The following is a 57,671-nucleotide window of genomic DNA, read 5'->3' as shown; positions in this document are numbered from 1 at the left end:
CGCGGCGCCTCCAGCGCGGCCGGGGGGACGACGTACCCGGCGAACTTCGTCGCGAACGCGACGGCCGAGGCCGCGAGGACGGCGAACCAGAACGTCACGCCGGCGCACCCCCGCGGCGTTGCGGCCAGCACCACGCCACGAGCGACCCGACCGCCGCGGCGGCGATGACGGGCAACCCCTGCGGGATGACGGGTACGAGGACGGTCGTGACGAGGGCGCCGACGACGGCGATCGCGACGGGTTCGCGGCCCTTCAGGCGCGGCCACAGCAAACCGACGAACGCGGCCGACGCCGCCGCGTCGAGGCCGAACCGCTGGGGGTCGCCGAGGGAGTTCCCGGCCAGCGCCCCGACGAGCGTCATGAGGTTCCAGCCCACGTACACGCCGAGACCGGTGACCCAGAAACCCAGGCGTCGCAGCGGGGGTTCGGTCTGGGCCACGGCGACGGCCGTGGACTCGTCGATCGTCAGCTGCGCGACGGCCGCCCGCCGCCACCCCCGGGGCCGCATGACGGGCACCAGCTGCAACCCGTAGAGGGCGTTGCGGACCCCCAGCAACGAGGACGCCGCGACGGCCGCCCCGGCCGTCCCGCCTCCGCCGAGCACCCCGATGAGCGCGAACTGCGACCCGCCGCTGAACAGCAGGAGCGAGAGGACGCAGGTCTGCCAGACGGACAACCCGCTCGTGACGCTGAGGGCCCCGAAGCTCACCCCGTAGAGCCCGGTCGCCACGGCGACGGACAACCCCTGCCGGACGACGGCGGACCGCGCGTCGCTCCGGGGGTCGGTCACCGGCCCAGCATCTCAGCCGCGCGCACGGGTTCCGCGGCCGACCCGCTCAGGCGTGGTGCAGCGCGGCGTAGCTCTCGGGCGGGAACGTCGCCGCGGTGTCGCCGAGCGCCAGCGCCCGGTAGGTCGCGGTCGCCGCCTCCTCGAGGTTCATGATCCGCCGGAACGCCATCCCGATGTCCTCGGCGTGCGCGGAACACCCGTGGTGGGACTGCACGACGCACGGGTGGACCCGGGCCTGCTCGGCCGTCGTGTCGGCCAGTTCGTCGGACCCGTTGGGGGCGTAGGGGACGGTCCCCACCGAACGGACGTAGTAGGCGTGGTCGAGGGAGATCAGCCGGATGCGGTGGCCGAGCGCGTCGAGGAGGACGGCGTGCTGCGGGTGGAGGTGGATGACGGCGTTGACGTCGGGACGGACCTGGTAGGTGCGCTGGTGCAGCTTCCACTCGCTCGAGGGCTTCTCCGCCCCGCCCACGACGTCCCCGGCCAGGGACACGACGGAGAAGTCGTCGTCGGTGAGCCGGTCCAGCCACGTGCCGGCTCCCGTGACGACGAACTCGTCACTGCCGGGCAGCCGCGCGGAGAGGTTCCCGCCACTGGCCAGGACGAAGCCCCGCTCGACGGCGAGGCGCCCGACCTCGCTGAGTTGCCGGCGCAGGCCGTCGACGGTGCTGGGGTGCTCCACGGAGTTCTCCTTGTTCTCAGGCCGTCGCGGTCGTCGCGACGGGTTCGGTGAGGACGGCCCGGGCGCTGTCGATGTCGGTGACGACGACGTTGACCAGTCCGGTGCGCAGTGCGGTGGACAGGGGGAGGCGCTTCTCCGCGCCGCCGGCGATGCCGACGCGGGTGGGGATGCGGCGCATCTGCTCGAGGGTGAGCCCGATGACGCGGTCGTCGACCGCCCCGAGCACCGGCGCGCCGTCGGCGTCGAAGAACCGGGCCGAGACGTCCCCGACCGCGCCGAGGTCGCGCAGCGCCTCGAACTCGGCCTCGGTCACGGACCGGCGCAGGGCCTGCGCGGCGCGGACGGTGCCGCCGACGCCGACGACGAGGGCGTCCGCGGCGGCCGCCGCCTCCAGGGTCGCGCGGACCTCCTCGAGCCCGCGGATCGTCTGGGCGGCCTCCGGGGTCGTCGCGAGCAGGGGCGCGGGGAGGTGGTAGGCGGTGCCCCCGATCGCGCGGGCCAACGCGCCCGCGACCTCGTGGGGGTTGGCGTCGCTGGACCGGCCCCCGCGGCTGCCGGCGAGCGGCAGCACCTCCACGGCCTCGTCGGAGGTGTAGCGCAGGTGCGCCACGCTGGCGGCGACCGCGGTGCTCAGGCCGACGGCGATCCGGCCCGCGTGGGGCAGCACGGCCGCGAGGGCCGCGGCCCCGGTGACGCCGAGGGAACCCGGTGACCGTTCCTCCCCGAGGCCGAAGCTCGGGCAGACGTGCGCGCTGAGCAGTCCGAAGCGCCGCGCGAGCGCGGACTCGACGTCGGCGAAGGGGCTCTCGTCGCTGTGGACGGTGATCTCCACGACCCCCGTCCGCCGGGCCTCGGCCAGCACCCGGGTCACCTTCACCCGCGAGAGGCTGAGCAGTTCGCCGATCTCGGCGTGGGTCAGGCCGTGCTCGTAGTGGAGCCGGGCCACCTTGCCGAGCAGAGCGTCCTGCGCATTTGTTCGCATCGCTGCACCTCCGTGCAGCAGTGTGCACGCCGGGTGGCGGCGGATCAAGGGCTGCAGGAGCTTGACAGGTCCGCATCGGCGAACCTCAATGAATGAGCAGTAGTTCACGATGTGAACGGATGTTCAGACTCGAGGAGGAGTCAGATGACGACGAACGGTGCCGCAGCCGAGCCGCAGACCCGGTGGGCGCGTTTCCTCGCCGGGCAGGGGATCTCGCGGGTGCTCCTGTGGGGCTTCGTGGCCCTCATGCTGTTCATGGTCGGGGACGGGATCGAGCTCAGCTTCCTGTCGACCTACCTCACCGAACGCGGTTTTTCCGGCGGCCAGGTGGCGGGGCTCTTCAGCGCCTACGGCATCGTCGTGGCCGTGGCGGCCTGGCTGGCCGGCGCCCTCGCCGAGGCGTGGGGCCCGCGCCGGGTCATGCTCACGGGTGCGGCGATCTGGGTGGTGTTCGAACTCGCGTTCCTCGGCCTGGGGGTGATGCAGGAGAACTACGCGGTGATGGTCGCGACGTTCGCCGTCCGCGCCGTGGGATACCCGTTCTTCGCCTACGGCTTCCTGGTGTGGGTCACCATGGAGACCCCGGACGCCGTCATGGGCAAGGCCGTCGGCTGGTACTGGTTCTTCAACGCCATGGGGCTGGGCGTCATCAGCGGGTACTTCGTCGCCGCGGTCGTCGACCCCGTCGGTGAACTCGCCACCCTGTGGTCCTCGCTCGCCTTCGTCCTCGTCGCCGGCGTCATGGTCGCCGTGCTCGTGAAGTCCAAGGCGGGGCCGCACAAGGTCACGCGGGAGGAGACGGTCGAGGGGCTCAAGCGCGGGTTCGCCATCATGCGGGACCGTCCCAAGGTCGGCATCGGCGGCGCGGTCCGCCTCATCAACACGATCTCGTACTACTCCTTCGCCGTGTTCCTCAACGTGCACATGGTCAAGACCATCGGGTTCAGCCAGGCCGAGTGGTCCTCCATCTGGGGGACGATGCTCCTGGCCAACGTCGCGGCGAACCTCATCTCCGGGTACGCCTCGGACCGCTTCGGCCGCATCAACGTCATCGCCTGGGGCGGCGGAGCGGCGACCGCGATCACCGTCCTCGGGTTCTACTACGTGCCCCAGGCCGTCGGCGCGAACTACGCAGTCGTCATGGTCCTGGGCGTCCTCTACGGCCTGGCCCTCGGGATGTACGTCCCCCTGTCGGCCGTCGTCCCCCTGCTCGCCCCCCAGCACAAGGCCGCCGCGGTCGCGGTCCTCAACCTCGGTGCCGGTCTGAGCAACTTCGGCGGTCCCGTCGTCGCGGCGCTCGTCGGCCCGCTGGGCATCGGGCCCGTGGTCTGGATCCTCGCGGCCCTCTACGTCGTCGGCATCTTCCTGACGTTCCTCCTGCGCGAGGCCGGGGTCGAGGCCCCCGGGCACGGACCGGAACCTCAGCGTTCCACCCGGCTCGCCGACGAACCCGCCGCCGGTTGAGGCCCCGCAGCACAGCTCCCGAGAGGAGGAGCCCGGTGACCGCACCCGTTCCCGCCGTCCTGGGGGTCGATGCCGGCACGACGTCGGTGAAGTCCGTCGTCCTCAGCACCGCGGGCGTCGTCCTGGGGACCGCCCGCTCGACCGTCCGCATCCGCCGACCCGCCCCGCTCGTCTCCGAGCAGGACATGGACGAGGTGTGGACCGCTGTCGCGCAGACGATCTCGGCCGCCCTCGGGGAGGCCGGTCAGACCGCGGGCGGCATCGAGCTGCTGGGCCTGAGCGTGACGGGCCAGGGCGACGGTGCCTGGCTCGTCGACGCGGGCGGCCGGCCCGTGGGGCCGGCGGTCCTGTGGCTGGACGGTCGCGCCTCCGACCGCGTCGCGGCCTGGGAGGCGGACGGTCGCGCGGCGCTGGTGCGCCGGACCACCGGTTCGGCGTTGTTCCCCGGAGCCCTCCCCGTCCTCCTCGAGGAGCTCGAGGACACCCGGCCGGACCTGCTGGAACGCGCCGTGACGCACCTGAACTGCAAGGACTGGATCCGGTACCGCCTGACCGGGGTGATCGGCACCGAGGCCTCGGAGGCGTCACGCACCTACCTCGACGTCGCGACGGGGGAGTACTCCGACGAACTCCTCGCGGGGCTGGGCCACGAACGGTTCCGCCGGCTCCTGCCGCCGCTGTCGCCGCCCGACGTCGTCGCCGGTCGCGTCCAGGACGCCGCCGCCCGCGAGACCGGGTTGCCGGTCGGGTTGCCCGTCGCCACCGGTCTCGTCGACACCCCCGCCGGCGGGGTCGGGCTCGGGGTCACCCAGCCCGGGGACGCCTACGCGATCATGGGGACGACGGCCTTCGTCGGGGCCGTGCAGGACGGGGTGACGGCGGGGCAGGACGTCCCGGTCATCACCCTGAACCTGGGGCGGGGCCGGCAGGTCGTCGAGTGCCTGGCTCCCATGAACGGGACGCCCAACCTCGACTGGGCCCGGGAGGCGACCGGGTTGTCCGGCCTGGACTGGTCGCAGATCGAGGAACTCGTCCGCACCGTCCCCGCGGGCGCCGGCGGGGTGCTGTACCTGCCCTACGGCGGCGTCAGCGGGGAACGCGCCCCCTTCGTCGACACGGCGGCGTCGGCCGCCTGGCTCAACGTCACCGTCCGCACCAGCCCCGGGGAACTCCTGCGCGCCGTCTACGAGGGCATCGCCCTCTCGCTCGCGGAGTGCATGGAGGAACTCGGCATCGCGCCCGGCGCGACCGTCCGCCTCTGCGGCGGCGGGGCCCGGTCCGACGTCGTCTGCCAGGTCCTCGCCGACGTGACCGGACGGGTGATCGCCCGGTCGACGGCCGCCGAACTCGGGGCCCGCGGGGTGGCGGCCCTCGCCCTCGTCGCCGTGGGCGCCGCGCCTGACCTGCGGGCCGCGCTGCGGGGTTTCGGCGACGATGCCCGGACCTTCGATCCCGACCCCGCGGTCCGGGACCTGCACGACGCGCAGGCCCACCTCTTCGCCGCCGTGCGCTCCGCCGTGCGACCCCACTGGCCCGGGATGCGGGCCGTCCAGGCGGCGGCCCAGGACGTCGCCGCCGCGCGCACCGCGTCCCCCGGCCCCGCACCGGCCCTCGCCGTCCACCCCTGACCACCCGACCCGCCCCACCCCAGGAGGACCCGTGTCCGAACGTCCCGTCCTGCTCGTCACCGCCCCCTTCGACCCCGCCCGCGCGCAGGCCCTCGGCGACGTCTTCGACGTCGTGCGCCGGGAACCGTCCCTGGCCGGGGACTCCCTGGCGCAGCGGGGGATCGACGACGACCTGGCCCGGGCCACCGCGATCGTCTGCGAGGTCGACGTCGTCGACGAGGCGACGCTGGCCAAGGCCCCCAACCTGCGCGCCGTGGTCTCGTGCCGGGCGAACCCGGTGAACGTGGACGTCCCGGCGTGCACGGCCGCCGGGGTCGTCGTCCTGACCACCCCGGCGCGCAACGCCGACGTCACGGCCGACCTCGCCTTCACCCTGCTGCTCATGACGGTCCGGCACACCGGCCGCGCCGAACGGTGGCTGCGCAGCGGGGCCTGGTCACCCGAGGACGTCTTCGAGCCGTACTCCGCGTTCCGCGGCATCGGCCTGTCCGGCCGGACCCTCGGCATCCTGGGCGGCGGCGCGATCGGCCGCCGCATGCTGCGCCGCGCCCGCGCCTTCGGCATGGAGGTCCTCGTCCACGACCCCTTCCTCGCCCCCGACGCGTTCGGCGACGAGGCCCGGGTCGTCGAGCTCGACGAGCTCCTGTCGAGCGCGGACGTCGTCACCGTCCACGTCCCGCTGGCCGAGTCGACCATCGGACTCATCGGGGACCGCGAACTGCGCCTCATGCGCCGCGACGCCTACCTCGTCAACGCCGGGCGGGCGGCCGTCGTCGAGGAGGACGCGCTCGTCGACGCCCTGCGCGAGGGCCGGATCGCCGGCGCCGGGCTCGACGTCTTCTGGACCGAACCCGTCCCCGCCGACCACCCGCTGCTGGCGCTGGACAACGTCACCGTCACGCCCCACATCGGGGGCGCGTCGGACGACGTCGTCCTCGAGCACTCCCGGATCGCCGAGCGCGGACTCCGGGCCTGGGTCGCGGGGGAGCGACCGGCCGCCGTCGCCAACCCCGCTGTGCTGGAGGCGGACAGCCGCGTCTGAGCCTTCCGCGCCGAGGTCCGTCAGCCGCGCGCGGCGAACCCGTCCGCCACGTCGGCCCCGGACCGCAGCAGCGCCGCCAGCAGCACCCGCGCCTGGCCGGCCTTGAGCCGGCCCGCGGGGACGGCGCCGGCGGCCGCGAGGTCGGCCCCGCCCCCGCCGTCGCCGTACGTCGTGGCGACCGGGCCCGCCGCGACCCGGGTCGTCAGGACGACGGTCACCCCGGCCGCGGTGGCACGGCCGACGGCCGCGACGACGGCGGTCGTCGCGTTCCCCGACCCGAGTCCCTGCAGCACGATCCCGCGGGCTCCGGCCGCGACGCACGCGTCGAGGAGCACCCCGTCGGCGCCGGGGTGCAGGGCGACGACGTCGACCCGTGGCCACGGTCCGTCCCCGTCCAGCCCGGTCAGGGGTTGGTGGGGGAGGGGGCCGTCCGGGCTCGCGAAGGCGTCGAGGTCGGTGGTGTGCCGCTTGACGATCCCCGCGGCCGGCAGGACCCGGCCGCCGAAGGCCACCCGCACCCCGCTGGCCCGTCCGGCCGCGGTGCGCAGCGCGAGCAGGAGGTTGGCCGGGGCGTCGGGGTCGTCGTGGTCGCTCGTGCGCTGGGACCCGGTGAGCACGACGGGCCGGGCGTCGGTGGTGTGCAGGTCGAGCAGGTACGCCGTCTCCTCGAGGGAGTCCGTGCCGTGCAGGACGACGACCCCCGCGACCGCGGTGTCGGCCAGGGCGTCGTGGACGGCGCGCGCGATCGTCCACGCGTCGGCGAGGGTGAGGGTCGAGGAGTCGACGCGCAGGGCCTCGACGAGCCGGACCCGCACCCCCGCGGCCTCCGCGGCCGGTCCGACGAGGCTGCCGCCGTCGTGGGTGGGGCTGCTGACCCCGTCGTGGCCGACGGTGCTCGCGATCGTTCCACCGGTGGCGACGACCACCACGAGCGGGTCCGGCGACGGGGTCATGGGCTCCTCAGTCCTGGAGGTCGTTCGGCTGGTGCTGCTGCTGGCGGGCCAACGCTTCCACACGCGGCTTCGCGGCGCGCCACCCGAGGGCCAGCAGCGGGACGATGACGACGAGCGACCCGATCGTCCACGTGCCGACGGGGTGGTCGAACGCCATGAGGACGAGGACGGTGACGAGGAACACCAGCGTCGCGTACCCGCTCCACGGCGCGAACGGCATCCGGAACGCCGGCCGCGGGATGCGACCCTCCTTGGCCCAGGACCACAGCCGCAGCTGGCACAGGACGATGACGCCCCAGGCGCTGACGATGCCGATGGCGGCGATGTTCAGCACGATCTCGAACGCGTCGGCCGGCACCAGCGCGTTGAGCACGACGCCGAAGAGGGCGACGACGACGGTCAGCGCGATCCCGCCGTAGGGGACGCCGTTGCGGTTCACCCGGCCGGCGAAGGCGGGGGCGGACCCCGTGTGCGCCATGGAGTGCAGGATCCGGCCGGTCGAGTAGAGCCCGGCGTTGAGCGAGGACAGCGCCGCCGTCAGCACGACGAGGTTCACGAACGCGTCGACGCCCCCGACCCCGACGTGGGAGAAGAACGTGACGAACGGGCTGACGCCCTTCTCATAGGTGTCGAACGGCAGCAGCAGCGCGAGGAGCAGGACGGACCCGACGTAGAACACGACGATGCGGACGATGACCGTGTTGATGGCCCGCGGGATGACCTTCTGCGGTTCCTCGACCTCACCGGCCGTCGTCCCGACGAGCTCGATGGAGGCGTAGGCGAAGACGACGCCCTGGATGACGACGACGGCCGGCAGCAGGCCGTTCGGCAGCCAGCCGCCGTTGGCCTCGATGAGCCCGAACCCGGGCTGCTGCCCGTCGATCGGCTCGCCGAACACCACGAACCACGTGCCCACGACGAGGAACACCGCGAGGGTGCCGACCTTGAGGAGCGCGAACCAGAACTCCAGCTCCCCGAACACCTTCACCGAGAGCAGGTTCAGGGCGAGGACGACGACGATCGCGGCCAGGGCCCAGACCCACTGGTCGACCGACGCGACCGGTGCCCAGTAGCGGCCGAAGAAGTTCATGTAGAGCGCGACGGCGGTCACGTCGACCACCGCCGTCGTGGCCCAGTTCAGCCAGTACAACCAGCCCGCGACGAACGCGGTGCGCTCGCCGAAGAACTCCCGGGCGTACGACACGAAGGACCCCGACGTCGGCCGGTGCACGACGAGTTCGCCGAGGGCGCGCAGGATGAGGAAGCCGAAGAACCCGCAGACGGCGTAGACGCCGACCAGCGCCGGTCCGGCCCCGGCGAGCCGGCCACCGGCGCCCATGAACAACCCGGTCCCGATGGCGCCGCCGATGGCGATCATCTGGACCTGACGTGGCCGCAGTTCCTTGCGGTAGAGCGACTCCGGCGCCGTGGACGCCGTGGTGGTGCGGTCGGGGAGCTCGGTCGTCATCGAGAGGACTCCTGGTTCGAAGGGGAGGTCGTCGGGGTGGTCTGGATCTTCTGGGCGGTGAGGTTCTCGGGCTTGAGCAGTTCCTCGAGCTCCTCGCGACCGAGGAGGCCGGCGGCGAGGACGAGGTCGGCGACGGAGGCACCCGTCAGCGCGGCCTCGGTGGCGATGCGGGTGGCGGCCTCGTAGCCGATCCGCGGGTTGAGGGCCGTGGCGAGCCCGATCGAGTTCTCGACCCGGGCCCGCAGCAGCGCGGGGTCGGTCGTGATGCCCACGACGCAGCGGTCGGTGAGGACCGCGACGGCGTGGGTGAGGTTCCGGGCACCCTCGGACAGCCGCTGGGCGATGACGGGTTCGAAGGCGTTGAGCTGGAGCTGGCCCGCCTCGGCGGCCATCGAGATCGTCACGTCGTTCCCGACGATCTGGAACGCGACCTGGTTGACGACCTCGGGGATCACCGGGTTGACCTTGCCGGGCATGATCGAGGACCCGGCCTGCACCGGCGGCAGCTTGATCTCGCCCAGCCCGGCGCGCGGCCCCGAGGACAGCAACCGGAGGTCGTTGCAGACCTTCGACAGCTTCACCGCGACCCGCTTGAGGACACCGGAGAGGTGGACGAACTGCCCGACGTCCTGGGTGGCCTCGACGAGGTCGGGGGAACTCACGAGGTCGTACCCGGTGATGTGCGCCAGGTGCCGAACGGCGAGGTCGGCGTACCCGACGGGCGCGTTGAGGCCCGTGCCGACGGCCGTCGCGCCGAGGTTCACCTCCAGGAGCAGGTCGGCGGACTCGCGCAGCCGGGCGAGGTCCTCGGTGAGCATGACCGAGTAGGTCGCGAACTCCTGGCCGAGCGTCATGGGCACGGCGTCCTGGAGCTGCGTACGCCCCATCTTCACGACGTCGCGGAACTCGGCGGCCTTGGCGGCGAAGGCGTCGCGGAGCCGTTCGAGCTCGGTGGCCAGCGCCACGATCCAGCGGCGCGTCGCGATGTTCACGGCCGTCGGGTAGACGTCGTTCGTCGACTGCGAGGCGTTGACGTGCGCGTTGGGGTGGCAGTGCACGTAGTCGCCCCGGGGGTGGCCGAGCAGTTCCAGCGCCCGGTTCGCGACGACCTCGTTGGCGTTCATGTTCGTCGAGGTGCCGGCGCCGCCCTGGACGACGTCGACGACGAACTGCTCGTGCAGCGCCCCGTCCGCGATCTCGCGGCACGCCGCGACGATCGCGTCGGCCCGCTGCGCGTCGAGGACGCCCAGTTCCCGGTTGGCCAGGGTGGCGGCCTGCTTGACGTCGGCGAGGGCCCGCACGAGGTGGGGGTCCTGGCCGATGGTGCGACCGGTGATGGGGAAGTTCTCCACCGCGCGCAGGGTGTGGATCCCCCAGTACGCGTCGGTGGGCACCTGCCGTTCGCCGAGCAGGTCGTGCTCGGTGCGGGTGTCGGGGGCGGAGCGGGTCACGACATCGGGTCCCTTCGCTGAACCTGTCTGGCTGTCTGACAGGTGAGACGAGAATGGGGGAGGCGTCCCCGCCCCGTCAAGGGCCACCGCATCATGGGGGCCATGACTTCCTGGGCCGACCGTGCGCCCGCCGTCGCCCGCGTCGGCGCGGCCGAGGCCGTCTTCGCGGACCTGCGCGAGGCGATCCTCAGCGGCGAGCTGCCCGTCGGCACCCGCCTGCCGTCCGAGGCCGCCCTCGCCGAGCGGCACGGGGTCTCCCGGTCGGTGGTCCGCGAGGCGCTGCGCTCCTGCCACGCCCTCGGCCTCACCGAACCCCGCACGGGTCTGGGGTCCTTCGTCGTGCACGACCGGGTCGAACCGGACCCCGTCTTCGGGTCCTTCGCCGCCTCCGAGCTGCTCGAGGCCCGACCCCTCGTCGAGGTCCCCGCCGCGGGCTGGGCCGCGTTGCGCCACAGCGACTCCGAGCTCACCGAACTGCGCGAGCTCGTCGAGGCCATGCGCGGGGAACCGGACCCGCAGGAGTGGGCCGCGCTCGACGGCCGGCTGCACGGGCTCATCGCCCAGGCCTCCCGGAACCGGGTCATCGAGTCGGTGCTCGCCGCCGTCCGCGAGGCGTCGACGGCGCAGTCGCAGGCCCTCAACCTGCTGCCGGACCGCCGCGACCACTCCGACGACGAGCACGCCCGGATCGTCGAGGCCATCGCCACCCGCGACGACGCGGCCGCCCGCGACGCCATGAGCGCGCACCTCGACGCCGTCGGGTCCGCGTTGCGGGCTCTCACCGACCGCGGCTGACACCTCCGGCCGCTCGGCCGCCCGGAGGGGACCGGGCCCCGGAAGGCGGGGCCTCCTGGAGATCACGCCGCAGGAGTCGATGGACCGGTGGAGCGACTCACCGGGGCACCCTGCTCCGGCGTTCCGCGAGGAGGGACACGACGTGAGCATCAGCGTCAGCGGCACCAGCCTGGCGTCCGTCGCGCAGCCCGGTCACGGCGGTTCGCCCGCCGAGAAGGCGTTGCGAGAGGCGAACCGGGCCTACGCAGAGGCCCAGGACGAGCTCGTCGGTGACGTGACCGACCACGCCGACGAGGACACCCTGAAGGTCGACCGCGCCGAGCTCGAGGCGGCCGCCCAGGCCGTGGCCCAGGCCGTGGCGGCGCTCGCGGCCGAGAAGGCGGAGGTGCAGCGGCAGCGGGACGAGGCCCGGACCGCGCGTCAGCAGGTCCCGACCGTCACGCCCGCGCCCCGGGTCGACGACCACGGGGTGGACGTCTACGGCTGACCCGACCGCCCGCTCCGCTGCGCCACGGTGGGTGGCTGCCGGACCCCGCCGCGACGAACCGCTCGTGCGCGTCCGCAGGCGCACCGCCCGCGGGTCCTGACCCCGGTGGTGGTTCTCGTGCACCATCGTGGAGCCGACCCGCGGCGGGCCGGTCCACGCCTGGAGGCAACGGTGAGCGGACGCGTGCAGGACAAGGTCGTCGTCGTGACGGGCGCGGCCCGCGGGCAGGGGGCGGCCGAGGCGAGGGCGCTGGCCCGGGAAGGCGCCCGGGTCGTCGCGACGGACGTCGTGGACCCGGCGGACGTCGCCGCGGGGGGCCTCGACGCCCCCGGCATCGAGTACCGCCGCCTCGACGTGACCGACCGCACCGCGTGGACCGCGCTGTCGCAGGACCTGGGGGAGCGGCACGGCCGCGTCGACGGTCTCGTCAACAACGCGGGGCTCACCCACCGGGCGCGGCTGCTCGACGTCGAGCTCGCCGACTGGGAGCGGATGTTCCGGGTCAACACCACCGGACCACTGCTGGGCATCCAGGCCCTCGTGCCGCTCATGCCGCCGGGGTCCTCGATCGTGACGATCGGCAGCTCAGCCGCCCTCGTGCCGCACTACACGGCGGCCTACACCGCCTCGAAGTGGGCGGTGCGAGGGCTCGCGCGGGTCGCCAGCGTCGAACTGGGACCGCTGGGCATCCGCTCCAACCTCGTCCACCCCGGCTACGTCGAGACCCCGATGGTGGCCGACGCCCCCGCCGCCTTCCGGGCGGCGCAGGTCCAGGCCAACCCGCTCGGGACGGTGGGGACGGTCGACGACGTCGCGCACCTCGTCGTCTACCTCGTCAGCGACGAGTCGCGCTACGTCTCGGGTGCGGAGATCGCCGTCGACGGCGGCTACACGGGTCAGGCCGGCGTCAAGTTCCTGTCCGACGCCGTGCGCGTCACCCCGCCGGCCGGTGCCGGGGACCGCTGACCCCGGCCGGGGGTCGCGTCGGGCTCAGGCGCCCGGGCCGGGCGTGTTGTGCGCGTGGAACGTGGCACCGCCGCGGCCGGCGATGTCGTAGTCGTCGCGGTGCTGGGCCTCGCGCGAGGAGCGGTCCCGACCGCGGTCGCGGACCGCGAGGAACACCACGAGCGCGACCAGCAGCAGGGCGACGGCGACGATCGAGACGACGAGGAAGGTCATGGTGCTCTCCCGGTGACGGTGGACGTCCACTGTCCCACCGGTCACCCCGGCGCGGGAGTCGGCGGCCGATCTGGCACCGGGTGGCGGGGGCGAGCATCCTGAGGCCGTGCCCGAACCCTCCGGTCCCCCGTACGCGGACCACCTGCGTCCGCCGGAGGACCGCCCGAACCAGGGCCCCGGCTGGTTCGGGACGCCCCCCGCGGACGTGCTGGACACCCTCCCCGTCGAGGACACCGACGTCCTCGTCGTGGGCGCCGGGCCGACGGGCCTCCTGGCCGCGCTCGTCCTGGCCCGCCGCGGTGTGTCCGCCGTCCTCGTCGACCGCGAGGCCGGTCCCACTCGGGAGTCGCGAGCCCTGGCGGTGCAGGCGCGGACGGTGGAGGTCTACGACCAGCTGGGTCTGGCCGAGGAGTTCCTCGCCCGCGCGCACCGCGCCGCCCGGGTGCAGATCGGCCCCGTCGGACGTCCCGCACTGGTCGACCTCGCCGCGGCCCAGGAGGGTCGCACCCCGTTCCCCGGGTTGCACGTCCTCGAGCAGAGCCGCACCGAGGAACTGCTCGTCGAGGCCCTCACCGCGACCGGCCGGGACGTCCGGTGGAACCACCACCTCACCGGCCTCGACGACCGGACGGCCGAATCCGACGGTCGCGTCCTCGCGCTCCTCGACGGGCCCGACGGGCTGACCCGGGTCCGGGCCCGCTGGTGCGTCGGGGCGGACGGGGCGGGCTCGTTCGTGCGGCGTTCCCTCGGCCTGGCCTTCGACGGCGTCACCGACGACGCGGTCTTCTGGGTGGCGGACGTGCGGGGGGCCACCGGCCTCCCGGAGGACGCCCTGACGATGCGGGCGGGGCGCCGGGGTTTCGGGGTCTTCTACCCGCTCGGTCCGGGTGGGCACGCCCGGGCGATCTCCATCGCCCGCGACGAGGACGTGACGGCGGACGAGGCGCTCGCCACCGCCCGAGCGGACCTCGGTGTCGGCCACACGTCCGTGGACTGGTTCTCCACCTACCGGGTCCACCACCGTGTCGCGGAGGGCTTCCGCCGGGGAGCGGTGTTCCTCGCCGGCGACGCCGCGCACGTGCACTCCCCGGTCGGCGGTCAGGGGATGAACACCGGGCTGCAGGACGCCCACGACCTCGCGAACCTCCTGGCCGACGTGGTCCACGGCCACGTCGGCGTGGCGGCCCTCGACCGGTACGAGCGGGAACGTCGACGGGTGGCCCTGCGGCTGGTCCGTTCCACCGACCGCGTGTTCGGCGTCGTGGGCCGGGGGAACCGCGGCACCGCCCTGCTGCGGCGAGGTTTCGCGGCGGTGGCCGCCCCGCTGGCCGCCCGCGGCGTCAGGACACCCGTCGGTCGGCGGGCCGCCGGGTACCTGGGGCAGTACCGGATCCGCTACTCCTTCGCCGCCGGATCCTCGCCCGCCTGGGCCGACGATCCCGCCGTCGGACGGCGGCTGCTGCCCACCGACGAGAACCGCCCCGCCCTGCGCTCCATGGCGTGGCAACTGCACTCCCACGGCGGTCGCCCCGCGCGACCCGCGGACCTGCCGGACTGGGTCGAGGGCCCGCACACCTTCCGCGCCGACCCGACCGGCCGCCTGCGGATGGACCGGACCTACCTCGTGCGTCCCGACGGTTTCGTCGCCGCGGCCGTCCCCACGAGCGGGGGAGCCCTCGACGTCGAGGTCCTGCGGGCGGCGTTCCGCGCCCACCACCTGCGCACCTGAACCCACGGGCACGGCGGTAGCGTCCGGGCATGGAGTTCGACCGGCAACCCGTGCTCACCAGCGAGCTCGTCCGCCTCCGGCCGCTGCGGGCGGACGACGCGGACATCCTGCGCCGCATCGCCTCCGACCCGCTGCTGTGGGAGCAGCACCCCGCGAAGGACCGGACCGAGGAACCCGTGTTCCGAGCCTGGTTCGAGGACGCGATGTCGTCGGGGGGTGCCCTCGCGGCCGAGGACCGGTCCGACGGTGCCGTGTTCGGCACCTCCCGGTACGTCCTGCGCGGCACGGACGCGGTGGAGATCGGCTGGACGTTCCTGGCGCGGTCGCGCTGGGGCGGCACGTGGAACGGGGAGGTGAAACGGCTGATGCTCGGTCACGCGTTCGCTCACCTGCCGACGGTCCTGTTCACCGTCCACGCCGACAACCTCCGGTCGCAACGGTCCGTGGAGCGGCTCGGCGCCGTCCGCACGGGAACCCACGTCGACGCCCAGGGGCTGCAGCAGGTGACGTTCCGGCTCGACCGCGACACGACGGAGGTGGCCCGGTGATCGCCGCGCTGACGCTCCCCGTGGTCCTGCCCGTCCGGGACCGGGACGTCGTGCTGCGCCGCGCCGACGCGTCCGACCTCGCGGCGCTCGTCGCGCTCCTGGCCGACGACCCCGTCAGCGCCGCCCGCGGCGACCGCGCCGACGCCGACGACGAACCGCTCTACCGGGCGGCCCTGCTCGAGGTCGTCGCCGACCCGTCCAACGACCTCCTCGTGGCCGAGGTGGACGGCGACGTCGTCGGCACGTTCCAGCTCACCCGCATCCCCGGGATGGCGCGACGGGGTTCCGCACGCCTCCTCGTCGAGGCCGTCCGCGTGCGCAGCACCTTGCGCTCCAGCGGGATCGGGACCGCGCTCATGCGTTGGGTCACCGATGTGGCCGCGCCTGCGACGGGGTCCTCGCTCGTGCAGCTGACGTCCGACAACGCCCGCACCGACGCCCACCGGTTCTACGAGCGGCTGGGGTTCGCGGGGTCGCACCGGGGTTTCAAGTTCCCGGTGCCGACACGCCCGGCGTCCGGCTGAGCGCCAGCGACCCGAGCAGGGCGAGGGCCTGCTCCGACGCCGATCCGCGTTCGGCGTGGTAGACGACGAGGAGCTGCCCGTCGGTCCCGCCCACGGCCAGCTTCTCCCGGCGCAGTTCCAGCAGGCCCACCTCCGGGTGCTGAAGACGGGCCGTCCCCCCGGCCAGGTCGCGCACGTCGTGCCGCGCCCACAGCCGGGCGAACTCCGCACTGGCCAGGGAGAGCTGCCCGACGAGCCGTGCCACCCGCGGGTCGTCGGTCCCCGCCCCGACGGAGGCGCGGAACGCGGCGACCATCCCCGCGCGCGCCTGCTCGGGGTCGAGGACGAGTGCGCTCTCCCTCTCGTCGAGGAACACCGCGCGCAGCCGGTTCTGCCCGACGTGCAGCGAGGGCCACAGGGCCGTCGCGAGGGAGTTCGCGGCGAGGACCTCGAAGGCGCGGTCCTCGACGAAGGCCGGCAGGCCGAGCGCGTCGAGGAGCTGCCGCGTCCCGAGCGGGACGACGTCCCGCGGGCGTCGCCGCGGCGCCCGGTGGTCGGCGGCCACCAGGCTCAGCAGGTGGTCGGTACCGGCGGCGTCGAGCCGCAGGACCCGCGCGACGGCCTCCAGGACCTGCCGCGACGGGTTCCGGTCCCGGCCCTGTTCGAGCCGCAGGTAGTAGTCGGCGCTGATGCCCGCGAGCGTCGCCACCTCCTCGCGCCGCAGGCCCGGGGTCCGGCGCACTCCGGTCACCCGCACCCCGACGTCGCTGGGGTTGAGGAGTTCGCGCCGGGCGCGGAGGAACTCACCCAGGGGGTTCGTCGGCACACGGCCAGCCTAGGCGCGGATCCCGGGACCAGCCTGGTCCCCGCAGTCCCAGGAACGGCCCGGTGCTGCCTGGGGTCGGGGCCCACGGCGCACCCTGGCGGCATGACCACCACCCACGACACCTTCCGCGTCGGAGACCTGGACCTCACCCGCACCGGGTTCGGCGCCATGCAGCTCGCCGGCCCGGGCGTCTTCGGACCGCCGCGGGACCGGGACGAGGCCCTGGCCGTGCTGCGCGCCCTGCCGGACCTCGGCGTGAACCACGTGGACACGGCCGACTTCTACGGCCCGCACGTCGTCAACGAGCTGGTCCGCGAGGCGTTCGCACCCGCCGACGGCGTCCACGTCGTCACCAAGGTGGGAGCCGTGCGCGACGCCTCGGGCGCGTGGATCCCCGCGGCCTCGCCCGACCAGCTGGTCGCGCAGGTCCACGACAACCTGCGCACGCTGGGCGTCGACTCGCTCGAGGTGGTCAACCTGCGGGTCGGCGGCGGATCCGACGGCCACACGGCGGTGCCCGGGTCGATCGCCGAGCAGTTCGGTGCGCTCGCCGAGCTGCGCGAGCAGGGACTCGTGCGCCACCTCGGTCTCAGCACGGTCGACCTCGGCCAGCTGGAGGAGGCCGAGGCCATCGCGCCCGTCGTCTGCGTCCAGAACCTGTACAACCTCGCGCACCGCGAGGACGAGGAGGTGCTGCGGGCGACCCGGGAGCGCGGGATCGCCTACGTCCCCTACTTCCCGTTGGGCGGGTTCTCCCCGCTGCAGTCGCGGACGTTGTCCGACGTGGCCTCGGGACTGGGGCGTTCGGCGTTGTCGGTCGCCCTGGCCTGGCTGCTGCAGCGCTCCCCGAACGTCCTGCTCATCCCGGGCACCTCCTCCCTCGCACACCTGCGCGAGAACGTGGCCGGCGCGGCCGAAGCGTTGCCCGCGGAGGCGGTCGCGGCCCTCGACGCGGTGGGGGCCGCCGCGTCGGCCTGACGCCGGCGCGACGGTCAGACCGGCGACAGCCGGGTCCGGCCGTCGCGCCAGACCACGGTGGGTTGCACGAGCTCGTGGGCGCTCGCGGGCGCCCCGTCGACGGTCGGGGTCCGCAGCAGCCGCAGGACGGCGCCGGCGATGGTCTCGACCGGTTGCCGGACGCTGGACAGGCCGATGGCGTCGGCGACGGGGGTGTCGTCGAAACCCACGACCGGGATCCGCGAGTCGGTGGCCATGAGGGCCCCGAGCGCGAGGGAGTCGCTGGCGCAGACGATCCCGTCGACCTCGACGCCGTCGCGCAGCAGTCGCTGGACGACCTCCGTGGCCAGGGGCACGGAGTCCTCCGTCACCAGGTCGAGCGCGGCGAGGTCACGGGGGGCGAGGACCCCGGCCCCGGTCATGGCCTCGCGCCACCCGGCGCGTCGTTCGTTCCCCGTGCCGGACACGAGCGGCCAGCCGAGGAAGGCGACGGCCCGTGCCCCGCGCTCCAGCAGTCCGCGCGTGGCCTCCGCGGCCCCGGCGCGCCCGTCGACGTCCACCCACCGGCACGCCGGGTCGTCCAGGTCGCGACCCCACGGGCGGCCGAAGGTCACGAAGTCGGCGCCCTTGTCGGCCAGCCAGTCGATGCGGGGGTCGTTGAGCGTGGTCGAGGTGAGGACGAACGCGTCGACGTCGGCCCCGTCCATGAGCCGCTGGAACTGGCGGACCTCGTCGCGCTGGTCCGCGGCGGTGAACAGCGTGATCCGCAGGCCGAACGCGTCGGCCTGTTCCGTCAGCGCGTGGAGGAACCGGTCCAGGACCGCCCCGGAGATGCCGTTCTGCACTGGGTCCAACCGGACGCCGAGCGTGGAGCTCTTGCGGGTGCGCAACCGGCGGGCCGAGGCGTGCGGGCGGTACCCGAGCATCGCGATCGCGTGCTCGACGCGCTGCCGCGTCTCCGGCGCCACGATCTCGGGGCTGTTGAGGACGTTCGACACCGTCTGCCGGGACACCTTGGCCACGGCCGCCACGTCGACGACCGTCGGCAGTCGCGTGCCGACCCTGTCCGCCACGGTGCCCCCTCGGACGTCGTCCCCCGGTACCCGCCGGGTGCGGGCCCGCGCGGTCCTGAAGGGGACATCATGCCCGCCCGGCCGGCTCGGACCGTGCGTCGGTGTGGGACCGGTCCACCCCGCGTTGGAACGAGCGCACCGTGCCCTCCACGACGGAATCCCGGGCGTCGTGGCCCGTGTGCGGCTGTGCCGCTGCGGGTCAAGTCCCGTCTTGACGGTCGGGCGAGGGCTGACCTACCGTGCAGCCACGCCGCCTTTGATCGATCAAAGAGCGCCGACCGACTCGACGAGGAGATCGCGACCATGCAGCGACGCATCCAGCGCACGGTGACCATCGCCGCCCTGGTGTCCGTGGTGACCCTGACCGTGGGGGCCTGCGGCGGGTCGGGCTTCTCCGACTCCGGCGGCGCCGGCGGAACCGGTGCGGGCACCGACGGCGAGCTCACCAGCAGCAAGGACGGCCTCACGGTCCTGTTCGCCCCCTCCGGCGACGCCGAGACCGCGTCCGTGACCAGCGCGGTCGAGTCCTGGTCGAAGTCCTCCGGGGTGGGGACGACGGTGGTCCCCGCCACCCAGCTCAACCAGCAGCTGTCCCAGGGCTTCGCCTCCGGCAAGCCGGCCGACGTCTTCTACCTCTCGAGCGACGCCCTGGCCGGCTACGCCTCCAACGGTTCCCTGCTGGCCTACGGCGACCGGCTGCCGAACAAGGACGACTTCTACCCCGCGCTGGTGAAGTCGTTCACCTACGACGGCAAGTTCTACTGCGCCCCCAAGGACTTCTCCACGCTGCAGCTCGTCATCAACACGGACATGTGGAAGGCGGCCGGGCTCACCGACGCGGACGTGCCGACCACCTGGGACCAGCTGAAGACCGTCTCGCAGAAGCTGACGCGCGACGGTCACGTCGGGCTCAGCGTGTCGGGGGAGTACGCCCGGCTCGGCGCCTTCATGGTGCAGGCCGGCGGCAACCTCATGAACGCCGACAGCACCGAGGCGACGGCCGACTCCCAGGCCAACGTCCAGGCTCTGCAGTACGTCAAGGGCCTGCTCGACGGCGGCGAGCTGAAGTACGCCAAGGACCTCGGCGCCGGGTGGGGCGGGGAGGCGTTCGGCAAGGGCCTGGCGGCCATGACGATCGAGGGGAACTGGATCACCGGGGCCCTCAGCAAGGACTACCCGGGCGTGAAGTACCAGGTGGTCGAACTGCCCGCGGGACCGGCCGGCAAGGGGTCGCTGCAGTTCAGCAACTGCTGGGGCATCGCGGCCGACAGCCCGAACCAGGCCGCCGCCCTGAAGCTGGTCGAGCAGCTCACCTCGGCCGACAGCCAGCTGGCGTTCTCGAAGGCGTTCGGTCCCATGCCCTCGATCGGGTCGGCCGCCGAACAGTGGAAGACGGAGAACCCGCAGCTGGTCCCGTTCCTCGACGCCGTCGACTACGCCCAGGGCGTCCCCACGGCCAAGGGGTCCGCTGACGTGGTCACCGACCTCAACAGCAAGCTGGAGTCGCTCGCCACGGGCGACCCGCAGCAGATCCTGTCGCAGACGCAGACGAACCTCCAAGCGCTCACCGGCAAGTGAGAGCGACCGTCCCCACCTGACCGCTCCGGACGCGAGGACGACACCGCCATGTCGACGACCAGCACCACGACCGGCCCGGCCGGACCCGTCACGACGAGACCCCGCCGCTCGGCCGCGCGCAGCGGCGAGGCCGTCTCGGGGTGGTTGTTCACCGCCCCGGTCGTCGTCCTGCTCGGACTCTTCCTGGGCGTCCCCGTCCTCATGGCGCTGTGGGTCAGCGTGTCGGACTGGACGGGTCGGGGCAGCCCCTTCTCCGCCGGCGTGCACTTCGTCGGCGCTCGGAACTACAGCGAACTGCTGACGGGCGGCGGGCTGGCCACCCAGGACTTCGGCACGGCGCTGAAGAACAACGCCTGGTACGTGGTGGTCGTCGTCCCGGTGCAGACGGCGCTCTCCCTGGTGCTCGCGGTCCTCGTCAACCAGGCCGCCCTGCGCGGACGGGGCTTCTTCCGCACCGCCTTCTACTTCCCCTCGGTGACCAGTTCGGTGGCCATCACCGTCCTGTGGCTCTTCCTGTTCTCCGCCAGCGGTGCGGTCAACCAGGTCTTGGGGTGGGTGGGGATCAACGGTCCGAACTGGTTCAACGACCCCACGGGGGTCCTGCACGCCCTCCTGAAGGCGCTCGGGGTGCAGGACGGGCCGGCCGCCCTGACCGACCACCGCCTGCTGGGGGTCACCTGGTGGGACTGGCTCGGCGGGCCGTCGGTCGCGATGTCCGCGTTCATCGTCATGGCCGTCTTCACCACCAGCGGGACGTTCATGCTGCTGTTCGTCGCCGCCCTGCAGAACCTGTCCGGGGAGGTCACCGAGGCGGCGGTCATGGACGGCGCCAACGGGTGGCAGCGCTTCTGGCGCATCACCCTGCCGCAGCTGCGGCCCACCCTCTTCACCGTCCTGACCCTGGGGCTCATCGGCACCTGGCAGGTCTTCGACCAGATCTACACCGGGACCCAGGGCGCGCCCGGGAAGACGACGCTCACGCCGGCGTACCTGTCGTACCAGACCTCGTTCGTGAACCAGGAGTGGGGACAGGGCGCGGCCATCGCGTTCATCCTCTTCGTCATCATCGTCGTGCTCACCCTCTTCCAGCGCTGGCTGCTGCGCGAACGCTCCGAACGCCGACCCCGCCCCGTCCGCCGGGCCTCCGAGAGGGGAACGCGATGACCGCTCACGGCACGACCACGAAGGCTCCGCTGCGCACGCCCCCGCGTCCGGGCCGGCGACGCGGACCGCGGTCCACCAGCGGGGTCACCTACGTGGTGCTGGTGGTCCTGGCCGTCGTCTACGTCGCTCCGTTCCTCATCCAGGTCGCGACGTCGTTCAAGACCGACGCCGACGCAGCGACCAACGCCGTCTCCCTCGTCCCGCACCCGTTCAGCACGGCCGCCCTGCAGCGGCTCTTCGAGAACTCCGACTTCCCGCTGTGGTTCGCGAACTCGGCCGTCGTGACGCTGGTCGTCACCGTCGGCCGCGTGTTCTTCGCCTCCCTCGCCGGGTACGCCCTGGCCCGCCTGCGCTTCCCCGGTCGCGGCCTCGTCTACGCCGCCGTCGTGGGCGTCATGTCGGTCCCCGCCGTGGTCCTGCTGATCCCCAAGTTCCTCGTCATCAACCAGCTCGGCATCTACGACTCCTACGCGGGGATGGTCCTGCCCCTGCTGGTCGACGCGGCCGGTGTCTTCATCATGAAGAACTTCTTCGAGTCCATCCCCGCGAGCGTCGAGGAACAGGCCCGCATCGACGGCGCCGGAACCTTCCGGATCTTCTGGTCGATCGTCCTGCCGATGGCGCAGCCGGCGCTCGTCACCGTGACCATCCTGTCGTTCCAGGGGTCGTGGAACGAGTTGTCCCACTTCATCGTCTCCACCCAGAGCCCGGACCTCACCGTCCTGACCAAGGGCGTGGCCGGGCTGGCCAGCGGTCAGTTGTCGCAGGGAACCCAGTTCCCGCTCAAGCTGGCCGCCGCCGCCCTCATGACCATCCCCGTCGCCGTGCTGTTCTTCGTGTTCCAGCGCCGCATCATGAACTCCAGCGACGGTGCGGTGAAGGAGTGAGCCCCCACGCACCGGCCCGTCCACCCCGTCCCGCCCCGCAGGAGAACCCCGTGCCCGAGCCCACCGCCACCCCCGACCTCGAGCAGGCCCGGCAGCCGCTGCTGGCCGACGAGACCGTGGTCCTGCAGGCGCCCGTCCAGGCCTGGAGCTCCGCCGACGGCACCATGGGGTCCGCGGCGATCCACGGGGTCTGGGTGGGGGACGTCCGCGTCGTGCGGACCCTGTCCGTGCACGTCGCCGGCACCGCCGTCGAGACGATCTCCTCGGGCCTGCTCGACGCCCGCGAACTGCGCACCGAGGCGCTCCTGCGGGGTCTCGACGGTCGCGGCGCCGACCCGGACGTCCGGCTCGGTCTGCGGCGCCGCGTGAGCAGCACCGGCGTCCACGACGACCTCGTCCTCACGTCGCGCCGGGACCTCCCGGTGGACACGGTCGTCGAGGTCCGCCTCGGCGCCGACGCGTCCGCGATGGAACGGGTGAAGGCGGGGCTGCCGCCCCGGAGCGCCGACGGGGTCCGCGTCGAGGGGACCACCGTCCGGTGGAGCGGCGGCGGGGCCACCACCCGCCTCGACGCCCCCGGGGCCCGCGCCACGGCCGACGGTGCGCACGTCGTCCTGCGCTGGCCCGTGACCCTCGACCCCGGCAGTTCCCGGACGCTGTCGTGGACCCTCAGCACGCAGGTCGAGGGCGCCGTGGTCCGGGGGGTCGACGCCGAGGTCCCGTGGCGCACCCCGCCGACGCCGTCCGGAGACGACCGGCTCGACCGCTGGCTCGCGCGGGCCCTCGACGACCTGGGCGCCCTGCGGATGAGCACCGGTGGGCGCCCCGAGGACGTGTTCCTCGCGGCGGGTGCCCCGTGGTTCTTCACCCTCTTCGGCCGCGACTCCCTCTGGGCCGCCCGGTTCCTGCTCCCCCTCGACCACACCGTCGCGGCCGGGACCCTGCGCGTGCTGGCCGGGTTGCAGGGGTCCCGCTCGGTCCCCGACACCGCGGAACAACCCGGCAAGGTCATGCACGAACTGCGCCGGGAGACCCTGCACATCCCCGGTGAGGGCGTGAGCCTGGCGCCGCTGTACTACGGGACGATCGACGCCACCCCCCTGTGGATCTGCCTCCTGCACGACGCGTGGCGCGCCGGGATGCCCGAGGACGAGGTGCACGACCTCCTGCCGCACCTGCAGCGCGCCCTGGACTGGATGCGCGACCACGGTGACAGCGACGGCGACGGTTTCCTCGAGTACGTCGACGAGACCGGCCACGGCCTGGCCAACCAGGGGTGGAAGGACTCCGGGGACAGCGTGCAGTGGCGCGACGGCACGTTCGCCGAGGGGCCCATCGCCCTGTGCGAGGTGCAGGCCTACGCCTACGAGGCCGCCGTCCACGGCGCCGACCTGTTGCAGCACTTCGGACTCGACGGGGCGGACGGGTGGCGCCGGTGGGCCGCGCGGTTGCGCGAACGCTTCCGGGCCTCGTTCTGGGTCCACGACGAGCAGGGGGCGTACCCCGCGATCGCGCTGGACGCGGCGAAGCGTCCCGTGGACTCCCTCACGAGCAACACCGGTCACCTGCTCGGGACGGGACTCCTCGACCCCGAGGAGGAGGCGCTCGTCGCGGCCCGTCTCGTCGGACCGGAACTCGACAGCGGCTACGGCCTGCGGACGATGTCGACGGCCGACAGCGGGTACTGGCCGCTGAGCTACCACCGCGGCAGCGTCTGGACCCACGACACCGCCATCGCCGTCGCGGGTCTGCTCAAGGCCGGTCTGCCGGAGCACGCCGCGCAGCTGGCCGAGGGGTTGCTGCGCGCGGCCACCGCCTTCGGGTTCCGGGTTCCCGAACTGCACTCCGGCGACCCGGCCTCGGAGAACCCGTCCCCGGTGCCCTACCCGGCCGCCTGCCGGCCGCAGGCGTGGTCCGCCGCGGCCGTCGTCCCCGTCTGGAGCGCCCTGACCGCTGCCCGGTGAGGTGGCCACTCTCACAGCGCGAGCGGTGGCGGGCCGGGAGGCGCTGGAGGAGCTTGGACGCGTGAGCACTGCGACTGCCCATGACGTCCCGACCTCCCCGGACGCCGTCGCGACCTACGACGTGGTCGTCGTCGGCGGCGGCCCCGCAGGGATCTCGGCGGCGGTCCGCGCCGCCGAACTCGGCGCCCGCACGGCCCTCCTGGAGGGGTCGCGCACCGGCGGCACCTGCGTCAACACGGGGTGCGTGCCGACGCGCGTGCTGGCCAAGACGGCCCGGCTCGTGCGGGAGGTGCGGACCGCGGCGGAGTACGGCATCGCCGTCCCGCAGGAGAGCGTCGACTGGCCCGCGACGGTGGCGCGCGTGCGGGCCACCGTCGAGCGGGTGCAGGCCGCCAAGGGCGACGTGCAGCGGCTCGCCGACCTCGGTGTCGACCTCGTCCTGGAGGGGAACGCCCGGTTCGTCGACCCCCACACCCTGGAACTCGCCGCCACCGGCCGGCGGGTGCGCGGCGGCAGCGTCGTGCTCTGCGTGGGCGGTCGTTCGCGGCGGTTGCCGCTGCCGGGGGCGGAGTTCGCGACGTACCCCGAGACCGTGCTGGACCTGCCGTCCCTTCCCCGCCGCCTCGCGGTCGTGGGGGCGGGGAACACGGGCGCCCAGCTCGTCACGGTGTTCCGCGCGCTCGGCAGCGAGGTCCAGCTCCTCGACCTCGCACCCCGGGTCCTGCCGACGGCCGACCCCGACGTCTCCGCGGCCGTCCGGCAGGCCTTCGAGGAGCAGGGCGTGCGAGTCGCGACGGGCATCGACACCGTGCACTCCCTGTCCCGCCGCGGTGACGGGGCGATCGACCTCGCCTGGTCGCAGGACGGGACCCGCCGCGAGGAGGCGTTCGACGCCGTCGTCCTCGCGGTCGGCTGGCCGGCCGCGCTGGACGGGCTCGGCCTGGAGGCCGCCGGGATCGAGGTGGGCCGCTCCGCCATCACCGTCGACGACCACCTGCGCACCTCGGCGCCCCACGTGTTCGCCGCCGGCGACGCGAACGGGCAGTCGATGCTCGTGCAGGCCGCGCACGCCGAGGCGGAGGCCGCGGCCACCAACGCGGTCCTCGGCACCAGCCGACGGACCCCGCACCTGCTCCTGCCCTCGGGGGGTTTCACGGACCCGGACTACGCGGGCGTCGGCCTCACCGAGGAGGAGGCCAGGGCGCGGGACCCGCACTGCCTCGTGGTGACGGTGCCGTTCACGCAGGTGGAGCGCGCCGTCATCGACGACCGCACCCGGGGGTTCCTCAAGCTCGTCACCGACCGGCGGCGCGACGTCGTGCTCGGCGCGCACGCCGTGGGGGAGGAGGCCGTCGAGATCGTCCAGGCGGTGACGACGGCGATGGCCGCGGGCGTGGACGTCGCCACCCTCGCGCGCGTCGAGTTCGCCTACCCCACCTACAGCGCCGTCATCGGGGAGGCCGCGCGTCGGTTGCTGCGGACGGCCGCAGCAGGGCGGTGAGCACCCGGCGGCAGCGGACCGGGTCGATCGTGAGTCCGACGGCCTCGGCCCACAGCCAGTAGTCGACCGTCCGCGCGACCACCCAGTCCCGCGCCAGCGCCTCGTCGAGCTGCCCGGCCGCGCAGACACTCCTCAGGAATCCGGTGACGTCACGGGTCGCCGGGTGGTCGGCGAGGGTCCACAGCAGTTCGGGCAGCGCGCGCTCCGGCGACCCCGCCCGGGGTTTGGGGTCGATGGCCACCCACCGGCCGGGCGTGCCGGCCGCGGCGGGTCGCCACAGCACGTTGTCCGGGGTGAGGTCGGTGTGGACGAGGAGGTCGGACCCGTCGGCCTGCAAGCGGTCCGCGCACCGGACCGCCTCCTGCACCCACTCCGGCGGCACGGGGGTGCCCTGCCGTCGCTGCCGGTCCGCGACGGTGCGGGCGATGGCCCCGGCCTCCGCACGGGTGGTCGGCGTGCCGGGCGGGGCGGGGACGGCGAGTTCCCGCACGAGCCGCCCCGCGACCCCGCCCAGGTCCGCGGGGGCGCACCGCGACAACGGCCGGGACGCGTCGAGCCGTTCCAGCAGCAGGGCGTCCTCCCCGTCCTCGTCCCCCTCGTCCTCGTCGTCGGCGGCGGCCAGGAGGCGGACGGCGCCCCGGCCGTCCCACGTGCGCAGGGCGGTCACCTCGCCGCGTGCGTCGTCCAGCCGGTGCGAGAGCTTGAGGACGAGGGGCTCCCCGTCGCGCCGCACGGGCAGGACGAGGGCGAAGGCGCCGTGGGCGGGGGGAGTGCTCCCGTCGAGTTCCAGGGACCAGCGCTCGCACCGGGCGACGACACGGTCGGGCAGGTCCCGCACCCACCGCCGTCCGGCGTCGTCGGCCAGGACGGGACTGCGCTGCAGCCCGGCGGGGACCAGCGCGCGGGCGGTCGCGACGTCCACCGGCGCAGCCTGTCGCGCCGTGCGTGGACGGGCAAGCGAGTTCCCGGGCCGCGGCCCGGGAGGGCGTCAGGTGACGCGGTAGCCGAGCATCCCGACGGCGTCCGCCGCCGGCCGGATCTGCACGGTGTACGCGGCTCCCCCGTCCGGGACGGTGAACGACTCCGCGGCGGTCCCACCGTCGGCCGCGCAGGTCGCGGGGACGGCCTGACGGCTCACCTCGCTGCCGTCGGCCGCGTCGACGGCCACGTCCACCTCCACCGTGCCCCGCCCCGCGCAGACCAGGACGAGCTGACGGTTCCCGACGGCCGCCGCCTGCCCGGAGATGCGGGACGTGTGGCCCTGGACCTGCCAGCCGTCCGGGGTGTCCGCACCGGTCGGGAAACCCGACGCGCCCCACACCGCCTGCGTCGAGGGGGCGGTGGGGAGGGCCGTCGTCAGGACCGCCTGGTCGCGGGCGAGTTCCGCGGCGTGGTCGGCCGGCGCGGCCGACGGGTGCGCCGCCGCGCGGACGGGACCGTGCTGGTCGTGGGAGGTGGACACCACGACCAGCGCGGCCGCGACGAGGACTCCGCCGGCCACCCCGCGCCACACCCTGCGTCCCGGCGTCTTCTGCACGCCCGCGAGTCTGGCACGCGACGGCGGCGGCCGTGGGGTTTCGGGGCAGTCAGTCCGCGCGCCGCAGCCAGACCGTCGTCCCCCCGGCCAGTTCGGTGACCCCGGTGCCCGACGGGTCGCCGGAACTGCAGAGCACGACCTCCCCCGCCGGCAGCGGGACGGCGCGGGTGGTGAAGTTCGTCGCGCAGACCCAGCCGCCGGGCCGGGCGAACGCCACGACACCGTCGGGGCTGTCGAGGGGGTCGAGGTCCTCCCCGCCGACGAGTTCGCGCCGCCGCGCGAGCGCGGTCCGGTAGAACGCCAGCGTGGACCGGGGGTCCCCGGCCTGCGCCTGCACCGAGAACCGCCCGAACCACGGTGGTTGCGGGAGGTGGGCGGGTCGTCCGTCCTCCGGGCCGAACCCGAACGACGGCCCGTCCGTGTTCCACGGCAGCGGGACCCGGCAGCCGTCCCGGCCCTTGGTCGTCCCGAGTGACCGGATCCACGTCGGGTCCTGCAGGACGACACCGGGCAGGTCGGCGACCTCCGGCAGCCCGAGTTCCTCGCCCTGGTAGAGGTAGGCCGAACCGGGCAGCGCAAGGAGGAACGCCGTCGCCGCCCGCGCCCGGCGCAGGCCCCGCGCCTCGTCGGCCCGCGGAGTGGTGCCGTCGGACAGCAACCACGCCGGCAGCGACGTCCCCGTGGGCAGCGCGTACCGGGACGTGTGCCGGACCTGGTCGTGGTTGGACAGCACCCACGTCGACGTCGACCCGGCCGCCCGCGCCAGCGCGAGGTTCTGCTCGACGACGGCGCGGAACTGCGCGGCGTCGAAGTCGGCCTCGAGGAGGTCGAAGGTGAAGGCCTGGCCGAGCCCGTCCGCCGAGGCGTACCGCGGTCGCCGGTGGGTGGGGACGACGGCCTCGGCGACGGCCATCCTCGGCGGGTCGTACTCGTCGAAGACCTTCCGCCAGGCCCGGTAGACCTCGTGGACGTCGTCGCGGTCGTTGAAGGGGTGCGTCCCCTCCGGCACGGTGCCCGCCTCGATCTCGGCCTGCGTCGGCAGGGGGCCGCTGAGGTCCTTCGTCAGGTAGTGCGCGACGTCGATGCGGAACCCGTCGACGCCCCGGTCGGCCCAGAACCGCAGCGTGCGCTCGTGGTCCTCGCGGACGTCGGGGTGGTCCCAGTTCCAGTCGGGTTGCTCGGGGGCGAACATGTGCAGGTACCACCAGCCGTCGCCGACCGGTTCCCACGTCGGTCCGCCGAAGCTGGCGGTCCAGTCAGTGGGCGGACCGTCGTCGCTGTGCCGGAAGACGTAGCGGTCCCGTTCGGGGGAACCGGGTCCCGCGGCGAGGGCCGCCCGGAACCACGGGTGCCGGTCGGAGGAGTGGTTCGGCACGATGTCGACGATGAGCTTGATACCGGCGGCGTGCAGCGCCGCGACCATGGCGTCGAACTCCGCGAGGGTCCCGATCTTCGGGTCGACGTCGCGGTGGTCGTCGACGTCGTACCCGCCGTCGGCCAGGGCCGAGGGGTAGAACGGACTGAGCCACACCGCGTCGACGCCGAGGTCGACGAGGTGGGGGATGCGGTGCGTGATGCCCACCAGGTCGCCCGTGCCGTCGCCGTTCGCGTCGGCGAACGAGCGCGGGTAGACCTGGTAGACGACGGCCTGGCGCCACCAGTCGGCGGCAGGGACGGACGGGCCGGTCACCGCTGCTCGGCCCGGGCGCGCTGCGACCGGGCGGCCTTGACCACGACGACGTCCGCGACGAGCAGCAGGACGAGCACCCCGACGAGCTTCAACGCGGGCGCACCGGTGACCTCGGCGTAGACGGTGAACCCGAACACGAGGACCGTCATCGCGACGAGGAGACCGCCGAACGTCTCCAGGTGCTGTGCGTTCCGGCGGGCGCGCACGACGTTCGTCGTGGCGCTCGGGCGGGGGCTGCTGGAGCGGGGCCTGGTGGCCATGGCGATCTCCTCGTCGTGCCGGGGTGGAGGTGGAGCGGGTGGGTCAGCTCTTCACGCCGCCGGCCGTGAGGCCGGAGACGATCCGGCGCTGGAAGACCAGCACCATGATGATGAGCGGGACGGTGACGATGGTGCCGGCGGCCATGACGGCCGTGTACGGCTCCTGGTGCGGCTGCGCGCCGGCGAAGCTGGCGATGGCCACCGTGACCGGCTGGACCTTGTCCCCACCGAGCTGGCTGGCCAGCAGGAACTCGTTCCAGGCGGCCGTGAAGGCCAGGATCGCGGTGGTGAAGATGCCGGGCGCGGCCAGGGGCAGGATGACCTTGACGAACGCCTGGCCCGGGGTGCAGCCGTCCATGCGCGCCGACTCCTCCAGCTCCCAGGGCATCTCGGTGAAGAACGCCGTGAGCGTGTAGACCGTCAGCGGCAGGATGAACGAGATGTTCGGGATGATGAGGGCCTGGTAGGTGTTGATCCAGCCGATGTTCGTGAACAGCTGGAACAGCGGGGTCACGAGGGCGACGCCGGGGAACATCGAGGCCCCGAGGATGAGGCCCAGGACGTAGAACTTTCCCCTGAACTCCAGCCGGGCCAGCGCGTAGGCCGTGAACACGCCGACCACGAGGCCGACCACCGTGGTGACCGCGCCGATGAAGACGCTGTTGAGCAGCGCGCGGCCGAAGTGGTTGCCGCGGTCGGTGGAGAACGCGGTCGTGTAGTTCTCGAGCGTCACGTGGGTCGGCCACGGCGTCGTGTCGAACGTGAACCCGACGTCGCGGAAGCTCGTGACGATCATCCAGTAGAAGGGCAGCAGACCCCACAGGCAGATGAGGACGACCCCGACGTACGTGAGGACGGCGGCCGGCACGTTGCGGTGCTGGACGACCTCGACGCCGGAGGCCGTGACGGTGTGGCCGCGGTGGGAGGAGGTGCTGCGCGATGTGGTCGCCATCTCAGGCCGCCTTCTTCGTCTTCGGTGCCCGCTGCTCGGTGACGTTCGCGCCCAGGAACTTGATGAAGATGAACGCGACGGCGAACACGATGAGGAACGTCAGTGTCGACAACGCCGAGGCGGCGTTGAACCCCGTCCTGACCTGGTCGACGACCAGCATCGACAGGGTCGACGTGTCGCCGGCCCCGCCGGTGAGGATCTTCGGCAGGTCGTACATGCGCAGGGTGTCCAGGGTGCGGAACAGCACGGCGACCATGAGGGCCGGCCGGACCAGCGGGAGGGTGATGTGCTTGAAGCGCTGCCAGGCCGTCGCCCCGTCCATCTTGGCGGCCTCGTAGACGCTCTCGTCGATGACCTGCAGACCCGCCAGGATCAGCAGGGCCATGAAGGGCGCGGTCTTCCACGTGTCCGCGATGATGATGGCGGCCTTGGGGGGCCAACCGTCACCGGTCCAGAGGATCTCGGTGCCGAGGATCTTGTTGGCGATCCCGTCGTAGGCGAAGATGAAGTACCAGAGCTTGGCGGTCACCGCGGTGGGGATCGCCCACGGCACGAGGACGCTGGCGCGCAGGATGGCCCGGCCCTTGAACTTGCGGTGCATGACGAGGGCGAAGGTGAACCCCAGCAGCGTCTCCAGGCTGACGGCCACGACGGTGAACAGGAACGTCACGCCGGTCGCGGTCCAGAACTGCGACCCCAGGGTCCCCGGCGGGCACGAGAACGCGCCGCTGCCGCAGTCCTGCAGCAGCCAGAGCTTGTAGTTCGTGACGCCGGCGAAGCCGCCCTGGACGAACATGCCGGTGGCGGGGTCCAGCCCCGCGTCCTTCGTGAAGGACTGCGAGACGGCCGAGATGACCGGGTAGAGGATGACGATCGCCAGGAGCACGATCGTCGGGGCGATCAGGACGGCGGCCTTGCGGCCCGAACCGTCGTGCAGGCTCTTGCGCTTGCCGGGGTCGAGCGGTGGCTTCCCCTGCGCGAACTCACCGGTGGCCACACCAGACGTGGTGCTCATGGGTCCTCCTCAGGACTCGGTGCCCGGGGGGCGGGACGTCGCCGTCCCACCCCCGGGTCCAGGTTTCCGGTCACTGACCGCCGGAGATGGCGTTCTGCACGGACTTCTGCATGTCGGACAGTGCGGCGTCCGTGGACTTGCTGCCCGAGAGGGCGGAGAACGCGTTGTCCTGGATGGCCTTGGTGACGGCCGGGTAGAACGGCGTCACGGGGCGCGGGACGGCGTTCTCGATCGACGTCTTCAGCTCGGGCAGGTACGGGAACTGCTGCACCAGCGTGGGGTCGTCGTAGAGCGAGGCGATGACCGGGGCGGCCGAACCCTTGGTCAGCCAGTCCTTCTGGATCTCCTCGGACTGCAGGAACTTGATGAACTCGAACGCGGTCTTCTTGTGGTCGGAGTAGACGCTGATGCCGGCGGCGTGGCCGCCCAGGCTCGAGGCGCCGGTCTTGCCGTCGGTGGCGCCCGGCAGCGGGGCGACGCCGAACGTCTCCTTCACCGTCGAGGAACCGTCGGTCTTGGCCAGGCTGTAGACGTAGGGCCAGTTCCGCAGGAAGAGGAGCTTGCCGTCCTCGAAGGACTGCCGGCCCTGCTCCTCCTGGTAGGTGGTGGCCTGCTTGGGGATGTCACCGTCCTGGAAACCCTTGACGAGGGCGTCCAGCCCGGCCTTGGCCTCCGGGGTGTCGAGGGTCGCGGTCTTGCCGTCCTCGGACAGGATCGACCCGCCGAACGTGTTGATGGCCTCGGCCACGTTCACCGTGAGGCCCTCGTACTGCGCGTACTGGCCGGCGTAGCAGTCGATGCCGTTCTGCTTGGCGATCGAGCACATCGACATCATCTCGTCCCACGTCTTCGGCGGGGTGGGCACGAGGTCCTTGCGGTAGTAGAGCAGGCCACCGTCGGAGGTGGTCGGCGCCGCGTACAGCGTCTTGTTGTAGGTCTCGGCGGTGACCGTCGCCGGCAGCAGGGTGGAGGTGTCGAGCGAGTAGTCGCCCGTGAGCGGCTGCAGCCAGCCCTTGGCCGCGAACTCCGAGGTCCAGATGTTGTCGACGCTGACGACGTCGTAGTCGGCGTTCTTGGCCTGGAAGTTCTGGACCAGGTCGTCGTGCTGCTGGTCGGCCTGGTCGGTCTGCTCCTTGAGCGTGACCTTCTGGTCGGGGTGCGCCGCGTTCCACTTGTCGATGGCGGGCTGGACGATCCCGCTGTTGTCCTTGCCCTGCACGTACGTGATGGGACCGGTGGTGTTGCCGCCCTTGGCGGCGTCGGCGGAGCCCCCGCTGTCCCCGCCGCCGCCGCAGGCGCCCAGCGCCAGGACGCCGGTCGCGGCCAGCGCGAGGGTGAACGAGATCTTGCGGGTGGCGAAGGACGTTCCGGGCTTGCCGAACACGGTGTTCTCCTCTTCGTCGAGAGCAGGCGGGGTCGGACGGTGTGCCGGGCGACCCCCAGGCCGGGCTCCACAGCGAACCCGGTCCGACGGGAGAACTACACACCCGCCGTCCAGGGTCGTCAACGCGCAAGTCGCTTTCACGCAACCGCTTGTGGAAGCGTCTTCGCAGGTGAGGAGTACACAAGCGCTTGTGTTGCAAGTTGGTAACGCACACGATTGTGGGACCCGTTCCGGGGTTTCGAGGGTGGACCGGGGGCCTCAACGGTGGTCGAATCCGGGTATGCCCGCGACGTCGCGACAGCCCTTGCGCAAACCCGTGCCCCCTGTTCCGGAGGTTCGGATGGCCGACGTCGCCGAGCGCGCGGGGGTTTCGCTCGGGACGGTCTCGCGGGCCTTGCGGGGGCTGGAGGGTGTCAGCCCCGGTACGCGGGACCGCATCCGCGCCGTGGCCGCCGAACTCGACTACGTCATCAACCCCGAGGCGGCCGCCCTGGCCGGTCGCGCCACCGGTCGCGTCGCGGTCGTCCTGCACGACCTGCCCACCTGGTACTGCAGTTCCGTCGTGCTGGGCCTGGAACGGCAACTCCGGCCCGTGAACCTCGACCTGCTCGTGCGGTGCGTCGACGACCCCGACGACCGCATCGAGTTCTTCGCGACGATGCCGTTGCGCCGCAAGGTGGATGCGGTCGTCGTGGTCGCCATCGCGCTGTCGCCCGTGGAACTGGGGAAGCTGACCGACGCCGGCGTCCACGTCGTCGCGGCCGGCAGCCACTCCGACACCGTCCCGTACGTGGCCATCGACGACGTGCTCGCCGCGCAGCAGGCCGTGAACCACCTGCTCCAACTGGGGCACCGGCGCATCGCCCTGCTCAACACCGTCGCCGCCTCGGACCGGGCGTGGCAGGCCCAGCGCGACCGGGAAACCGGTTACCGCACGGCTCTCGACGCCGCGGGTGTTCCGGTCGACGAGGACCTCGTCGTCTCCTGGTCTGGTGGTTCCCGCGGCGGCGCGCAGGGCATGGACCGGCTGCTGTCCGGCCGCCGGTTGCCCAGCGCCGTCTTCGCGTTCTCCGACGAGGTGGCCCTCGGAGCCGTCCGGAGCCTGCGCCGGGCGGGCATCGAGGTCCCCCGGCAGATCTCCATGATCAGCATCGACGACCACCCGCTCGCCGAGCTCACCGACCTGACGACCGTGGCGCAGGACCCCGAGGCGCTGGGCCAGGCCGCGGGGATGGCGGTCCTGGACCTCCTGGCGGGGCGGCCCGTCCGCGAGGCAGGCCCGTTCCCCACCCGGCTCATCGTCCGGGGGACGACGGCCCCGCCCTCGTCCTGACGCGCACCCCGGCCGCGACGGGCCTCCGGACACCGGGTCGCGCGAGGCGGAACGACGGGTAGCGTCCCGACCCGTGCACTCCTACAGCCCCCGCGAGGGCCACCGCCTCGCGCACGACCCGCTGAACTCCATCGTGGCCCCGCGCCCCATCGGCTGGGTCTCGACGGTCACGGCCGACGGCACGCGGAACCTCGCGCCGTACAGCTTCTTCAACCTCCTGAACTACCGCCCGCCCATCGTCGGGTTCTCCAGCACGGGCCACAAGGACAGCGTGTCGAACGCGGAGGCGACCGGGGAGTTCGTCTGGAACCTCGCGACGCGTTCCCTCGCGGAGGCGATGAACGAGACGTCCGCGTCGGTGGGTCCGGAGGTCGACGAGTTCGCCCTCGCCGGTCTCACCCCGCAGGCCTCCGCCCTGGTCCGCCCGCCGCGCGTCGCGGAGAGCCCCGTCGCCTTCGAGTGCCGCGTCACGCGCATCCAGGAGCTCACCGACGTCGACGAGCAGGGCGTCGGGGCTTGGCTCGTGCTCGGGGAGGTCGTCCAGATCCACCTCGACGAGTCGCTCCTCGTGGACGGCGTCTTCGACACCCTCGCGGCCGACCCGCTGCTGCGCGGCGGGGGGCCGGCCGACTACTTCACGCTGAGCGCGGAGCAGCGGCTGCGCATGACGCGGCCGGACGCGCGGTAGGCCGCCCGCTCGTACCCTCGAGGTGGAGCTCCGTCCCCGGAACGGAGACCACCCCGAGAGGAGACGCTCCTGGCGCCCGGACGCAGTGGACTCGAGCACGACGAACTCTGCACCACCCTCGAACTGGCCTTCAACGAGCTGAGCGGCCCGCCCGCGGCCGTCCGACTCCTGCGCCGCACCGGCGACTGGCTCCTCGCCCTCGACCGCGAGGGGTTCATCCACCTCGGACCACCCCACCCCGACGACCCGGAGTCCCGTCCCCGCGCGACGGTCGACTGGGAACGGGCCCTGGCGGCGGCCGAGCACGGAGGTCCCCTCGCCACTCGCAGCCTAGGTGCCCGCCTCGGCGACGACCGACCGTTCGGCGTCGAACCCCACGACCTCGACCAGCCGCGGCGCGACCTGCCCCTCCTGCGCATCGCGGCCAGCCTGGCCGTGGGCATTCCGGTGGACCTCCTGACGGAACTGCGCGACCTCGACCGGCCCACCACGGCGTCGGTGCTGGCCGCCGTGAGCGCCTGCACCCAGGCCCACGTGCGGTACGACCGAGCGCGACTGCCGGACGGCCGGATGTCCACCCGGTCCTCGATGGCGTGGGTCGGTCCCCTGTACGACTGGACGGACGCCGACCGCGAACTGCCCCCGTCCCCGGGCGGCGACGGGTGGAGGCAGCCCGAACTCGGGCTGTTCCCCGCCGCCGACGAGGAGGCGGACATCGCCCGGGCCGCGCACGCGAACCCCCACCCGGTAGCCGAACTGCCCCTGAGCGACCACCTCGTCCGCGTCCTCGGGGCCCTGCGCCCCGGGGTCGTGCACGGTCGCCGGGCCTTCCCCCCGCGGCCACCGGCGGACGAGGCGGAGCGGCGCCGCGACGCGATCGCGCGGCAGATGCTGCGGCACGACCGCGACGAGGTGGAGCGGTGGCTCGGGCGGGCGCTGCCCGTCCTGCCCACCGAGGGCCGTGACGTCGAGCTGGTCTGCCTGCGCCACCGCAACTTCTGGGAGGAGGAGGGGGACCACCCCCTGCCCGAGCGGGGCTCCACGATCCCGAACGGGGAACCGTGGCAGCTGTCCCTCGTCCTGGCCTGGCTGCCCGTCGGCGTCGACCTGACCCGGACCACGGTGGACGAGCTGTGGCTCATGGACGACGTCGTGGGCGGCTCGCTCGACTGGATGCCGTGGCCGCGGCCGGCGGGGGGTCGCCGACGGCGGTCGACCTCCCTGCTCGAACCGGCGGGCGGGTACACGGGAGTGACCGTGGGAGGCCGGCACCTCGGGGTGCAGCACTCCCGCCAGGGGCAGACGCGCATCGGCTGGGCCGCCGAGGGGGCGTGCGAGTTCTCCGTGGCGCTGCACGTCCCGGCCGCACCGGTGCCGGCGGTGGAGTTCGTCCTGCGCTGTCGCAACGTCCCGTAGGACCGGGCCGCAGGGGGTGAGGTGCGGCGGGGCCGCTCCGAGTCGTCCCTCACCCCCGCCGGGCCTACTGTGCCAAGGGTGAACGGCCGGAGCCCCGACGAGGTCACCGGAACGGGGCCCGCGTCGTCACTCGGTGACGTCGGGCAGACCCGTCTCGCCGTCGCGCTGCAAGCGGCCCAGCTCGGCCTCTGGGAGTGGGAGCCCGCGACCGGCGCGATCCTCTGGGACGCCCGCAGCACCGCCATCTTCGGTTTCCAGGGTCGGACCGTCACCGGGACCATCGCCGACGTGGACGCGGCCGTCGACCCGCGGGACCGCGAACGCCTGAGCCGTGTCCTGCAGGAGTCGGTGGCGACGGCCGGGTCCGTCGAGGTGGAGTTCCGCACCCGCTGGCCGGACGGCAGCGAGCACTGGGTGAACGCCCGAGGCCAGGCCCTCGTCGACACCGACGGCCACGTCGTCCGGCTCCTCGGGACCAACGCCGACGTGACCGAGGCCCGCGCCGCCGCCCACCAGCAGGTCCTCGACGCGGCGGCGATGGCCGGGCTGGTCGCCGTGGCCACCGACCTCGGCGAGGCCCACACGGAGTCCGCCGTCCTGCAGGTCGTCACCGACCGGGGCACGCCGCTGCTCGGGGCGCAGGCCATGGGCCTGGCCCTCCTGGACCACGACCGACCCGGTGTCCGCACCCTGGCGACGGCCTTCGACGCCGAGTTCCTCGCCGACGTCGCCCACCTGCCTCCGTCGGTGCGGTTGCCGCTCGTGGACACCTCGACGACGGGTCGCTCCCACTTCCTGCCCGACCTCGCCGCGACGGTTCCCGAGTTCCCCGACGCCGCGCACATCTACGCCCGCACGGGGACGGAGGCCTCGGCCTCCGTGGCCCTGCACGGGGCCGGGGGGACCGTCGTCGGGGCGTTGTCGGTGGCGTTCGCCGAACCCCACGAGTGGCGCGAGGCCGAGGAACGTCTCCTCGTCGCGTTCGCCGCCCTCACCTCCCAGGCGCTGCAACGCCTCGCGGCCCGCGCCGCGGAGGCCGCCGCCGGCGCGCTCGCGGCGCGCTTCACCGAAACCCTGCAGAAGACGCTGCTCACGTGGACCCCTCCCGCGCAGGACGACCTCCAGGTCGCGGTGCGCTACGTGCCGTCTTCCCACCACACCCGCGTCGGCGGGGACTGGTACGACGTGTTCACCACGGCCGGCGGGGAGCTGAACCTCGTCATCGGCGACGTCACGGGACACGACCAACAGGCCGCCGCCGCGATGGCGCAGCTGCGGAACCTGTTGCGCGGCATCGCCCACGCGACCGACGCGGGTCCGGCTGCCGTCCTCACGGCGCTCGACCGGGCGGTGGCGGACCTGCGCGTCGGAGTGCTGGCCACCCTCGTCGTCGCCCAGGTGCGCAGCGAGTCCGGCACCGTCCGGATGCGGTGGTCGAACGCCGGGCACCCGCCGCCGCTGCTCCTCGCCCCCGACGGGGCCGCCCGCTACCTCGACGCGGAGTCCAACCTGCTGCTCGGACTGGAACCGGCGACGGTGCGCTTCGAGCACGAGGTCGTCCTGGCCGCCGGGTCCTCCGTCGTCCTCACCACCGACGGACTCGTCGAGCGCCGGGGCGTGCACCTGCAGCGCGGCCTCGACTGGCTGGCACAGGCGACGGCGGACCTCGCCCGTGAGCGCGTCGGACCGGTGGCCGACCACCTCTGCGACGGCCTGCTCGCCCTCACCGGGGAGGACCTCGAGGACGACGTCGCCCTGCTCGCCCTCCACGTCGCCGCCGACCCCTCCGGAGTCACCGCGTAGCCCCCTCGTCCTCGGCGGCGACGGAACGACGCTGGTCACCGGGCCTCCGCGTACCCCAGGCTGTCCGTCGACCCGTCTGGACTGGCCGACCACCGAGGAGCACCGTGCGGATCGCCGGACTGCAGCACGCCGGGACTCCCGGCGACGTCGACGCCAACCTCGCCGTGCTGGACGCCGCGGCCGCCCGGGCGGCCGCCGCGGGGTGCCGGCTCCTCGTGACCCCGGAGATGTTCCTCACCGGGTACGACATCGGGGCGCGCGTCAAGCACCTGGCCCGTGAACCCCTGGAGGAGCGGACCGCCGAGGTCGCTGCGCGGCACGGGCTCGCGCTCGCCGTCGGTCTGCCGCAGCCCGCGGAGTCAGGGGTGGGGGTGACGAACTCGGTGCTGCTGCTGGACGACCGTGGCCGACGCGTCGTCCGCTACGACAAGACGCACCTGTTCGGCGACCTGGACCGCGCGATGTTCGTCCCGGGGCGGATCCCCGTCGTGACGGCGGAGCTGGAGGGGATCCGGTTGGGGTTCCTCGTCTGCTACGACGTCGAGTTCCCCGAGACCGTCCGCGCGGCCGCGCTGGCCGGTGCCGACCTCGTCGTCGTGCCGACGGCGCAGATGGAACCGTTCGCGTTCGTCGCCGAGCACCTGATCCGGGTGCGCGCGTGGGAGAACCAGGTCTACGTGGCCTACGTGAACCACTCCGGGTCCGAGGGCGACCTGCGGTACGTGGGGCGCTCGAGCGTCTGCGCCCCGTCCGGGGAGGTGCTGGCCGTCGCGGACGCCGACGGCGAGGCCCTCCTCGTGGCCGACGTCGACGCCGAGGTCGTCCGTACCGCCCGTCGCGAGAACCCCTACCTCGACGACCTGCGGCCGGAGTTCCGCCCGGGGTCCAGGTCGGCGGCCGATCCGGGCGTTCCGCCCGCACCGGGTACCGGAAAGCTCTAGGGTCTCCCGGAGGACGCCGCGACGGAGCGGCGGGAGACGAGGGGGACGACGTGCGGGGACGAGGGTTCGCGGCGGCGTTGGCGCTGCTGGCAGGGGTCGCCGGGGGTGCGGGGACGGCGGGTGCGGCGCAGGCCGCGGACTGCCTGCAGCCGGCCGTGCAGGCCCGGTGGGACCAGCTCGGCGGGGCGGCGGGTCCGCTGGGTCCGCTCACCGCGTGCGAGCAGCCGACGGCGACGGGGACGTTCGCGACGTTCCGCAGCGGCGCCGTCTACTGGAGCCCCGCGTCGGGCGCCTGGGACGTCTCGGGCTCGTTCCGGGACCTGTGGGCCTCGACCGGCTGGGAGAACGGGTTCCTGCGGTACCCGACGTCGGGGGAGAGCCGCATCGCCCGCGGCGGGGTGTTCCAGGGCTACCAGGGCGGAACCCTCTACTGGTCGCCGGGCACGGCAGCGCACTCGGTGACGGGGTCGTTCCTGCAGCTGTTCGCCTCCCTCGGGTACGAGAACGGTTTCCTCGGCTACCCCACCTCCCAGGAGGTGCCGATCCGCGGCGGGGTGTTCCAGCTGTTCCAGGGCGGGGTCGCGTACTGGTCCCCGTCCACGGGGGCGCACACGGTCTCGGGGTCCTTCCGCGACGTGTACGCCCGGACCGGGTACGAGGGCGGTTGCCTCGGCTACCCCGCCACGCAGGAACTGCCGACCACCGGAGGCGGTGTGTACCAGCGCTTCCAGGGCGGGACCGCGTACTGGTCGCCGGCTTCGGGTGCCCACGCGCTCTGCGGGGCGTTCCTCGAGGCGTACGCGACGACGGGCTACGAGAACGGGTCCCTGGGGTACCCCGTGAGCGACGAGCACCCCGTCACCGGGGGTCTGCGCGTCGACTTCCAGCGGGGTTTCGTCGAGTGGTCCGCGGCGACGGGGGCGCTCGTCAACCGCACGGTCGCCTCCGTGACGGCACCCGCACCGACGCCGGCCCCGCCCAGCGGCACGTACTACGCGAACTGCGCGGCCGCTCGAGCCGCCGGCGCAGCACCCCTGTACCGCGGCGAACCCGGCTACCGTCCGGCGCTCGACCGGGACGGGGACGGCGTCGCCTGCGAGTAGGGCGCCGGCCTCAGCGCAGGTCCGAGGGGTCGGTGTTCGCACCGCACACGACGACGGCGACGCGTTCCCCGGGCCGGGGTTCGTAGGCCTGGAGCCCGGCCCACGCCGTCGCGGCCCCGTGCTCGGCGACGACGCGGAACCGGGACCAGAGGTCCTGCCGCGCCGCGCGGACGGCGTCCTCGTCGACGAGCAGGCTCACGGGCCCGGTGCGCCGCGCGAGGTCGAACCCCAGGTCCCCGATCCTCCGGGCGCCGAGGGAGTCGGCCGCCACGCCCCCGACGGGGACGTCGACGGGTGCCCCGGCGGCCAGGGCGGCGTGCAGGGTGGGGGCCCCCTCGGGTTCCACGGCGACCACGCGGGCCCGGCCCTCGAGGGCGGCGGCGACGCCCGCGAAGAGCCCACCGCCGCCGACCGCGACGACGACGGTGTCGAGGGCGGGGAGGTCCTCGACGAGTTCCAGTGCCAGGGTCCCGGCGCCCGCGGCGACCTCGACCTGGTCGTAGGCGTGGCAGAACACCGCTCCGCGTTCGCGCGCGAACTCCACGGCCGCCTCGTACGCCCGCGCGTACTCGCTGCCCACCGACCGGACGTCGGCCCCCAGCGCGCGCAGCCTGCCCACCTTGACCGCCGGCGCCGTCTCGGGGACGAAGACCGTCGCGGGCACCCCGAGCTCGGCCGCGGCGTGCGCGTGGGCCAGCCCGGCGTTCCCGCCGGAGGCGGCGACGACCCCGCGCCGGGGGTCGAGCTCCCCCTGCTCCTGCGCCGCGAGCTGGCGGTTGAAGGCGCCGCGGGCCTTGAAGGTGCCGGTGTGCTGCAGCTGCTCCAGCTTCAGCCACAGCGCGGGCCCGACCTGCAGGACGGGGGTGCGCCGGACCCGTCCCGCGGTCCGGACGGCGGCGGCGGTGACGTCGGCGGCGGTGAGGGTGACCACCCCGCGATCCTGCCCGGGGGCGGCGCCGCGGCGGACGCCGGGTGGCACCGCTGACCGGAACGGGTGACGCGCGGCTCCACGTCTCAGGATCGGTGACGGTTGCGTCGAGACACCCGTGTGCCGTTCCCGGACCTCGACGCCCTCCTCCGCCCCGCCAGGTCGGCGCTGGGTGACGGTTGTCGCCGGCCGCCGGTGTCGACGCTGGGTCTCCTCCTCGTCACGGCGCTGGCCCAGGTCCCGGCGGCCTTCGCCGTCGGCGGGTCGTGGCCGCTCGTGCGCTTCACGATGGCGCTGGTCGCGGTCACCGCGACCTGGCGGGTGGTCGCCTGGCGGGCCCGGACGTCCGCCGCCGAACGCCTCGTCTGGCGCATGTTCAGCGCCGGGTGCCTCCTCTACGGCGTCGGGGCGGTGGCCACGGCGGCGTGCGTCGCCGTCCCCGAGCTGCGCGCGTTCGCCGACGTCCCCGGGGCGGTCTGCGCGGGGCTCACCTTCCCGCTGGCCTACCGGGCCCTGGTCCGCTGGAGCCGGCGCAGCTCCGGGGTCGACCCCGACGACCTGCTCAACGGGACGAGCGCCGTCCTCGTCGTCGCCGCGCTCATCGGCGCGGGCGTGGCGTTGCACGACGGCGACGGCGTGACCTCGGGGTTCCTGGGATCCGCGGCGTGGCCCGAGCAGCTCCTGGTGCTGCAGAACGCCTGCGTCTTCGTGCTGCTGGGGGCGGCGATCACGGCGGCCTTCACCGGACGGCTGCACCGCGACGTGCGGATCTGGCTCGTCTTCGCCGCCTACGCCCTCGCCGGGTCCGGCGGGCTCGCCGCCCTCGTGGACGGCGGGGCGCGCCCGGCCTGGGCCCTGCCGCTGTGGTCCGCCGGGCTCGTGGCGCTGGCCGCGGCCGCGGTCCTGCGGGCCCGCTTCGAGCCGACGGGGTCGTCGGACCCCGTGAAGTCGACCGTCGGGTCCTTCGTCGTCGTCACGGCCGGGCTCGCCGTCGCGACGCTGGTGCTGCTGACGGGAGCCCCGCGGGGACTGGCCCTCTGCGCGCTCGTGGGCGTCCTCGGGTCGAGCGTGCGCCTGCTCGTCAACCTCTTCGAACTCGCGCAGCTGGCGGTCAGCCGCCGCGAGGCCCTCACCGACGACCTCACGGGCACGGCCAACCGTCGGGCGCTGCTGCGCCACCTGGAGGACCTGCTCGCCGAGCGCGGGACGGACCGGGGGGAGGGCGGCGACCGTCCCGCCGCCGGTGTCCAGGTGCTCGTCTTCGACCTGGACCACTTCAAGGAGGTCAACGACAGCCTCGGCCACAGCGCCGGGGACGGGCTGCTGCAGATGCTCACCCAGCGCATCGCGCCGGACCTGCCGCCGGCCGCCGTGCTGGCCCGCCTGGGCGGTGACGAGTTCGTCGTCGTGAGCGACGACGGCCCGGTGGGCGACCGCGTCCTCGCCGTGCTCGAGGCCGCCCGCCGCGAACCGTTCGCCGTCGGCGGGGTCAGCGTCCACGCCGACCTCAGCGTGGGCCGCACGACCTGGACGCCGGGGTCGTCCGGCGCGGCGCGCACCAACGCCGCGCTCCTGCTGCGCCGCGCGGACAGCGCCATGTACGACGCCAAGCGGACCGGGCAGGGGACCGGGGCGTGCGTCGTCACGTACGACCCCGCCCGCCACGGGGACACGCAGGGCCTGCTGTCGACCGTCGCCGAGCTCCGGCACGCGATCGCCGCCGGGCAGCTCCGGGTCCACTTCCAGCCGCAGCTGCACACCGCCGACGGGACGCTGTCCGGCGTCGAGGCGCTCGTCCGCTGGGAGCACCCGACGCGCGGTCTGCTGGGGCCGGCGGAGTTCCTCGACCTCGCCGAGACGCACGGCCTCATGGACGCCGTGACGCGGGAGGTGCTGCGGCAGGCCGTCTCCCAGCAGGCGGCCTGGCGCCGTGGGGGACTGGCCGTGCGCGTGTCGGTCAACCTCTCGGCGGGCACGCTCCTCGACACCTCGCTGCCGGCGACCGTCGCGGCCCTCCTGGACCGGCACGGCGTCCCGGCCAGCTCCCTCGTCCTGGAGGTGACGGAGACGGCGCTGCTGCGCGAACCCGAGCGCAGCCTCGCGGTCGTGGAGGCGCTGCGGGCCCTCGGGGTCCAGGGCAGCATCGACGACTTCGGGACGGGCTACTCCTCGCTCACGCAGCTGCGCCAGCTCCCCGTCGGGGAGCTGAAGCTGGACCGGGCCTTCACGGTCGACCTGCTCACCGACCCGCGGGTCGCCGCGATCGTCGCCCACACCATCGGCCTGGCCCACGCCCTGCAGCTGCGGGTCGTGGCCGAGGGCGTGGAGGACGAGGACACCCTGGCGGCGCTGACGGGGCTGGGGTGCGACGAGACGCAGGGCTTCCTGCACGCGCGGCCGCTGCCCGCACGCGCCTTCGAGGCGTGGTACGCCGCGCGGTACGGGGCCGTTCCGTCGCCGCGCACCCCCCGCCCGGAGGCCCTCACCGCCGGGGGGTGAGCCGGGACCCGTCCCGCGACATCAAGGTTTCACGGCGGTGAAACACGGCGGAAACACCGGCTCGGACAGACTCGGAGCCATACCTGTCGAGTGACAGGTATCCGAGCTCCACCGACCGGAGGGATCGACGATGTCCGTTCCCGCACCTCGTTCCGGGCCCGACCGGACGGCGCCCGACAGCAGCGACCTCGGCGGGTTCGGCTACCGCCAGCAGTTGCGCCGCAACGTCGGCCCGTTCGCCTCGTTCGCCGCAGGGTTCTCGTTCGTCTCGATCCTCACGACGGTGTTCCAGCTCTTCGGCCTCGGCTTCGGGTTCGGTGGCGCCGGGTTCTTCTGGACGTGGCCGACCGTCTTCGCCGGTCAGCTGCTCGTCGCCCTCTGCTTCGCCGAACTCGCCGCCCGCTACCCCATCTCGGGTGCCGTGTTCCAGTGGTCCAGCCGCCTCGCCGGCACGGACGTCGGCTGGTTCACCGGCTGGATCATGGTCGTGGGCCAGGTCCTCACGGTGGCCACCGCCGCCATCGCCCTGCAGGCCGTGCTGCCGACGATCTGGTCGGGTTTCCAGCTCGTCGGCGGGTCCGGGGCGGACTCCTCACCCGTCTCGGCCACCGGGGCCCAGAACGCGGTCGTCCTCGGTGTCCTGCTGCTCGTCGTGACGACGGTCGTCAACGCCGTCGGCGTCCGGCTCATGGCCGTCATCACCTCCGCGGGTGTCGTCATCGAGATCATCGGCGTCGTCGCCCTCGTCGTGGCGCTGTTCAGCCACGCCGAGCGCAGCCCCTCCGTCGTCATGACGTCCGCCGGTGCGGGCGAGGGGAACTACCTCGGGCTCTGGCTGGCCAGTTCCCTCATGGCGGCCTACGTCATGGTCGGTTTCGACTCGGCCGGGGAACTGTCCGAGGAGACCCGCGCCCCGCGCGCCACCACCCCGCGGACCATCCTGCGCGCCCTCGTCGTCTCCGGCGTCGGCGGTGCCCTCCTGCTCGTCGGCGGCGTCATCGCGGCCCCCAGCCTCACCGACGGTTCGCTCGCCTCCGCTGGTCTGGCCGGGGTCCTCACGGCCCGCCTCGGCGACGTCGGCGGCCGGTTGCTGCTGGTGTGCGTCGCCGTGGCCGTCGTCGTGTGCACGCTCGCCGTCCAGACGTCCGGTTCGCGCATGGTCTACTCGATGGCCCGTGAACGCGCGTTCCCCTTCGCCTCGGTGTTCGGCCGCGTCTCCGTCCGCACCGGAACCCCCATCGGCGCAGCCGTCCTCGTCGGGGTCGGCGCGGCGATCGCCCTCGCCGTCAACTGGGACCAGAGCGCCGTCTTCACGGCCCTGGCCAGCCTGTGCATCGCGATGCTCTACCTGGCCTACCTCGGCGTCACGCTGCCGCTGCTGGTCCGCCGGCTGCGCGGGGAACTCCCCTCGGGCACCGACGAGTTCGGCCGGCCGCTGTTCTCCCTGGGGCGCTGGGGGGTCCCGGTCAACGTCCTCGCCGTCGTCTACCAGACGGTCATGGTCGTCAACCTCGCCTGGCCCCGCGCCGGCGTCTACGACCTCACCGGCGGCACCTGGTGGCTGCAGTACAGCGCGCTGCTGTTCATCGGCGCCACGGTGCTCGTGGGCGTCCTCGTCCACCGCCGCAACCGCATCCGCCACGGCGGCGCCATCGTCCTGGGGAAGCTGCAGGTCGCCGCCCCCGCCGAGACCGACCGCGTGGAGGAACCCGCATGACCGACCGGAACACCGCGACCGTCCTCGCCGCCCGCGACGACGCCCGCGCCCAGGGCGGGACGACGTCGGACTGGATGCCGTACCTGCCCGCCGCGACCTCCCCGCACGCCCCCGCCGACGTCGACCCGACCCTCCTCACGTGGGCCGAGACGGTCGCCCCCGGCGGCTACACCTCCAAGGTCGTCACCCGGGGGACCCGCCTGCGGTTGTCCGACGTCACGGGAGACGCGTGCGCGCACGTCCTGCTGTTCTCGGCGCTCGCGCCGTGGGAGCGGCTCAACGTCGCCGACACGCAGAAGATCCCGTGGCAGGCCTACCTCGGCGACGGCCACCCCCTCCTGTCCGGGGACGGCCGGGTCCTCGCCACGGTCGTCGGCGACACCTCCGGGCACCACGACGCGTTCTGCGGCACGACGTCCGACGCCTGGAACGTCCACCGCTACGGCGACGCCGCCCCCGAGGGACCGAGCCCGTCGGGGCGGGCGCTGTTCACGCTCGCCGCCGCCAAGCAGGGCCTGGAACCCCGGGACCTGCCCCCGAGCGTGAGCTTCTTCCAGGGGGTTCGCGTGGAGGCCGACGGTGGGTTCCGCTGGCTCGGGTCGGCCGGTCCCGCCGAGGTCGAGCTGCTCGCCGAACTCCCGCTCGTCGTGCTCGTGGCGAACACGGCGCACCCGCTGGACCCGCGCCCGGAGTTCACCGTCGGACCGCTGCGGATCCACGCCTGGCGGTCCGCGCCCACCTCGCCCGCCGACCCACGATTCACCCGCACACCGGAACTGCACCGCGCCTACCTCAACACCCTCGACCACGCGGAGGCACGAGGACTGTGACCAGCCCCACCTCGACCACCGACACGACCCCGGACACGACGACCCTGGAGTGGGGTTCCCCGCTCGTCGAAGGAGACGTCGTCCTCGACGAGCGCGTCGCCCCCCGTGCCCCCTGGTCCGCCGTCGTCCGCGCCGGGCACGTCCTGACGATCGTCGACGTGGGCGGCAACCAGTCCGCGGACTGCCTGCTGTTCTCCGACGCCGACCGCAGCGAGCGCTACAGCGTCCCGGACACCCTGGCCTGGCAGGGCAACGCCTACGTCCGCACGGGCACCGTCCTGCGCAGCCAGTTCGGCAGCCCCCTCGCGACCGTCGTCGCGAACGAGGTCGAGCGCCAGGACACCATCGGCGGCGCCTGCGGCAAGGAGTCCAACACCCTGCGGTACGGCCACCACACGATGCACCAGCACGGCTGCCGGGAGAACTTCCTCGCCGAGGGGGCCCGGCACGGCCTGTCGGCCCGCGACCTCGTCTCGAACCTCAACTGGTTCATGAACGTGCCGGTCGAACCGGACGGCTCGCTCGGCATCGTCGACGGCATCTCCGGCCCCGGCAAGCGCGTCGCGTTCCGCGCCGAGGTCGACCTGCTCGTCGTCGTCTCGAACTGCCCCCAGGTCAACAACCCCTGCAACGACTTCAACCCGACACCGCTGCGCATGCTCGTCACCGCCCCCGCAGGAGTTCCCCAGTGACCTTCGACACCCTGCTCGTCGCCAACCGCGGCGAGATCGCCCGCCGCGTCCTGCGCTCCGCGCGTGACCTCGGCCTGCGCACCGTCGCCGTGTACTCCGACGCCGACCGCGCCGCCCCGCACGTCCGCGAGGCCGACACCGCCGTCCGGCTGGGCCCGGCGCCCGCGCGCGAGTCCTACCTGCGCACCGACGCCCTGCTCGAGGCGGCCATCGCCACCGGTGCGGGCGCCGTCCACCCCGGGTACGGGTTCCTGTCCGAGAACGTCGAGTTCGCCCGCGCGTGCGAGGCCGCCGGCATCGCCTTCGTCGGCCCCACCCCCGAGCAGATCACCGCGTTCGGCAGCAAGCACACTGCGCGGGAACTCGCGGCCGCGGCGGAGGTCCCGCTGCTGGCCGGCACGGGGCTGCTCGCCTCGGCCGACGAGGCCGTCGCCGCGGCCGAGGCGGTCGGCCTGCCCGTCATGCTCAAGGCCACGGGCGGTGGTGGCGGCATCGGGATGCAGGCCTGCGCGACGGCCGCCGAGGTCCGCGAGGCGTACGACCGCGTCGTGCGGCTGGCGTCGGCGAACTTCGGCTCGGCGGGGGTGTTCCTCGAGCGGCTCGTCCGGCCCGCCCGGCACGTCGAGGTGCAGGTGTTCGGCGACGGGCTCGGCGGCATCGCCGTCGTCGGCGACCGCGACTGCTCGCTGCAGCGGCGCAACCAGAAGGTCGTCGAGGAGGCACCCGCCCCCGCGCTGCCGGACGACGTCCGCGCGCGCATCGCCGGGACGGCCGCCGACCTCATGGCCTCCGTGCGCTACCGGTCGGCCGGCACCGTCGAGTTCGTCTACGACCCCGTCCGGGAGGAGGCCGCGTTCCTCGAGGTGAACACCCGCCTCCAGGTCGAGCACCCCGTCACCGAACTCGCCTACGGGGTCGACCTCGTCGAGCTCATGCTGCGGCTCGCGCGCGACGGCGCCGCCGACCCCGTCGTCCGCGACGCCCTGGACCGGGAGTGGACCGCGACCGGAGTCGCGGTCGAGGCCCGCGTGTACGCCGAGGACCCCGCCAAGCAGGACGCCCCGTGCCCCGGGCTCGTCACGAACGCGCAGTTCCCGGAGATGTCCGGCGTCCGCGTCGACGGCTGGGTCGAGACGGGCACCGAGGTGACCCCGTTCTACGACCCCCTGCTGGCCAAGGTCGTCGCGGCCGCCCCGGGGCGGGACGCCGCCCTCGACCTGCTGGGGGAGGCCCTCACCGCCTCCCGCGTCGACGGCGTCGTGACGAACCTCGGGCTGCTGCGCTCCCTCGTCGAGGACCTGCCGCTGCGCTCGGCCACCCACTCCACCTCCACGCTCGACGTCGGCCCCACGACGGGGATCGACACGGGCCGCGACCCCGACCCGCGCATCGACGTCCTCGCGCCGGGGGCGATGACGACCGTGCAGGACCTGCCCGGTCGCCTGGGGTACTGGCAGGTCGGTGTGCCGCCGTCCGGACCCATGGACCCGCTGTCGCTGCGCGAGGCCAACCTCGCCGTCGGGAACCCGCCGACCGCGCCCGGGCTGGAGATCACCGCCACGGGCCCGACGCTGCGGTTCTCCACCGACGCCGTCGTCTGCGTCACCGGCGCGGCCGCCCCGGTGACGCTCGACGGGGTCGCGGTCCCGCAGTGGGAACCCGTCGAGGTCCCCGCCGGCGGCGTGCTCGCCGTCGGTACCGCGGCCGGGCCGGGCCTGCGCCTCGCGCTCGCGGTCCGCGGCGGCCTCGACGTGCCGCTGTACCTCGGCAGCGCGTCCACCTTCACCCTCGGCGGGTTCGGCGGTCACGGCGGCCGTGCCCTGCAGGCCGGGGACGTGCTGCGCCCCGGCGTCCCCGAGGGGCAGGGGTTCACGACCATCACCGGCCCCGTCCCGGCCGAGCGCCGGCCGGAGTTCACCCACGACTGGGTGGTGGCCGTGACCGAGGGGCCGCACGGCGCCCCGGAGTTCTTCACGCGCGCCGACCTCGACGAGTTCTACGCGACCGAGTACGCGGTCCACCTCAACTCCGCCCGCACCGGCGTCCGCCTCGACGGTCCGCGGCCGCGCTGGGCCCGCACCGACGGGGGTGAGGCGGGGCTGCACCCGTCGAACATCCACGACACCCCGTACGCCGTGGGTGCCGTCGACTTCACGGGCGACACCCCGATCCTGCTCGGCCCCGACGGCCCGTCCCTGGGCGGTTTCGTCTGCCCCGCCGTGGTGACGTCCGGCGACCTGTGGAAGCTGGGGCAGCTGCGGCCGGGCGACCGCGTCCGGTTCGTCCCGGTCCGCGAGGAGGTCGCGGCCGCACCCCGGTTGCGGCGCAACGACCTCGCCGCGTCCTCCCGGGGCGACGGTGACGACGGGGTCCTGGCCCGCGTGCCCGGCACCCCCACCCGCCCGTCGGCCACGTACCGCCGCGACGGCGACGACAACGTCCTCGTCGAATTCGGCGACATGGTCCTCGACCTCGGGTTGCGGATGCGCGTGCACGCCCTCATGCGCGCCCTGGAGGAGCACCGCCCGGCGGGGATCCTCGACATCACCCCGGGCATCCGGTCCCTGCAGGTGCACACGGACGCGAGCGTCCTGCGGGCCTCCCGCCTCGTGGGGCTGCTGCGGGAACTGGACGACGCGCTGCCGCCGACGAGCGACCTCGTCGTGCCGTCCCGGCGCGTGCGGTTGCCGCTGTCCTGGGACGATCCGGCGACGCACCTGGCCATCGAGCGGTACATGGCCGGCGTCCGCGACGACGCCCCCTGGACACCGTCGAACATCGAGTTCATCCGGCGCGTCAACGGTCTGGAGTCCGTCGACGACGTGTTCCGCACTGTCTTCGACGCCAGCTACCTCGTCCTCGGACTGGGTGACGTCTACCTCGGGGCGCCCGTCGCGACGCCCCTGGACCCGCGGCACCGCCTCGTCACCACGAAGTACAACCCCGCCCGCACGTGGACGGCGGAGAACTCCGTCGGCATCGGCGGCGCCTACCTGTGCATCTACGGCATGGAGGGGCCCGGCGGGTACCAGTTCGTGGGCCGCACGACGCAGGTGTGGAACCGCTTCCGCCGCGGGGGGCTGTTCGCGCAGGACCCGTGGGCGCTGCGGTTCTTCGACCGCATCGAGTGGTACCCCGTGTCCGCCGAGGAGCTCCTCGAACTGCGCGCCGAGACGGACGCCGGCCGCGGTCCCGTCGACACCGAGGAGGGGGAGTTCTCCCTCGCCGAGCACGAGGCGTTCCTCGCCGCGAACGCCGACTCCATCGAGGCGTTCCGCGCGCAGCAGTCGGCCGCGTTCGAGGCCGAGAAGGACCGCTGGCGCGCCTCGGGGGAGTTCGACGTCCGTCCCGAACCCGCGCCCGCCGTGGCGGCCGGGCCGGTCGACCTGCCCGCCGGTGCGGTCGGGGTCGAGGCGCCGTTCGCGGCGACCGTCTGGCAGGTGTCCGCGGCCGCGGGGACCGCGGTCGGCGACGGTGACCGCGTCCTGGCGCTGGAGGCGATGAAGATGGAGACGGCCGTGACCGCGCCCGTCGAGGGGGAACTGCTGGAGGTGTACGTGAAACCCGGTGAGGCCGTCACGGCGGGCCAGGTGCTGTTCTCCGTCCGACCGCTGGAAGGGGTCTCCGCATGACGTCTCGCGTGAACCCGCTCGTGGACCCGCTCGAGTCGAAGGTCCGTCAGGCCTACGACCGCATCGCCGCCGCCGACCGGCCGGAGGTGTGGATCACCCTGCGCTCCCTCGAGGACGTGCTCGCCGAGGCCGCCGCCGTCGACCCGGGCGCACCGCTCGCTGGCACGCTCGTCGCGGTCAAGGACAACATCGACGTCGCGGGGTTGCCGACGACGGCCGCGGCCCCCTCGTTCGCTTACCGGCCCGAGCGGGACTCGACGGCGGTGGCGCGGTTGCGCGCCGCGGGGGCCCTCGTCCTGGGCAAGACGAACCTCGACCAGTTCGCGACCGGTCTCGTCGGCACCCGCAGCCCCCACGGCGCGGTGCGCAACGCCTTCGCGCCCGACCGGATCTCCGGCGGGTCCAGTTCCGGGTCGGCCGTCGCCGTCGCCCTCGGGTTCGTCGACGTCGCGCTCGGCACCGACACGGCCGGGTCCGGGCGTGTGCCCGCGGCCCTGCACGGGATCGTCGGCGTGAAACCCACACGCGGTCTGGTCCCGAACACCGGCGTCGTCCCGGCGTGCCGCAGCCTGGACTGCGTCACGGTCTTCGCCCGCGACCTCGCGACCGCCCGCCGGGTGGCCGAGGAGCTCGCCGGGCCCGACGGCCACGACCCCCTCGCGCGGGTGGACGCCCCGCTGCCGGCACCACCGGCTCGGCCGCGGATCGCCGTGCCGACCGCCGAGCACCTGCAGGGCCTCGCGGACGGCTGGGCCGCGGCGTTCGGCCGGTACGTGGACCGGGTGCGCGCGAGCGGCGCCGAGGTCGTCGAGGTGGACGTCGCCCCGCTGCTGGAGGCGGCCGGGCTGCTCTACGGAGGCGCGTTCGTCGCCGAGCGGACCGCCGCGGTGGGTGCGCACCTCGCGGCGCACCCCGACCTGGTGGGCACCGACCTCGACCCGACCGTCGCCGCCATCGTGCGGGCGGGGGAGGAGGTCACGGCCGTGGACGTGTTCCGCGACCGCGAGCGCCTCGACGTCCTCGCGGCCCGAGCCCGCGACCTGCTCGCGGGCACCACCGCGCTGCTGACGCCCACGACGACCTGGCACCCCACCCTGGCCGAGGTCGCGGCCGACCCGGTGGGGGCCAACGCGCGGCTGGGCCGGTTCACGAACTTCGCGAACCTGCTCGACATGGCCTCGCTCGCCGTCCCCGCCGGGACGGTGGCGGGCCTGCCGTTCGGCGTGATGCTGACGGGTCCGGCCTTCAGCGACCGCACCCTGGCGGCGCTCGCGCAGGGCTGGGCGGACGTGCCGGTCGACCTGCTCGTCGTCGGCGCCCACCTGAGCGGTCAGCCCCTGCACCCCGAACTCGTCGCCGCCGGCGCGACGTTCGTCGGGCCCGCGGCCACCGCCCCGGAGTACCGGCTGTACGCCCTCGACACCGTCCCCCCGAAACCGGGGATGGTCCGCGACCGGGCGGGGTCGAGCGTCCAGGGCGAGGTGTGGCGGCTGCCGGCGTCGGGGTTCGGCGCGTTCGTCGCCGCCCTGCCGCAGCCCATGACGATCGGGGCCGTGACCCTCGACGACGGCCGCGTCGTGCGCTCCTTCCTCGCCGAACCGGCCGCCCTGGAGGGGGCGCGGGAGATCACCGCGCACGGGTTCTGGCTCGCCGCCCGGGCGGCCCTGGCGCGAGAGGTCGTGGCAGCATCGGCGGGGTGAGCGAGCGCGGGGGGACGGGCCGGGTCGGGCGCCCCCGCAGCCGTGGTGCCGCCGACGACGGCCGCACGCCGCGGCAGGAGATCCTCGACGCGGCCGCGGCGCTGTTCTCCGAGTCCGGTTTCGCGGCGACGTCGACGCGCGCCATCGCCGACCGGGTCGGGATCCGGCAGGCCTCGCTCTACCACCACTTCGCGGGCAAGGACGAGATCCTCCTCGAGCTGCTCGAGGCGTCCGTCCGCCCGACCCTCGACGTCGTCGACGCGCTGCGGTCGCGCGCGCCGGACGCGGCCGGGGCGCTGCACGCGCTCGTGGTCGTCGACGTGGGGACGCTGCTGGCCGGTCCCCTGGGCATCCCGGCGCTCTACGTGGCCCCGGAGGTCCAGCAGCCGCGCTTCGAGCAGTTCCGCGCGCACCGCCGCCAGCTCGGCGCGGTGTACGCCGAGCTGGTCCGCGACGTCGCCCCGGCCGGGCACCCCGTGGACGCGGACGTCCTGGGGCAGGTGTGCCTGCACCTCGTCGAGATGACCGCGTCGCTGCCCTCGGCCCCCCAGCTGCCCGAGCAGGTCGCCGCCGCCTGCCTCGGGGCCTGCGGGGTCACGGGGGACCAGCTCGCGGCGGCCGTCGCGGGCGGTCGCGCCGTCCGCGACGCCCTGGCCGCGCCCGCCGCCGCCGGTCGCCACTGACGTCGGTCCGGTCCGCACGCCGTCCACGCTGGTCCGTTCAGGGTGATTCGGGCGACGGTCGGTGTGGACGGGGCCGGTGCGTGCCGACAGAGCGGGGGAGGTGAGACGCCCGTGCGGGTCACCGTGACCCACTCGATGACCACCCCGGACGACGTCCGGACGACGAACCGGTGTGCGAGGCCCCCGACCGAGCGGTCGGTGTCGCCCACGGCCACCTTGCGAAGGAGCGCGATGAAGACTGTGCTGTCCATCGAGACGACGAGGCCGATCGGCGTCCGCGACCTCAACGGTTTCATCTCCGGCATCGCCGAGCGCGTGCCGGGGTGCTTCGTGTCCCAGGGACCGAGCAGCCGCGGCAAGGTCACGGTGACCATCCTGTCGCCGCAGGCCGTGCCCCTCGAGGTCGCCGAGCAGGTCCTGGAGACCCTGCCCGAGCTGTGCGACGCGATCAGCGGGATGTCGATGCAGGAGGCCGCGCGCCGGCCCAACCCGCGCCAGCAGGCCCGACCCGCGCCGGCGGTGCCCGCACCCGTCGGCTGATCCCGCAGCGCGTCCCCGCGGGCCCGTCACAGGACGCGGTGGGCGTCCGTGCCCACGACGAGGTGCACCCCCAGCACCTCGACGTGCTCGTCCCGGCAGGCCTGGGCCAGGCTCTGCGCCCACGCCAGGTCCGCGGCGACGACCTCGCGGGTGCGCGCGGGGACGAGGGCGAAGGCGACCGAGCCGACTCCGGCGGTGTGCTCGGCGAGCAGGTGCCCGAGCACGCCGGCGAGGCTCTGGGCGACCTCCTCGTCCGGGTCCGGCGACAGGCCCTGCACGACGACGAGGGCGGACTGCTGCCGGCCCTGCGCGTCGAGGAGCTGGACCCACAGGTCCGAGCCCGCGACCGCGTCGTCGACCGCGGGGTCGTCCGGGTCGGCGCCGAGCGCGGCGATGAGCGCCCACCGCGCGGTGAGCTCCTCGGGGGTGCGGACGGGGGACAGGAGGGTGGGGTGCGGGAGCGACATGGCGGCAGCGTGCCGCCGATCGCCGACCCGTCCCGGGCGTCGTCCACAGGTCGAGGGGCGAGGAGGCCGGAACGGCGCCTGTGGGTCCCGCGACGACGTCGGCGGCCGACGTCACGGTCGTGGCGCTCCGCGCGAGGTGCACCGGCAGTGGTCCAGGGCTCGTGAACTCACCCGTGCAGCGCCGCGGGCGGGACGTCCACGAGCAGCCGGTTCAGGACCGGGTGGTTGCTGTCGTCGAGGGACGGCGTCCGTGCCGGCCTGAGCTCGAGTCAGCGGGTGGTGATCCGTCACTCACGGGCTCGCGCCGTGGTGAGGAGTCGGCGAGGACTCACGACCTGCGCCAGCTCGCGGTCCCAGAGCACCCCCAACGGGGCCAGGTGCAGCGGCGAGAGCGGTCGCCAGGCAGGCAGAGCCGCGAGCAGGTGGTCGCAGGCCTCGTGGCGACGGCCACCACGCACCAGGCTGCGCGCCTGCTGCACCGCGCGGTCGAACACCGGGCAGTAGGAGAAGTCGGCGAGAAGTCCTCCCTCCCGCTCCGAGCGGGCGACGAGGTCGCGCACCACCGCACGGTGGGGCTCGGACAACCGCCGCAAGAAGATGCCCAGCGAAGAGTCCTGCCAGGGCGCACGCTCGCGGAGGCTCGCCACCAGCATCGGCCACAGCTCGTACCGCAGCACGGGGTCAGGTTCTCCCACCGGTGGATCGAAGGACTCGACCCGCCCGATCGCGCCCTGGACCTCCCGCAGCACCTGGATCTGCACCTCCAGGACCTCCGCTCGGAGGTCGCCGTAGTCCTGGGCACGCTTGAAGACGTCGCCGGTCTCGCCTCCGGCCAGACTGGTGCGGTAGGCCTGCTCGACCAGGTCGGCGATCTCCGTGCGGCTCACGCTGTCCGAGGCGTCGAACCTCACGAAGCTGGCGTAGTGCCTCTCCAACCCCGCACGGAAGGACGGGGCACCGTTGGCGGCGCCGGGGTACCAGTTGGTGAAGTCCCACGTGGCCCACTCCCCGTCCGTGCTCGTGTGTCCGGGGTCCAGGAGGAAGTTGTCAGAACCGTCGTTGAGGAGCAGACAGCGACGCAGCAACGGCACCTCGTCATCACGGAGCTCGCTCTCGTCGTCGGCCGTGTCGTCCTCGTCGAAGCTGTCTTCCCACGCCTGGAGCAGTCCCGGCTCCAGGTCGCGCACCCGACCGATCTCAGCGACGGGCCGCACGGCCCCGTAGTCGAAGTCGACCAGGGGCCACCCGTTGCTGATCTGAGCGAAGGCGCGGTACGAGGGTGGCAGCGACAACCCCGTGCTCCGCTCCCAGGCCGCGAGCTCGGCCGGCGTCGCCGGTGGCGATCCGATCCACCGGCGGTCACGCATCTGCGCGGTGACGGTTCTCGAACCGGCGTCGGAGATGGTCAGGACCTCCTCGTTCCACCGTTCCAGCAGCTGCCGCAGGCTCAGGTGACTCAGCACACCCTCTACCTACCAGGTGACTCCTGCCGGCGTGGTCACCTCGGCGGCAAGAACCGTCCAGAGCACGTCAGCGAGCCACCGGGTCGGGCGAGCAGCCGCCCTGCTGGAGTTCGGCCACGTACTCCGCGAACAGCTCGCCCCGATCCGTCACGGTCACCCACAGGCGGGAGGCCCCAGACGGCGGCGCGTTGAAGCGCCAACACCAGTCCACGTCCGGGGGCGCTCCCCAGCCGCTGACGGTGGTGTACCAACTCCCCAGGTCATCGCGAACCGAGACCTCCGCGTGCACGGCGTCCCGCTCGCTCTGCTCGTCGAGGGCCACGGCAGCAGCGGGAACGGCGCGGAAGCCGAGCAGGGTGCTCAGTCCCACCCGCAGGACCTCCAACTCCGCCCAAACCCCTGGCTCGCCGCGGCTGCGACGGAAGGACACATCACGGAAGGGACGCTCCCGCACCGTCACGTGCGCCTCGGAGCCGTCAGGGCCGCCGATGATCCAGGTGATGGACTCCTCATCGCGGTCAGCTTGGTGCGGTGATCTTCCCGGCTCCCGGTGCTGGTCCACCAGATCGACCACGCGACTCCAGAGGTGGTCGCGCTGCGGGTCGTGGGAGATGGGGAAGCCGGAAGGCATCTCTGGACGCTACCTCCCCTGTGGAGATCGCTCCCGCCGTTCCGACCGCCACGGCGACGACCTCGCGGTCCTCCCGCGGTGCGCGCAACGCACGATCTTCCAGTGGTGCGCGATCTTCATGACGAAGTCGCTGCCTCGGGGGCTGCCCACGCGGTAGGCAGGTTCCCATGACCTTGTCTCTGGACGGTCTCGACTTCGACGTCATCGCCCCCGCCGACGTGCCCCTGGAGAGTCTGGCCGTCGTCGACGTTGCGCACTCCCTGAGCGGTGAAGGCGTCGACCAGGACCATTGGTGGCGCGTCAGCCTGGCTCCCGCCGACGACAGCGCCACCGCTCCAGTCGTCGACACGATCGCCCGCCTCGGCGTCCGGCCCACTGGCCCGGCTCGCGTGGGCGCCACCACCGTCGACGACACCCTGACCTCCGTGTCGACCCACGCCGTCCGCTCCCATCTGAGGAGCCGGTGGACGGGACCTCCTTCCGCCGATCCGGAGAGCGGGGTCGAGGGTTTCGACCAGCTGGCACACCAGGTGGCCGCAGCCCTGGGCGACGCGCGGGTCTGGACCCCGGCCCGGGCCACGGTGGCGGCAAGGACTACGCGCTGTGGGTGTACCGGGACGCCGGCGGCTTCGTGGCCTGCGCCGATCTGGGCTACGCCCTGTTCAGCGCGCACGGGGTGATGGCGCCGTCGGTGTTGTCCTTCCAGCGGCTCACCCCCGCGCAGACGGTGGCCGCCTTCGCGTGAGGCTCGCGCGCCCCGAGCGCCGGGGTTTTCGGGACGGGTCAGCTGCGGATCGGTCTGGTGATGATGGAGCGGCATCACGTTCACGGACTTCGCGGTCATGTCGATGACCGGATCCGGAGCGAGCGCAAAGAACACCCGCGTATCCCCGCAAATCCGGACGGGGGCCGATCACCCCTCAGCCCAGCAACCCACCATCAGCGACGAGCTCCAGCGCAGCCCGCGGACCCCGACGCGTCAGCAACCCCACCAGCAGCACCCGATCCCCACGCGAGATCAGCCACGACAGGTGCACCACACCAGAGGTGTCGACCTGAACCCCCACTTCCACCCCCTCTACCGTGACCACGGTGTAGTCCCCACTGCCGGCGTCACGGCTGCTGGCAACCCGCTGCGGCCAGGGCCGGCGCCGCTGCGGATCGGGGTCCTGCTCGCGCATGTCCAGGACCGAGCCACCCCGGCGCAGCACCGACCACGTGAGCGCCTGCTCCCACGTCTGTTCCACGGGCAGGTAGGTGACGCGCAAGTGCAGCAGCAGAAAACCCGCGGCGAGCTGAGACTCCATCGACTCGGTGGGCAGGCCCCGGTGGACGGAGATCCGTTCCACCAGCTCAGGCGTCCGCAGAAAGCTCAGGGTGGGCACCGCAGCGCCCAGGAGCGTCGCTGCTTCCGGTTCGCCGATGAGCTCGTGGTGCCATGACAAGCTTCCTGGATTCCGGCCACGTCCTCCGAAGGCGTTGCTCAGCGCGTCGTGGGGAACGAGTGCAGCCAAGGCTGCGGCCACGCTCATGGGGAGAGGCATCCCGGCAGTCTTGCCGTCGGGGTGAGCGCTGCACAACGACCGCCATGTTCACGGTCATCCCGCGTTGTGCGCGGTCTTCGAGCAGGGATCACCCAGGGCGCGATGGGAACCGGTTGTAGATACTCATCCCATGACTGACGCAGGCCCCGCCGGGTGGTTCGCCAGGACGGATGGACAGGCAGCTTTTCAGGGGTCCGCTTTCGAGGAGAAGACGCCAGCTCTGGTCCACGCCGAGATCAATCTGTCTGGACTGGGTGAACACGCCGGTGCAGCGCGCGTCGTTTTCGACGATGCAGCCCTGACCGACGGGGCAGCTACGACCGGCGAGAGTGACCGGTTACTGCTGCGTCGGCGGCTGCACGAGCACTTGGATCGTGCGCTCGACGCGGCGGAGATCTCCGCTGACGTACGCCCTGGGCATACCTGAGCGTCAGCCAAACATCCGGTCATCCCGCGTTATGAGCGCTGTCGCCAGCAGCCGCGACGTCGCGATCTCGACGACAAGCGCACAGTCCACCGCTTCCACCGACGCCCCCTGACCCACCCACCTCACACCGGCCTGGACGAAGCCG

The 57,671-nt window shown here is 73.6% G+C and carries 53 protein-coding genes (1 of these 53 running past the window's edge); 31 read left to right on the top strand and 22 right to left on the bottom strand.

The genetic code is table 11. From position 1 onward, the window contains the following. The 4 genes in view from AB0637_RS17655 to AB0637_RS17640 are tightly spaced (at most 46 nt apart) and all read right to left on the bottom strand, a layout consistent with a single transcriptional unit that may run on beyond the window. Positions 1-98, bottom strand: partial view of an AzlD domain-containing protein gene (locus AB0637_RS17655; RefSeq protein ID WP_366173883.1) — the start only. Its footprint begins 214 nt before the window's first position; the window shows 98 of its 312 coding nt (coding positions 1-98); its start codon is at positions 96-98; its stop codon lies off the left edge, out of view. Further along, entirely contained in the window at positions 95-790 is a 696-nt protein-coding gene (locus tag AB0637_RS17650) for an AzlC family ABC transporter permease (protein WP_366173882.1), read from the bottom strand. The genes AB0637_RS17655 and AB0637_RS17650 overlap by 4 nt, the downstream gene beginning before the upstream one ends. A gap of 46 nt (positions 791-836) precedes the next feature. After that, a complete protein-coding gene (locus tag AB0637_RS17645) occupies positions 837-1,472 on the bottom strand; it encodes a class II aldolase/adducin family protein (protein WP_366173881.1) in 636 nt (211 codons plus the stop codon). Positions 1,473-1,488: 16 nt separating this feature from the next. Then, complete coding sequence (locus tag AB0637_RS17640; RefSeq protein ID WP_366173880.1) at positions 1,489-2,454, bottom strand: sugar-binding domain-containing protein; 966 nt, start codon at positions 2,452-2,454, stop codon at positions 1,489-1,491. 144 nt (positions 2,455-2,598) lie between these two features. Here AB0637_RS17640 and AB0637_RS17635 point away from each other — a divergent pair, with 144 nt between their 5' ends. From AB0637_RS17635 to AB0637_RS17625, 3 genes are read left to right on the top strand one after another with little or no spacing between them, the layout of a single operon-like run. Then, positions 2,599-3,918 (top strand): MFS transporter, encoded by a 1,320-nt coding sequence (locus AB0637_RS17635; RefSeq protein WP_366173879.1) that lies wholly within the window; start codon positions 2,599-2,601, stop codon positions 3,916-3,918. A 35-nt stretch (positions 3,919-3,953) separates the two neighbouring features. Next, the gene (locus tag AB0637_RS17630; RefSeq protein ID WP_366173877.1) at positions 3,954-5,546 is read left to right on the top strand and encodes an FGGY-family carbohydrate kinase; all 1,593 of its coding nucleotides are present in this window, start codon (positions 3,954-3,956) and stop codon (positions 5,544-5,546) included. Between the two features lie 31 nt (positions 5,547-5,577). Beyond that, the gene (locus AB0637_RS17625; RefSeq protein ID WP_366173876.1) at positions 5,578-6,588 is read left to right on the top strand and encodes an NAD(P)-dependent oxidoreductase; all 1,011 of its coding nucleotides are present in this window, start codon (positions 5,578-5,580) and stop codon (positions 6,586-6,588) included. Positions 6,589-6,608: 20 nt separating this feature from the next. Here AB0637_RS17625 and AB0637_RS17620 read toward each other — a convergent pair whose 3' ends face one another. The 3 genes from AB0637_RS17620 to aspA are packed head-to-tail and all read right to left on the bottom strand — an operon-like array spanning position 6,609 to position 10,460. Then, on the bottom strand, positions 6,609-7,541 hold the full coding sequence (locus AB0637_RS17620; protein ID WP_366173874.1) for an asparaginase: 933 nt from the start codon (positions 7,539-7,541) through the stop codon (positions 6,609-6,611). Between the two features lie 7 nt (positions 7,542-7,548). Then, positions 7,549-9,009 (bottom strand): amino acid permease, encoded by a 1,461-nt coding sequence (locus AB0637_RS17615; RefSeq protein ID WP_366173873.1) that lies wholly within the window; start codon positions 9,007-9,009, stop codon positions 7,549-7,551. Further along, positions 9,006-10,460 carry an aspartate ammonia-lyase gene (gene aspA / locus AB0637_RS17610; protein WP_366173872.1) on the bottom strand — a complete coding sequence of 485 codons (1,455 nt, stop codon included), beginning with the start codon at positions 10,458-10,460 and terminating at the stop codon, positions 9,006-9,008. Before aspA ends, AB0637_RS17615 begins: the two co-directional genes overlap by 4 nt. A gap of 102 nt (positions 10,461-10,562) precedes the next feature. Between aspA and AB0637_RS17605 the strand changes: the two genes are divergently transcribed. The 3 genes from AB0637_RS17605 to AB0637_RS17595 all read left to right on the top strand — a co-directional run bounded on the left by AB0637_RS17605 (position 10,563) and on the right by AB0637_RS17595 (position 12,708). Continuing rightward, complete coding sequence (locus AB0637_RS17605) at positions 10,563-11,255, top strand: FadR/GntR family transcriptional regulator (RefSeq protein ID WP_366173871.1); 693 nt, start codon at positions 10,563-10,565, stop codon at positions 11,253-11,255. Positions 11,256-11,397: 142 nt separating this feature from the next. Continuing rightward, entirely contained in the window at positions 11,398-11,742 is a 345-nt protein-coding gene (locus AB0637_RS17600) for a hypothetical protein (protein WP_366173870.1), read from the top strand. 171 nt (positions 11,743-11,913) lie between these two features. Next, the gene (locus AB0637_RS17595) at positions 11,914-12,708 is read left to right on the top strand and encodes an SDR family oxidoreductase (RefSeq protein ID WP_366173868.1); all 795 of its coding nucleotides are present in this window, start codon (positions 11,914-11,916) and stop codon (positions 12,706-12,708) included. Between the two features lie 24 nt (positions 12,709-12,732). Here AB0637_RS17595 and AB0637_RS17590 read toward each other — a convergent pair whose 3' ends face one another. After that, on the bottom strand, positions 12,733-12,921 hold the full coding sequence (locus tag AB0637_RS17590; RefSeq protein ID WP_366173866.1) for a hypothetical protein: 189 nt from the start codon (positions 12,919-12,921) through the stop codon (positions 12,733-12,735). A gap of 106 nt (positions 12,922-13,027) precedes the next feature. Here AB0637_RS17590 and AB0637_RS17585 point away from each other — a divergent pair, with 106 nt between their 5' ends. Genes AB0637_RS17585 through AB0637_RS17575 form a run of 3 tightly spaced genes read left to right on the top strand, consistent with a single transcriptional unit; the run spans position 13,028 to position 15,722 of the window. Further along, positions 13,028-14,650 carry an FAD-dependent monooxygenase gene (locus tag AB0637_RS17585; protein WP_366173864.1) on the top strand — a complete coding sequence of 541 codons (1,623 nt, stop codon included), beginning with the start codon at positions 13,028-13,030 and terminating at the stop codon, positions 14,648-14,650. Between the two features lie 29 nt (positions 14,651-14,679). Then, positions 14,680-15,198, top strand: coding sequence for a GNAT family N-acetyltransferase (locus AB0637_RS17580; RefSeq protein ID WP_366173863.1), 519 nt, complete (start codon positions 14,680-14,682; stop codon positions 15,196-15,198). Then, a complete protein-coding gene (locus AB0637_RS17575; protein ID WP_366173862.1) occupies positions 15,195-15,722 on the top strand; it encodes a GNAT family N-acetyltransferase in 528 nt (175 codons plus the stop codon). The genes AB0637_RS17580 and AB0637_RS17575 overlap by 4 nt, the downstream gene beginning before the upstream one ends. Here AB0637_RS17575 and AB0637_RS17570 read toward each other — a convergent pair. Then, positions 15,685-16,527 (bottom strand): helix-turn-helix transcriptional regulator, encoded by an 843-nt coding sequence (locus AB0637_RS17570; protein ID WP_366173861.1) that lies wholly within the window; start codon positions 16,525-16,527, stop codon positions 15,685-15,687. The two genes, AB0637_RS17575 and AB0637_RS17570, sit on opposite strands and share 38 nt — an antisense overlap. Positions 16,528-16,629: 102 nt before the next feature. On the opposite strand from AB0637_RS17570, the gene AB0637_RS17565 reads away from it, so the two are divergent. Next, complete coding sequence (locus tag AB0637_RS17565) at positions 16,630-17,505, top strand: oxidoreductase (RefSeq protein WP_366173860.1); 876 nt, start codon at positions 16,630-16,632, stop codon at positions 17,503-17,505. Between the two features lie 14 nt (positions 17,506-17,519). On the opposite strand, the gene AB0637_RS17560 is transcribed toward AB0637_RS17565, so the two are convergent. Continuing rightward, entirely contained in the window at positions 17,520-18,557 is a 1,038-nt protein-coding gene (locus AB0637_RS17560; RefSeq protein ID WP_366173859.1) for a substrate-binding domain-containing protein, read from the bottom strand. Positions 18,558-18,860: 303 nt separating this feature from the next. Between AB0637_RS17560 and AB0637_RS17555 the strand changes: the two genes are divergently transcribed. From AB0637_RS17555 to AB0637_RS17535, 5 genes are all read left to right on the top strand, one after another. Then, positions 18,861-20,135, top strand: a complete 1,275-nt coding sequence (locus AB0637_RS17555) for an extracellular solute-binding protein (RefSeq protein ID WP_366173857.1) — start codon at positions 18,861-18,863, stop codon at positions 20,133-20,135. Positions 20,136-20,183: 48 nt separating this feature from the next. Further along, positions 20,184-21,299 carry a sugar ABC transporter permease gene (locus AB0637_RS17550; protein WP_366173855.1) on the top strand — a complete coding sequence of 372 codons (1,116 nt, stop codon included), beginning with the start codon at positions 20,184-20,186 and terminating at the stop codon, positions 21,297-21,299. After that, on the top strand, positions 21,296-22,186 hold the full coding sequence (locus tag AB0637_RS17545; RefSeq protein ID WP_366173853.1) for a carbohydrate ABC transporter permease: 891 nt from the start codon (positions 21,296-21,298) through the stop codon (positions 22,184-22,186). The genes AB0637_RS17550 and AB0637_RS17545 overlap by 4 nt, the downstream gene beginning before the upstream one ends. A gap of 50 nt (positions 22,187-22,236) precedes the next feature. Beyond that, entirely contained in the window at positions 22,237-24,150 is a 1,914-nt protein-coding gene (locus tag AB0637_RS17540) for a glycogen debranching N-terminal domain-containing protein (protein WP_366173851.1), read from the top strand. Between the two features lie 61 nt (positions 24,151-24,211). Continuing rightward, positions 24,212-25,651 (top strand): NAD(P)/FAD-dependent oxidoreductase, encoded by a 1,440-nt coding sequence (locus AB0637_RS17535; RefSeq protein ID WP_366173849.1) that lies wholly within the window; start codon positions 24,212-24,214, stop codon positions 25,649-25,651. Here the strand turns inward: AB0637_RS17535 and AB0637_RS17530 are convergent. The 7 genes from AB0637_RS17530 to AB0637_RS17500 all read right to left on the bottom strand — a co-directional run bounded on the left by AB0637_RS17530 (position 25,599) and on the right by AB0637_RS17500 (position 32,408). Then, complete coding sequence (locus AB0637_RS17530; protein WP_366173847.1) at positions 25,599-26,573, bottom strand: aminoglycoside phosphotransferase family protein; 975 nt, start codon at positions 26,571-26,573, stop codon at positions 25,599-25,601. The two genes, AB0637_RS17535 and AB0637_RS17530, sit on opposite strands and share 53 nt — an antisense overlap. A gap of 66 nt (positions 26,574-26,639) precedes the next feature. Further along, positions 26,640-27,188, bottom strand: coding sequence for a hypothetical protein (locus tag AB0637_RS17525; protein ID WP_366173845.1), 549 nt, complete (start codon positions 27,186-27,188; stop codon positions 26,640-26,642). Between the two features lie 49 nt (positions 27,189-27,237). Continuing rightward, positions 27,238-28,878: an alpha-amylase family glycosyl hydrolase gene (locus tag AB0637_RS17520; RefSeq protein ID WP_366173843.1), complete on the bottom strand. Its 1,641-nt coding sequence runs from the start codon at positions 28,876-28,878 to the stop codon at positions 27,238-27,240. Next, positions 28,875-29,138, bottom strand: a complete 264-nt coding sequence (locus tag AB0637_RS17515) for a hypothetical protein (RefSeq protein WP_366173841.1) — start codon at positions 29,136-29,138, stop codon at positions 28,875-28,877. The genes AB0637_RS17520 and AB0637_RS17515 overlap by 4 nt, the downstream gene beginning before the upstream one ends. A gap of 43 nt (positions 29,139-29,181) precedes the next feature. Beyond that, positions 29,182-30,090 carry a carbohydrate ABC transporter permease gene (locus tag AB0637_RS17510; protein ID WP_366173839.1) on the bottom strand — a complete coding sequence of 303 codons (909 nt, stop codon included), beginning with the start codon at positions 30,088-30,090 and terminating at the stop codon, positions 29,182-29,184. A 1-nt stretch (position 30,091) separates the two neighbouring features. Beyond that, on the bottom strand, positions 30,092-31,105 hold the full coding sequence (locus AB0637_RS17505; protein ID WP_366173837.1) for a sugar ABC transporter permease: 1,014 nt from the start codon (positions 31,103-31,105) through the stop codon (positions 30,092-30,094). 70 nt (positions 31,106-31,175) lie between these two features. Then, entirely contained in the window at positions 31,176-32,408 is a 1,233-nt protein-coding gene (locus AB0637_RS17500; RefSeq protein WP_366173899.1) for an ABC transporter substrate-binding protein, read from the bottom strand. Positions 32,409-32,829: 421 nt separating this feature from the next. On the opposite strand from AB0637_RS17500, the gene AB0637_RS17495 reads away from it, so the two are divergent. The 6 genes from AB0637_RS17495 (at position 32,830) to AB0637_RS17470 (ending at position 39,773) form a co-directional block, all read left to right on the top strand. Then, entirely contained in the window at positions 32,830-33,822 is a 993-nt protein-coding gene (locus AB0637_RS17495; protein WP_366173835.1) for a LacI family DNA-binding transcriptional regulator, read from the top strand. A 73-nt stretch (positions 33,823-33,895) separates the two neighbouring features. Next, positions 33,896-34,510, top strand: coding sequence for a flavin reductase family protein (locus AB0637_RS17490; protein ID WP_366173833.1), 615 nt, complete (start codon positions 33,896-33,898; stop codon positions 34,508-34,510). A gap of 435 nt (positions 34,511-34,945) precedes the next feature. Continuing rightward, positions 34,946-35,926: a hypothetical protein gene (locus AB0637_RS17485; protein WP_366173832.1), complete on the top strand. Its 981-nt coding sequence runs from the start codon at positions 34,946-34,948 to the stop codon at positions 35,924-35,926. Between the two features lie 78 nt (positions 35,927-36,004). After that, a complete protein-coding gene (locus AB0637_RS17480; RefSeq protein WP_366173831.1) occupies positions 36,005-37,729 on the top strand; it encodes a SpoIIE family protein phosphatase in 1,725 nt (574 codons plus the stop codon). Between the two features lie 104 nt (positions 37,730-37,833). Beyond that, complete coding sequence (locus AB0637_RS17475) at positions 37,834-38,670, top strand: carbon-nitrogen hydrolase family protein (RefSeq protein WP_366173830.1); 837 nt, start codon at positions 37,834-37,836, stop codon at positions 38,668-38,670. A 50-nt stretch (positions 38,671-38,720) separates the two neighbouring features. Then, a complete protein-coding gene (locus tag AB0637_RS17470; RefSeq protein ID WP_366173829.1) occupies positions 38,721-39,773 on the top strand; it encodes an excalibur calcium-binding domain-containing protein in 1,053 nt (350 codons plus the stop codon). A 10-nt stretch (positions 39,774-39,783) separates the two neighbouring features. Here AB0637_RS17470 and AB0637_RS17465 read toward each other — a convergent pair whose 3' ends face one another. Further along, entirely contained in the window at positions 39,784-40,704 is a 921-nt protein-coding gene (locus AB0637_RS17465; protein ID WP_366173828.1) for a threonine/serine dehydratase, read from the bottom strand. A gap of 192 nt (positions 40,705-40,896) precedes the next feature. Here AB0637_RS17465 and AB0637_RS17460 point away from each other — a divergent pair, with 192 nt between their 5' ends. The 8 genes from AB0637_RS17460 (at position 40,897) to AB0637_RS17425 (ending at position 52,994) form a co-directional block, all read left to right on the top strand. Continuing rightward, positions 40,897-43,200, top strand: coding sequence for an EAL domain-containing protein (locus AB0637_RS17460; RefSeq protein WP_366173827.1), 2,304 nt, complete (start codon positions 40,897-40,899; stop codon positions 43,198-43,200). Positions 43,201-43,330: 130 nt separating this feature from the next. Then, positions 43,331-44,917 (top strand): amino acid permease, encoded by a 1,587-nt coding sequence (locus tag AB0637_RS17455; protein WP_366173826.1) that lies wholly within the window; start codon positions 43,331-43,333, stop codon positions 44,915-44,917. Beyond that, positions 44,914-45,747: an urea amidolyase associated protein UAAP1 gene (locus AB0637_RS17450; RefSeq protein WP_366173825.1), complete on the top strand. Its 834-nt coding sequence runs from the start codon at positions 44,914-44,916 to the stop codon at positions 45,745-45,747. The genes AB0637_RS17455 and AB0637_RS17450 overlap by 4 nt, the downstream gene beginning before the upstream one ends. A gap of 44 nt (positions 45,748-45,791) precedes the next feature. After that, positions 45,792-46,439 carry an urea amidolyase associated protein UAAP2 gene (locus tag AB0637_RS17445; protein ID WP_366173897.1) on the top strand — a complete coding sequence of 216 codons (648 nt, stop codon included), beginning with the start codon at positions 45,792-45,794 and terminating at the stop codon, positions 46,437-46,439. Beyond that, a complete protein-coding gene (uca, locus tag AB0637_RS17440) occupies positions 46,436-50,071 on the top strand; it encodes an urea carboxylase (RefSeq protein ID WP_366173824.1) in 3,636 nt (1,211 codons plus the stop codon). The genes AB0637_RS17445 and uca overlap by 4 nt, the downstream gene beginning before the upstream one ends. After that, the gene (atzF, locus tag AB0637_RS17435) at positions 50,068-51,771 is read left to right on the top strand and encodes an allophanate hydrolase (protein WP_366173822.1); all 1,704 of its coding nucleotides are present in this window, start codon (positions 50,068-50,070) and stop codon (positions 51,769-51,771) included. The genes uca and atzF overlap by 4 nt, the downstream gene beginning before the upstream one ends. After that, on the top strand, positions 51,768-52,454 hold the full coding sequence (locus AB0637_RS17430; RefSeq protein WP_366173821.1) for a TetR/AcrR family transcriptional regulator: 687 nt from the start codon (positions 51,768-51,770) through the stop codon (positions 52,452-52,454). The genes atzF and AB0637_RS17430 overlap by 4 nt, the downstream gene beginning before the upstream one ends. 231 nt (positions 52,455-52,685) lie before the next feature. Then, entirely contained in the window at positions 52,686-52,994 is a 309-nt protein-coding gene (locus tag AB0637_RS17425) for a hypothetical protein (RefSeq protein ID WP_366173820.1), read from the top strand. Positions 52,995-53,020: 26 nt separating this feature from the next. Here AB0637_RS17425 and AB0637_RS17420 read toward each other — a convergent pair whose 3' ends face one another. The 3 genes from AB0637_RS17420 to AB0637_RS17410 all read right to left on the bottom strand — a co-directional run bounded on the left by AB0637_RS17420 (position 53,021) and on the right by AB0637_RS17410 (position 55,555). Further along, positions 53,021-53,461, bottom strand: a complete 441-nt coding sequence (locus tag AB0637_RS17420) for a hypothetical protein (RefSeq protein WP_366173819.1) — start codon at positions 53,459-53,461, stop codon at positions 53,021-53,023. Between the two features lie 287 nt (positions 53,462-53,748). After that, entirely contained in the window at positions 53,749-54,924 is a 1,176-nt protein-coding gene (locus AB0637_RS17415; protein WP_366173817.1) for an SMI1/KNR4 family protein, read from the bottom strand. Positions 54,925-54,991: 67 nt separating this feature from the next. Then, positions 54,992-55,555: a hypothetical protein gene (locus tag AB0637_RS17410; protein ID WP_366173816.1), complete on the bottom strand. Its 564-nt coding sequence runs from the start codon at positions 55,553-55,555 to the stop codon at positions 54,992-54,994. Positions 55,556-56,162: 607 nt separating this feature from the next. On the opposite strand from AB0637_RS17410, the gene AB0637_RS17405 reads away from it, so the two are divergent. Continuing rightward, the gene (locus AB0637_RS17405; protein ID WP_366173815.1) at positions 56,163-56,300 is read left to right on the top strand and encodes a hypothetical protein; all 138 of its coding nucleotides are present in this window, start codon (positions 56,163-56,165) and stop codon (positions 56,298-56,300) included. Positions 56,301-56,475: 175 nt separating this feature from the next. Here AB0637_RS17405 and AB0637_RS17400 read toward each other — a convergent pair whose 3' ends face one another. Further along, complete coding sequence (locus tag AB0637_RS17400) at positions 56,476-57,099, bottom strand: hypothetical protein (RefSeq protein WP_366173814.1); 624 nt, start codon at positions 57,097-57,099, stop codon at positions 56,476-56,478. 130 nt (positions 57,100-57,229) lie between these two features. Here AB0637_RS17400 and AB0637_RS17395 point away from each other — a divergent pair, with 130 nt between their 5' ends. Next, entirely contained in the window at positions 57,230-57,526 is a 297-nt protein-coding gene (locus AB0637_RS17395; RefSeq protein ID WP_366173813.1) for a hypothetical protein, read from the top strand. Positions 57,527-57,671: the final 145 nt, after the last annotated feature.

This window comes from Kineococcus sp. NPDC059986 (genome assembly GCF_040702905.1).
Taxonomy (GTDB): domain Bacteria; phylum Actinomycetota; class Actinomycetes; order Actinomycetales; family Kineococcaceae; genus Kineococcus.
Note: the sequence above shows the minus strand (reverse complement) of the source record. Positions and strands in the feature narration are given on the sequence as shown.

Excerpts from the sequence above, each read along its gene's own strand:
- AB0637_RS17565 (WP_366173860.1), top strand. The coding sequence starts at position 16,630 with ATGACCACCACCCACGACACCTTCCGCGTCGGAGACCTGGACCTCACC.
- AB0637_RS17635 (WP_366173879.1), top strand. The coding sequence starts at position 2,599 with ATGACGACGAACGGTGCCGCAGCCGAGCCGCAGACCCGGTGGGCGCGT.
- AB0637_RS17545 (WP_366173853.1), top strand. The coding sequence starts at position 21,296 with ATGACCGCTCACGGCACGACCACGAAGGCTCCGCTGCGCACGCCCCCG.
- AB0637_RS17410 (WP_366173816.1), bottom strand. The coding sequence starts at position 55,555 with ATGCCTTCCGGCTTCCCCATCTCCCACGACCCGCAGCGCGACCACCTC.
- AB0637_RS17555 (WP_366173857.1), top strand. The coding sequence starts at position 18,861 with ATGCAGCGACGCATCCAGCGCACGGTGACCATCGCCGCCCTGGTGTCC.
- AB0637_RS17505 (WP_366173837.1), bottom strand. The coding sequence starts at position 31,105 with ATGAGCACCACGTCTGGTGTGGCCACCGGTGAGTTCGCGCAGGGGAAG.
- AB0637_RS17515 (WP_366173841.1), bottom strand. The coding sequence starts at position 29,138 with ATGGCCACCAGGCCCCGCTCCAGCAGCCCCCGCCCGAGCGCCACGACG.
- AB0637_RS17615 (WP_366173873.1), bottom strand. The coding sequence starts at position 9,009 with ATGACGACCGAGCTCCCCGACCGCACCACCACGGCGTCCACGGCGCCG.
- AB0637_RS17450 (WP_366173825.1), top strand. The coding sequence starts at position 44,914 with ATGACCGACCGGAACACCGCGACCGTCCTCGCCGCCCGCGACGACGCC.
- AB0637_RS17590 (WP_366173866.1), bottom strand. The coding sequence starts at position 12,921 with ATGACCTTCCTCGTCGTCTCGATCGTCGCCGTCGCCCTGCTGCTGGTC.
- AB0637_RS17495 (WP_366173835.1), top strand. The coding sequence starts at position 32,830 with ATGGCCGACGTCGCCGAGCGCGCGGGGGTTTCGCTCGGGACGGTCTCG.
- AB0637_RS17455 (WP_366173826.1), top strand. The coding sequence starts at position 43,331 with ATGTCCGTTCCCGCACCTCGTTCCGGGCCCGACCGGACGGCGCCCGAC.
- AB0637_RS17425 (WP_366173820.1), top strand. The coding sequence starts at position 52,686 with ATGAAGACTGTGCTGTCCATCGAGACGACGAGGCCGATCGGCGTCCGC.
- AB0637_RS17640 (WP_366173880.1), bottom strand. The coding sequence starts at position 2,454 with ATGCGAACAAATGCGCAGGACGCTCTGCTCGGCAAGGTGGCCCGGCTC.
- AB0637_RS17550 (WP_366173855.1), top strand. The coding sequence starts at position 20,184 with ATGTCGACGACCAGCACCACGACCGGCCCGGCCGGACCCGTCACGACG.
- AB0637_RS17605 (WP_366173871.1), top strand. The coding sequence starts at position 10,563 with ATGACTTCCTGGGCCGACCGTGCGCCCGCCGTCGCCCGCGTCGGCGCG.
- AB0637_RS17395 (WP_366173813.1), top strand. The coding sequence starts at position 57,230 with ATGACTGACGCAGGCCCCGCCGGGTGGTTCGCCAGGACGGATGGACAG.
- AB0637_RS17420 (WP_366173819.1), bottom strand. The coding sequence starts at position 53,461 with ATGTCGCTCCCGCACCCCACCCTCCTGTCCCCCGTCCGCACCCCCGAG.
- AB0637_RS17580 (WP_366173863.1), top strand. The coding sequence starts at position 14,680 with ATGGAGTTCGACCGGCAACCCGTGCTCACCAGCGAGCTCGTCCGCCTC.
- AB0637_RS17400 (WP_366173814.1), bottom strand. The coding sequence starts at position 57,099 with ATGCCTCTCCCCATGAGCGTGGCCGCAGCCTTGGCTGCACTCGTTCCC.
- AB0637_RS17510 (WP_366173839.1), bottom strand. The coding sequence starts at position 30,090 with ATGGCGACCACATCGCGCAGCACCTCCTCCCACCGCGGCCACACCGTC.
- atzF (WP_366173822.1), top strand. The coding sequence starts at position 50,068 with ATGACGTCTCGCGTGAACCCGCTCGTGGACCCGCTCGAGTCGAAGGTC.
- AB0637_RS17620 (WP_366173874.1), bottom strand. The coding sequence starts at position 7,541 with ATGACCCCGTCGCCGGACCCGCTCGTGGTGGTCGTCGCCACCGGTGGA.